Here is a 57137-nt window from a genome sequence, read left to right as displayed (position 1 = left end):
ATGCGGGCCGGTGTCACCTGCTACCTCGGGGTCAACGTCGAGGGAGCGCTGCTCAGCCTCGGCGACGGGCACGCCCGGCAGGGCGAGGGCGAGACCTGCGGGGTCGCCGTCGAGTGCGCGATGCACACCGTGGTGATCGTCGAGCTGCTGAAGGGGATCGTCACGCCGTGGCCCCGGCTGGAGTCGGACACGCACATCATCTCGACGGGGTCGGCGCGCCCACTGGAGGACGCCTTCCGGATATCGCAGCTCGACCTGGTGCGGTGGCTGGTGCGCGACTACGGGTTCGGCGAGCTGGACGCGTACCAGTACGCGACGCAGACGGTCGAATCGCCGTTGGCCAACGTGTGCGACACCAACTACACCTGTGTGGCCAAGCTCCGCAAGGAGTGGCTGCCCGCGCGCGAGACCTACCGCGGATCGCATGCGCGGCTGCGCGAGACGGCGGCGGCCCTGCGCCGCTGACCGCCCCTGGCCCCTCCCTCTCGACTCCTCGTGACTTCTCAGTGCTTCGAGCATCCTTCTGTGCTTCGAGCACGCTTCCGAAAGGCATCCCCTCCATGGACCGGGCACGACCGCTCCCCACCAGGCGTCTGCTGCTGAAGGGCGCGGCCCTCGCCGCCGTCCCGTACGCGCTGCTTCCGGAGAGCCGCGCCGGCGCGCAGACCGGGGTGGTCGACTATCCGCAGGCCGAGTGGCAGGCGGCGAGCACCGACAACCGCACGGCGGCCCAGCGCCCCGGCGAGTACGCCATCGACCGTGTGATCATCCATGTCACCCAGCAGTCGTACGCGGGCACGCTGTCGATCTTCCAGAACCCCGAGAAGCGCGTGTCCGCGCACTATCTGGTGCGCTCGGCCGACGGTCATGTCGCGCAGTGCGTGCGGGAGTCGGACATCGCCTGGCACGCGGGAAACTGGGACTACAACACGCGCAGCGTCGGCATCGAGCACGAGGGCTGGGTGGACAAGCCGGAGTACTTCACCGACGCGCTGTACCAGGAGTCGGCGCGGCTGACGGCGTCGATCTGCGACAGATACGGCATCCCCAAGAACCGGGACCACATCATCGGCCATGTCGAGGTGCCGGGGACCGATCACACCGATCCGGGAAAGCACTGGGACTGGGTCCGCTACATGAGCCTGGTGGGCCTGTCCTCCTCGAAGTAAGGACCTGGGAGTGAGGACGTTGGAGGGGGATGTCGGAGGGGGACGTCGGAGTGAGGGTGGTCGAAACGGTTGTCGGCGCGAACACCCCGAGTGACGATGTCCCCAGCCGCATCGCCGTCCGGGGAGGTCGAGTTGACCGATCAGTGGGTGGCCCTGGAGCCGGGGGCCGACCCTGCCGAGCGTGTCCGGGTGCTGCGCCGGGCGTACGAGACGTTCACCACCGTGGGGACCGTGCCGCGCCCGGTGCGGTCGGTGGTGGCCGAGTCCTGGCGGCGTTCGGCACGGGCCGGGGTGGGTCCGGACGGTACGGCGCGCGTGGAGCTGACGGACGGCGACCTCGGGACCTATCGTGCGGAGCATCCGCTGGCCAGGGTGATGCCGCTGTTCCGGGAGCTGATGGGCACGTTCGCGGCGGACGGCGAGCATCTGCTGGCGGTGTGCGACGCGAACGGCAGGCTGCTGTGGGTGGAGGGGCATCCGGCGACCCGGCGGCGGGCGGACCGGATGAACTTCGTGCCGGGCGCGCGCTGGTCGGAGAGCGCGGTCGGCACCAACGCGCCGGGGACCGCGGTGGCCGTGGATCGGCCGGTGCAGGTGTTCGCGGCGGAGCACTTCATCCGCCGGGTGCAGCCGTGGACGTGCGCGGCGGCGCCGGTGCACGATCCGCGCACCGGGCGGGTGCTGGGTGCCGTCGACATCACCGGCGGCGACCGGCTGGCGCATCCGCACAGCCTGGGCTTCGTCCAGGCGGTGGCACGGGCCGCCGAATCGCAGTTGGCGCTGCTGGATCCGCCGACGCCCGCGGACGAGGCGCCCGCGCTGACGGCGCTCGGCCGTGACGAGGCCGAACTCCGGCTGGACGGGCGCCGGATCCGGCTCGGCCGCCGGCACAGCGAGCTGCTGGTGCTGCTGTCCCGCCATCCGGAGGGGCTGACCGGCGACGAGCTGCTGTGCGCGCTGTACGAGGACGAGTCGGTGACGCCGGTGACGCTGCGCGCCGAACTGGCCCGGCTGCGGCGGCTGCTGGGTCCGGGGCTGCTCGCCTCCCGGCCGTATCGGCTGACCGCTCCGGTGGAGTCCGACGCGGCCGTGGTGGAGCGGCGGCTGGAGACCGGGGCGGTGACGGCGGCCCTCGGCGCCTACACCGGGCCGCTGCTGCCGGGCTCGCAGGCGCCCGCGGTCGTACGGCTCAGGCAGCGGCTGGCGGACGGGCTGCGGGCCGCGCTGATCGCGGGCCACGATCCCGACCTGCTGGCGGACTGGGCGCACGCGCCCTGGGGCGAGGACGACATCGAGGTGTGGCGGGCGCTCGCGGCGCTGCGGCCGACGCCGGTCGTACGGAGCCGACTGGCCGCGCTGGAGTCCGAGTTGGCGGCACCGGGGCGCTGACCTGCCGCGCAACGTACGTGCAACGTCCCGGTCCCTACCCTCCGCTGCGGGAGCTGCCCAACGGCGGGCAGCGCTTCTGCAAGGAGGCAGGCCAGCATGACTCGTTACGCGGCGCCCGGCACCGAGGGCGCGATCGTCTCCTACCAGGCGCGCTACGACCACTTCATCGGCGGCGAGTACGTGCCGCCGGCCCGGGGGCAGTACTTCGAGAACCCGTCGCCGGTGAACGGGCAGCCGTTCACCGAGGTCGCGCGGGGCACCGCCGAGGACGTGGAGCGGGCGCTGGACGCGGCGCACGCGGCCGCGCCGGGCTGGGGCCGTACGTCGGTGACGGAGCGCTCCGACATCCTCCTCAAGATCGCCGACCGGATGGAGGCCTATCTCGAACCGCTCGCGGTCGCCGAGAGCTGGGAGAACGGCAAGCCGGTGCGCGAGACGCTGGCCGCCGACATCCCTCTGGCGATCGACCACTTCCGCTACTTCGCGGGGGCGATCCGCGCGCAGGAGGGTTCGTTGGGCGAGGTCGACGACGACACGGTGGCGTACCACTTCCATGAGCCGCTCGGGGTCGTGGCCCAGATCATCCCCTGGAACTTCCCCATCCTGATGGCCACCTGGAAGCTCGCGCCGGCCCTCGCCGCCGGGAACGCGGTCGTCATCAAGCCCGCCGAGCAGACCCCGGCGTCCATCCACTACTGGATGAGCCTGATCGCCGATCTCCTGCCCCCGGGCGTGGTGAACATCGTCAACGGCTTCGGTGTGGAGGCGGGCAAGCCGCTGGCGTCCAGCCCGCGCGTGGCAAAGGTCGCCTTCACCGGTGAGACCACCACCGGGCGGCTGATCATGCAGTACGCCTCGGAGAACATCAAGCCGGTCACCCTCGAACTGGGCGGCAAGTCCCCGAACATCTTCTTCGACGACGTCTGGGCGCACGACGACGACTTCCGCGACAAGGCCCTCGAAGGCTTCACGATGTTCGCGCTCAACCAGGGCGAGGTCTGCACCTGCCCGTCCCGGGCCCTCGTCCAGCGCGGCAACTACGCCGAGTTCATGGCGGCGGCGGTCGACCGCACCCGCCAGATCAAGCCGGGTCACCCACTCGACACCGACACGATGATCGGCGCCCAGGCCTCCAACGACCAGCTGGAGAAGATCCTCTCCTACCTCGACATCGGCCGGCAGGAGGGCGCGAAGGTCCTCATCGGCGGCGAACGCATCGAGCACGACGGCGAGTTGAAGGGCGGCTACTACGTCCAGCCGACCATCTTCGAGGGCGGCAACCGGATGCGGATCTTCCAGGAAGAGATCTTCGGCCCCGTCGTCTCGGTGACGTCCTTCGACGACTTCGACGACGCGATCAAAATCGCCAACGACACGCTGTACGGCCTCGGCGCGGGCGTCTGGACCCGCGACATCAACACCGCGTACCGCGCGGGCCGCGCCATCCAGGCGGGCCGCGTCTGGACCAACTGCTACCACGCCTACCCGGCGCACGCGGCGTTCGGCGGCTACAAGCAGTCCGGGATCGGCCGCGAGACCCACAAGATGATGCTGGAGCACTACCAGCAGACCAAGAATCTACTAGTTTCGTACTCGCCGAAGAAGCTGGGCTTCTTCTAGAGAACCAGAAAAAGGGCGCCTGAGCTGGGAAATCTCCCGTCAGGTGCCCTTCTCGGTCACTGAGGTCTTTCAGCCGGGCCACTGAACGGGTGACGGAGTCGATGCCCGCAACGCACGAGGCTCCCGTGCCGTTGGGGGAGGTGTTCGAAGTCTCAGCCCACAGGCACAGGAGCCGCGTTGGTTCTGTATTCTGCCGCACTCGATCTGCCTCACGGCCTGGTCGAGTGGGTAACCATGCTCATCGTCACCCGCGAGGGTGACCGCCGCTGCAAACTCCCACCGCACCAGCGTGCGCTCGTCGGCCTGGTGTACCCGCGCCGGCACGACACCCTCGCGCAGATCGCCGTCGGTTTCGGAATCTCCGTCGGCACCGCCCACGCTTACGCGGCGGCCATCATCGACCCGCTCGCCGACCGCACACCCGGCCTATTGCGTGCCTTGCGCGAGGCGGATCCGGACTACGTCCTGCTGGACGGCACCCTGGCGGAGTGCGACAGGGTCGGCGACAGCCGGGCCGACTTCTCCGACCCAGTCGGGCGGCTGCTGTGGATCTCGCCGACGCTGCCCGGCCGCGCTCACGATCTGACTGCGGCCCGCACCCACCGCATCATCCGGATCTGCGAACGCCAGGGCGTCCCCGTACTCGCCGACCGCGCCTACATGGGAGCCGGCCCATGAGACCGTCAACCGCGGGCTGTCCGCGGCACGGGCGCCGGTCGAGCGTGGCGTCGCACGGCTCAAGTCATGGCGGATCTTCCGCAGGTCCCGGTGCAGCCCGAATCGAATGACGTCAATCGCAAAGCCGTCCTCACTCTGGAGCGGCAACGCTGAAAAGGCTCAGTGACAGTCGTGCCGACTCAGCTCCTGGGCTGATCGCGTGCCGGCCGTGCACCTGTGGTTCGGGCGTGCCGTACGCCACAATGAGCCGTATGGCTTCCAACTGGAGGGGAACGACGGCGGGTTTGACCTCGATTCCGCCCAATGTGGAGGTGGAGATCGGCGAGATCCGCTGCCGGTCGGCCTCGCGGCAGACACTGGAGGCGGCCGGTCTCGCAGGCACGGAAGGTGAGCCGACGGCGTTCAGTGTCGTGCTGGTGCCGGTCGTGGTGCGGAGGCGTACACAACTGGAGAGCGCCACTGATCTGGTCGTACGGGCCACGTTGCGCGCGCCGCGCGGGCGCCGGCCGGCATCCGCGTCGGCACCGACGCCGACTGCCGCATTCATCGATGTCCAGGAGAGCAGGACGGGGAACGTCGCCCTCAAGCCCCCCGTGCTGGAGGTCAGCCATGGATTCAACCGCTCTGCCACCCGTCAGCTACTCCTGCGCGACGTCGCGGGCGCGGGAACCAGTAACCTCGAATGGTTCATATCCGGGCAGCAGACGCCGTTGTCGGGCAGCTACGAGTTCAGTTTCCTCGTGCGCCAAGACGATGCCTCATACGGCTGGGTGGACGTGACGGCTGAGTTGCACCAGACGCGCCCGGGACGACGCACCGGCAGATCCCCCGCGGCCATGCCCGCCGCAGCCTCGGCCACTGCCCCGCTGATCGCCGACACGGCACCGCAAGCGCCGACAACACTCACGCTCTACGAGGGCGAAGAGGACAACGCGCGTCCGTTCTTCGTAGGACGGCCGCTGGACCTGCCGCTGGCCACGGGCGACCAGGGGCTGTCCCTCGCCCCGCAGGTCGCGAACGCCGGTGCGGTGCCTGCCGGTTCGCTTCGCTGGTTCGACGACATCGAGGGCAGACCGGGCTTCACGTGGCTACACAGGTCGCCGACGGCCGCCGTACTGATCGACAGACAGCCTCGGTACGTTGCGCAGGGCGAGTCCGTGCACCTGGAGAACGGCAGCGTCCTCAGATTCGGCCCACAGCAGTCGCTGAGGGTCGCGTACGAGGTCGCCGAGAGCCCCGGCATCGGCACGCTGAAGACCTTCCTCGAAATCCAGGTCTTCATCGACAGCGAGGTGGCCGACACATACTCGACGACTTCCGACTACGTGACCATCGGGCGGACCCACCGCGACATCAGCATCGACCACCCGGACATCAGCCGCACCCATGCCACCTTGGAACTCGACAGCGACGGCTGGTCGTACTGGCACAAGAGCGCACAGGGCGCAGCGCGGCTCGTCCGCAACGGTGTGGAGGTCGCCCTTGTCCGGCGTGGCGAGGCACAGCCGGTGCGCAGCGGCGACCAGCTGCTCCTTACGGTCCGTACGTCATTGCTGATCAAGTGAGGGGTGCTCATGAGTCTGCATACGGGGGACACCCTGCTCGGCCGGTACGTCGTCGAAGAGCTGGTCGGAACGGGTTCATCGAGCGAGGTATACCGGGTACACGACAAGGCGTCGGGAGCGGTCTACGCACTGAAGCATCCGACGGCCGACGTGTCCGCGTTCCTCGAACGGGAAGTGATGTTCTGGCTGGGTCTGCCCGGGCACCGCAACGTCGTCACGTTGGTCTCCGTAGAGTTCGACGAATCCGACCGGCCTGTCGTCCTGACTGAGTACGCCACCAGGGGGACATTGCGCCAGCGCCTCACCGGCCGGCCGTGGACGGTGGAGGAGGCCTGGCCCCTACTGCGGGACATCGCACGCGGAATGGAGATCGCGAACAGGGCGAACGAGGTCGCCCACCTCGACCTCAAACCGGAGAACATCCTGTTCGGCGAGGATGGTACGGCGAAGATAGGCGACTTCGGGCTGGCGCGCGGGCTCCGCCGGACCGCCAAGGGCTTCGCCTCGGTGGCCCCGACCACCGGCACGATCGGATACCAGGCTCCCGAGATCGTCCTCGCCAACGGGCGGCCGACCCAGCGCAGCGACATCTACTCCTTCGGGCTTCTCGCACTGGAACTCCTCACCGGGGAGCTGCCGTTCGCCCGGGCCTCGGCGCACGAGAATTTCTACCGGTCGACGCGACTGGGGGCCCTCCCGGAGGAACTCACCTACGGGGAACACAAGTTGGCGGACCTCGTGTCCGACGAGCGGGTCTGGACGCTGGTCTCTGGTTGCCTGCAAGTCGATCCGTCCCAGCGGAGCCCTACGTTTCAGCGCCTCCTCACCCTCCTCGATCGCCTTGACGTCCGGGGCGGAACGGAACCGGAGGCCGAAGCCCCCGACTTCAGGCCGGGCGAAGTCGCCCGCCGCTCCTTGTCCCAGGCCCGTATTCGGCTGCGCCAGGGTGATGAGGAAGCCGCGCTGAGGGCGGTCAACAAGGCAGTCCTCTATTCCCAGACGGACGACCTCACCCGGGCCGACGCCCTGGACGTCGGGGCGGACATCCTGGAGGAGTGCGGCAGGGCCGGGGACGGCGTGCTCCTTCGCAGATTCCGGGCGGTACCCGGGGCCGCGCCCGAACTGTCCCTGGAGACGCTGCCATCGGGGCCCAGACAGCTCATATCGATGTCCGGGCACGGCCGGAAGTCGCCCGGCATCGACCCCTGGTCCCTGGAGGAGAACTTCGTCGGCGACGAGGACGAGCGCGATCGCTGGATCACCGCGGTGCAGCGGTACCAGCGGGCGGGCCGATTCCGCAGCTCGCTGGACCTCATTCGTGAGATCCTGCCGCGAAATCCCGTGCTGGGTCTGCGACTTGCGACCATCGTGCTCGGAGCGGCCAGAGAGGACGTGCTGCTCTCCGCGGAGCCTCCGACGGACCTCGACTACCACGACCCCAGGTTCGACACGATCGCCAAGGAGTGCGGCTCCTGCGGCACACAGGGATGGGCCAGGATAGGCGGCGTCGGCCGCACGCTGCCGGGGACGAACCAGGTCGCGGGCGGCGTGGTGGACAGCACCGTCTTCCTCCAGTGCACGGGCTGCGACATGACGGTGTGCGGCCGGTGCAGGCATCTGCTGTTGCCGGACTCATCGCATCCGGCTTCCTTTCCACCCTGCCCGCACTGCGGCGGCCAGATCAGGTCCGCGGCGGCGACGGGTCGCAGGCGTCCGTGGAAGCACTTCCTGCTGGAGACACCGGTCGCCGCGCTCGTGGTGATGCGCGCAGGCGTCGTGCCGCTGATCGACGACGCATGGCTGGATTCCGTACTCACCGCCGTGAGCCCGGATCTCGTCCTCGACCGGACCGTGCCGCGAATCCAAGGACCGTTGACGGAGGGAGTAGGGAGCCACGAACTCGCCCGCCGTGCCGAGGAGTTCGTGGCGCAGTTGATCAACGAAGGTCGGCTGGATCCCGAGGCTCAGAGCCGCATCGAGTACGTTCACGGCACAGACGCGGACGGCGTGCCGTTCGCGCTGGCCAAGGTGCTGGAACCCGCTGCCGACGCGTTGAATGCAGTGACCGTCGACCCGCGCTCCGACTTCCGTCGCGTAGGGGTCCTGTTCGAGATCGGCGACCTGGCCCGCCGGGACTACACTCTGCGTGCCTTCCGCACCCTCCTTCTACTTCTCGACCAGGCGAAACTCATCGGTTGCACGCTGCACTGCGGCAACGTTGCGCCTGCGATCCCCGGGACGACCCGGTATTTCTGCATGGTGATCGAGGCTCCCGATCCCGACATCATCACGTACATCCGCCAGGAGGTCGGGCGCCGCCACATCGATTTCATGCCGCCGGACGAAAGCCGATTCACCGACGAACTGATGCGGACCGTAGAGCCCATGGAATACGTGGGACTCGTCAATTCCCAGTGCGAGTTCGTCGTCCCGCCGGACGGGATTCTCGCCCGCTGGCCCGACGGAGGGACACTATGGGACGTGGCATTGGGTGCCCCTCACCATTGAGGCCCCAGCCCTGATTCGTACCAGCCCACGAAGGTCGCGAGGTCGATGGGGCGGATCTGCAGCGTTAGTTGCTTCGCGATCGCCGCCAACGCCCACGCCTTGCTTCTGCTTTCACCGATGGCCTCGGCAACACCCAGAGCGAGGCGAGCGAGGCCGAGAGCGTGCGCAGGATCGGAGGCGGGTACCTCCCGGAAGAGGTCCTCGACCAACTTCCTACGTGTACCGTCGTCGGTGAGAACGCGGGCAGCGATCCTCCTGGCTTTACGGGGATCGGTGGCGGCGACCACCAGGACAACGCTCTCCAGCGCCTGCATTCTCAATCGCAAGGAGGTGATGGCACCAGCGACACCCACTGCCGTTTCGGCGTCTGCGACAGCGATCGCCTTGGAAAGATCCATCAACGCCGAATCCTTGTCGGACACTTGGGTGTCCGCCGTGGCAATCCGCTGGGCCAGTTCGGCCGCATGCCCTGGGTCGGTGGCGGCCACCGCCCGACCGATCTCGGTCAGGGCCAGCACCTTCCAGTTTTCGTGAGGGATGGTTTCCAGGAGGATTTCAGCCCGAGAGGTCAGGCGGGTAATCCGGTCGAGGTCGCCCGGCCCCGCTGCCCCCGCGATATGCATCAGGACCCGAATCGCCACCAGACTGTCGGATATCGCCACAGCCGTACGCTCGGCCCGCTCGGGGTGGGTGTCCGCCATGGCAGAGGACATCAATTCCAGTGCAGCGTTCCGCTTCGGATCCACGGCAATGCTCGCAGCGATACGTTCAGCACGGTCAGGATCCAGTGGGGCGACATCCGCGACGATCGCCGGCAGACCAGGATCCACCGGGTCCACGGAGGCGGTGATGTCCTCCACCCGGTCGGCGAGACGCTCCGCACGGTCGGGATCGGCAGCGGCCACCACCTGGGCGACACGCACCAGAATCCTGGCCCTCAGCGGCAGGTAACAGGCGGACTCGGCGACGCGCTCGGCCTGGTCGGGGTCGATGGCAGCCACTTTCGCGGCTACCCGAACCATCGCGTCGGCGGAGTACCCACGTCGTGTGGTGAGGCGGCCGACCACACGTTCAGCAAGGTCCGCCCCTCGTGCCGGGTGATTGGCCGCCATACGGTCAGCGAGCTTGAACGGCAGCTCCGCACTGCCGAAACCCCCAGTGATCTGCGCAGCAATACGCATGGCCCGGTCGGGGTCGGTGATCGCCACCTTCGCGGCAATGTGTTGCAGCGCGTACCCTCTTCTTACCTCATCGATACGCGCTGCGAGCCGTTCGGCGCGATCGGGATCGGTGCCCGCCATCTCCTCGGCGACGCCGGAGAGCGCCAGTTCCCGCGCGGATTCATCGGCAATGCTGGAGGCGATGCGCTCGGCTTCATCCGGATCCGTCGCGGCTGCCGCGCGAGCGATACTGCTCAGCGTCTTTGCCAGCTCATCCGCACGGGAGATGGACCGCGCGACCCGTTCGGCCCGCTCCAGGTCGGACTTGGCAACCGCCTTCGCGACAGCGGACAGCGCCTGGGCCTGACGCCGCTCCACGGTGATGGCGCCGGCGATCCGCACGGCCCGGTCGGGATCCATCCCGGCGATCTCCTCGACGATGTCGACGAGAGCCCGCGCCCGGTCATGTTCGTCCGCGATGGTGCCTGCTGTCTGCTCGGCCTGGTCGAGGGCCTCGGCGGCCATACTGTGCCGCACGACATCGAAGTCCTCATCACCGAGATCATCATCAGGAAGGTCGGCTTCAGCGACTGTCAAGGCAACAACCGGCGGCGGCTCGGTGACCACCGGCGCCGCAATTCTCTCGGGCACGGCCCCCATGCCCGCGGAGGTCTGTGTCGTTGGTGCGGCCGTGCTGAGGACGGAGGCAAGCAGGCGTCGCGCCAGAGCCGCGACGTGCGGACTCTCGCGCTCAGCGGCTTCCTTGAGCGCCAGACGTGCAGACGCGGCACGCTCAGGATCTTCCCCGACCAGCCATTCGCCCAGCTCTTCGAGCACCGTTATACGAATATGCGCGAATCGACCCTGCTGCACCGTTGCCGGGCCCCCTGCCGATCGAGGCGAAGAGTTCATCGACCGAGCGACCAGCATACTGCTCAAGGCCAGCTGCAGCGGCCGGATATTCGAGTCGGCCTCAGGGAAGTCAACGGGCGAACTCTCGAACGTCACAGGCGAGACGCCGGTTCAAATGGGCTGCTGTGTCAGGTGTTTGAGGTCCTGCGGTCGCGGTGCGCCGGAGAACAAGAACCAGTGGACGCCCCATCAGCAGCACCATCGCGCAGAAGCTGCCACCGTGAGTTGCTTCCCCGTCTACACCGAGGCGGACTCCGGCCGCGCAACGCCTCCTCCGACGAGTTCGGCCAAGCCATGTCCCGCTGGGTGCACGTTGTCGACATCACTGCGGACCCACAGGCCAAGATGATCACCTGGGAAAGGAGGGAGGCGGGTCCCCCTAAAGGTTGTCCCGTAAATGATCTATGACGTGTTGGGTGACCTGCTGGTTTCTGCGGCACTCAGCAAGGGCGAGGTTGTGTAGGCGGGCGAAGCCGTGCTCGACTCGGGCGCGAACGCGCTTGTGGGAGCGGTTGTGCTCCTGTTTCCAGTCCGAAAGTTCGGCCTGGCCTTTTGCGCGGCGGTGCGGCATGACCAGTCCGGTGCCGGGATAGCCGCCGTCGGCGATCGTCATCGTGTTCCCGACGGCGTCCTTGGCGCCGGATTCCACCCACGCCTTGCAGTCGTTGCGGTTGCCAGGCAGGGGCCGGCCGACCACGACGATGAGGCGGGTGTCGGCCTCGATGACGACTTGATGGTTGGTCGAGTAGCGGTAGTTCTTCGACTGCTCTGCTACCGCATGGTCGCGGGTGGGCACCAGGGTGCCGTCCGCGATGAGCACGGTGTCCTTCGCGAACCGCTTGCGCGGCTGAAAGGCGAGCTTGGGACCGAGGTGACCAATGATCCGGTCGGCGGCCGACTTGGAGACACCGAAGAGCGGGGTGAGCTGACGCAGTGTCAAGTTCGTGCGCCAGTACGCCGCGACCAGCAGAACCCGGTCCTCCAGGGGTAGGCCCCATGGTCGCCCGCGCCCCGGTTTGGTTGCGCCTTCGCGGCGCACCGCGGCCACCAACTTGCCGAAGCAGCGCGGGCTCAGCCCGGTGAACGGGGCTATCCAGGACGGCTCAGACGCCGTGATCACACCAGTCACACCAGTCACACCATGATCATCTCATCCGTCACCAGCCGTTACGGGGCAAGTTTGGGTGGAGTCGTAGTAGACGGTGGGTCGTCAACTACGTAGCCTTTTCTGACTGTTGTGCTGCGGTAGGAGGGACAGGAGCATGGCGCTGCCGATCTCAAGACACCTCCGTCATCACCTTGAGGAGCTGGGGTTCGAAATCAAACAGGAACCCCGTGACTGGGAAGTTTGCGTATCACTGCACAACAACAGCTATGTAGATGACTACTTCCCCGTGGGCTGGACCATCGGCGATCCGGGTGGCACTCCTGGGGACTGGAGGGTGCTCGGCCTGGCGCCGCATCGTCCCGACGAAGGCGGCCAATGGATCGGGGATTGCGACAGCCTCGAGAAAGCCCTCGTCGCAATTGTCGGCTGGGCCGATACTCAGCGGGAAACGTGGGTACGACACAGGTGAGTCCGGCTGCAGAGTAAGGAGACTGCGGCCTCCCACGGCGAGCCTCTGTGGCACAGCCTCGACGGTCCACTCTGTTGGGCTTCCTTATCTGCTCGCAGCCCCGCCAACTGCGAGCAACTCTTCATCACTTGAGGCCTGTTGCGATCCTCCGCGGATTCGTGAGGACCACCCCGCCGGTGGCACGGCCCGCCGTATCCACGGCGAGGTCAAGGCGCATTCACGGGACAACCTTTAGGCACAGTTCTCTGACTCCCCGGAGACGCACGGAACCTCCACACTGTGGGTCGGGCAGCGAACAGGACAAGATCGTGAGACAGAATGCCGGGCCACCCGAATGAGACAACGTGAGAACACGTAGGTCGTCACGACGGAACGGGACATTCCGATTGCCAACCCGCAGAAAACGAGGGCTGCCCCAGGCCGACCGCGAGCCGTACACGCCGTGGTCCTACGACCTCGCCGCCACCGACGTCTACATCCCCCGCTTCCGCGCCGGCCAGCAGCGGTGGTTCGCCGCCGTCACCCGCAGCGGCACAAAGAAACAGCACGTCCGGGTGATGGTCCTCGCCCAGCAGACCACCACGAAGCGGTGGGAGATGGTCGCCGCGGTCGACCTCGACGACCCGAAGAAGCTCCCTAAGATCTCCCTCGACGCCGACGCCGACGGCTACGCCACCGCCCTGAACGCCACCTCCAGCAAGGACGCCGCCACGCCGGTCACCACCCTGCGTACCGCCGTCGGCGACAACTTCGCCACGGGCGGCGACCTGAGCGAAAGGAAGGTCTTCACTTCTTCGAAGGCGACTGCCCGGCAGATCAAGGCACACGACAAGACGGTGCACAAGTTCGGCAGCCACGGCGTCACCACGTTCTCGGCCGCCGCCCCCGAGTTCACCGGCAGCTACGCGTTGAAGGCCGCCGACGGCCAGGCCCTCGTCGTGTTCGCCCACAACCACACCCAGCGCGACACCGTCTTCTCCGGCTTCGAGATCATCCCGGAGAAGAACGACCGCGCCTGGCTCGGCACCACCAACAGCCCTTACCTCACCTACGAGTTCACCTGCTCCGACGTCGCCGCCGTCCCCACCGTGCCGGGCAAGTCGACGCTGCTCGGCTACACCTGCCGCCACACCGACGCCCACGGCATGACCGCCTCCTCGTGACCAGCCACACCGACGACCACCCCCACGAGGAACCTCCCGTGCACCTCTCCGAGTTCACCCATGCTCTCGCCGAGCGGCTGCCCGGCTGGCAGCCCTCCCCCCACACCGTGCTCATCGCCGACGACCCGGCGGGCGCACGGATGTGGGACAGCGGCCCCATGCCGTACACGGCCTACGAGACCGGCGCCCGGCGCACCGTGCTCACCCACCACTGGGGCCTCCAGCTCTACGTCCTGCCCCGCCCCCACCGCCCCCTGCAGTACCTGGTGCTGCCGATGCCGCCCGCGAACGCCAGCTACTGGCATGTCCGCGGCATCCAGGCCCCGCGCGGCATCGCCGTTCCCGACGACCCGATCCGGGCCGCAGCCGCCCTGCACCGCCGACTGCTGCTCGCCTACCGACTCGCCGCCCCGATCGCGATCCGGCGCAGCAGTCCGGGCCACCCGCAGGTCCACGTCGCCTTCGACGACCAACAGCGCCCCCGGATCCGCTCCGGCTACCTCGGTGCCAACGCCGGGCTACAGCCTCCAGCGTGTTGGTGGCGGAATGCCGAGGTGGAGTGAATCTTGCGCACCGCTGGTGAACTGTTGGATGTCGAGTTGTCCGGCCCGGTCGACCTGGGTGGCAGTTTGCGTAGCACCGTATTGCGTTGCGAAACGGCTGCCGGCGGCAGTGTGATCGTCAAGGCGTTCAGCAGTGAGCCGGAGTCCCTGCGCTCTTTCACGGCGGAGGCCGCAGGGCTGTCTCTTGGGATCGCCGGTCCCGAACTTCTGAGTGTGGACCCGGAGGTTCCCTTGCTGGTCATGGCGGATCTTGCTGGTCATGGCGGATCTTGGGAACGCGCCTACTCTGGCGGACATTCTGCTCGGGAGCCCTGTCTTCTGGAGCCCGAGTCTCGACGTGCTGCGGTCCGAGTACACGCAACCGATCGGCGAGCAGTTGGGCAGGAGCTGCGAGACGGGCCGAGGAGACCTTCGCGCAGCGGATCCTCATTCCGACGCGCGTACGGTTGCTTCACATGCCCCGTGTGTGAAGGAGTACAGGATCGACCCCACCACGGACCAGGCCCGCACTCCGGCGAACAAGCGGCCGACCACCGACATCAGCTTCACCGTCGGGAAAGCTCTGGTGCCGTCCTCCGAGGTCGGCCCGCCGTACGCGATCAGGTTCGGATCATCGAACGCGGATGAGACCGCCACCGCATCTCGGAAGTGCCTTGCCGCTCGTGCCCTATGCGGTCCTGGAGAACCCGCCTCACGTGCGACGTGACGCCCGCATCCGGCGGCGGCAGGGCCGCGTGGTGCGCACGCTGAACGAAGCCGGTCAGCTCACCTGGTCGTACCGGCCGAGGAAGCGGAAATTCCCGTCCTCGACCTGGTACAGGAAGCTCGCGTTCTCGATGCTGAGTCCGTGGGTGAGGTCCTGGCTGAAGCGGATGGGCTTGGCCACGCCGTCGTAGGTGAGCTTGAAGAGGCGTTCGGCGACCTGCCCCGGGGAGATGCCGGCTCCGCCGCCGTTGGCGTTCAGGGAGGCGGCGATCAGCCCCACTGCGTCGTAGGCCTCGGCGGCCCAGCGGGCGGGAGACGCGCCGTAGCGATCGCGGTACGCGGTGGTGAAGGCCTTGGCGGCCTTGCTGTCCGACGACTGCGGTTCGCTGTAGGGCGCCTCGAACACCCAGCCTTCGGCGGCCCCGCCCGCGGCCTCCGGAAAAGCCGGGCGCATGACGGATTCGAAGGTCACCCGGGGTCCGGTGAAACCCGCCGTGGCCAGCGCACGGGCACAGGCCGCGGCCCGGGTCGGTGAGGTGCCCGCGTAGACGACGGCCTCGGGGTGCGTGGCCAGCGCCGCGGCAACGGCCGGGTCGAAGTCGTCCGTGCCGGACGCCACCGGGTGGACCGTGGCGGTGCCCTCACTGGGCGGTGTCTCGCGCAGGTCGCGTACGGTCTCGGCCATCCCGGGCGCGGCCTGGTCCTGGACGACGGCGGTGCGCTCGACCTTGTGGACCTTGGTCAGGTAGGCGACCACCGGCAGGGTCCGGGAGGTGGACGGGGCCGTGGTCACGCAGAGGGTGCGGTTCTCGGTCGAGGACAGCCCTGTCGCGGTGTAGTCGGCCGAGACGAGCAGGACAGCCGTGGACGCCTTCCCGTACAGGGGGACCGCGGCGCGGGCGGCGGCGACGGTGGTGGGGCCGATCACCGCGCACAGGGACCGCTCGGCGAGCAGCTTGCGGGCCCCGTCCTTCGCCCGCCCGGCCTCGCCCCGGTCGTCGTACGAGGTGAGGGCGAGCCGGAAGCGGGTGTCCTTGCGGGCGTTGTGGGCGGCCACGGCGAGCCGGGCGCCACGCTGCTGCGCGAGGCCGACCTCCTTCTGACTGCCCGTCAGGGCGGCCTGGAAGCCGACGGCATAGGTGGGCAGATTCTGCGCTGCGCCACCCTGTGCGGCACCCTGATGGCCCGTCAGCAGGATCACGGTGCCGGTGCCGGACGCAGTGAGGACCGCGACAGCCGAGCCGCCGATGGCGAGAATCCGGCGCCGGGAGGGCGCGCGTCTCGCGTCGACGACGGTGGGCTCCGGTGGGACCGCGGGTCCGCTCTGCCGGGACGGCGGGTCCAGGGCACGGGCGGAGCGGTCGGCGACCAGGCGCAGTACGGCGGAGGGGAGCCAGTCGGCCAGAGAGTCCAGGGCGGGGGTGAACTCCCGCTCGGGAGTGGACTGTTGGTAGTAAGTGGTGCGTGGATCGAGCGTGGTCTGTTGCTGGGGAGCGGTATGTGGATCGGGGCCGGTCGTCGTCTGCTCGACATCCCTTAGGGAGTGGGCGAGTTCGGCTGCCGTGGGTCGCCCGGCGGGGTCCTTGGCCAGGCAGCCGGTGATCGCCGTGCGCAGCGGGAGCGGCAGCCGGTCGAGGCCTGGCACGTCGGGTTCCTCGTGCACGGTGCGGTACAGGACGGCGGCCGGATCGCCGAGGCCGAAGGGCCGTTGCCCGGTGAGGGCGTACGCCAGCACACAGCCCAGGGCGAACAGGTCGCTCGCCGGGGCCGCCTCGCCGCCGCTCCGGGCCTGCTCGGGGGCGAGATAGCCGAGGGTGCCGACCATCGCGCCGGGCTCGGTCAGCGCCGTGACGCCCGGCGACCGGGCGATGCCGAAGTCGATCAGCCGGGGGCCGTCGAGGGCGAGCAGGACGTTGCCCGGCTTGACGTCCCGGTGCACCAGGCCGGCGCCGTGCACCTCGGCCAGGGCCTCCGCCAGCCGGGCGCCGAGCGCGGTGACGACGGCAGGCGGCAGCGGTCCGTGGCCGTCCACCGCCTCGGCCAGGGAGGGCCCCGGCACGAACGCGGTGGCCAGCCACGGTTCGCGGGCCTCGGCGTCGGCGTCGGTGACCGGCACCAGCCAGCGGCAGGTGAACCCCCTGGCCAGCCGCGCCTCACGCCGGAACCGCTCACGGAAGGCCCGGTCCGCGGCGTACTCGGCGCGGATGACCTTCAGGGCGACCAGGGTCCCGTCGGCGGTGCGGGCCAGGTAGACCACGCCCATGCCGCCCGCGCCGAGCCGGGCGAGCAGTTGGTGCCCGCCCAGCTCGCCGGGGTCCTGCGCGTGCAGCGCCCGCATCAGTCCAGATCCTCCGGTTCCACGGCCCCGTCCGGCCCTTCCGGTTCCTGCCCCGTCGGTCAGGTTCCGGTGATGTCCAGGACGCCCTGGTAGGCGAAACGGCCGTTCTGGACGCGGTACCGGTGGAGCAGGTGCTGCTTCACCCGCTTCTGGTCGTCGAAGGCGTAGGTCCGGGCCACCCCGGTGAACCGCGCCGCGGCGAGGGACCGGGTGAGCCGGTCGTGGGTGGGCCGCTTCCCGCCCTTCGGGGCGAGGGCGGTGAGCCGGTCGGCGAGCAGACGCGTCACGTCGTACGCCTCGGCCGCCCACGGGCCCGGCGCGCTGCCGTACCGCTTGCGGTAGGCGGTGGCGAAGGTGCTCACGGGCGCCGCGTCGGGTCCGATGTACGACGTCAGCGCCTGCCAGCCCTCGGCCGCCCGGCCGGCCCCGGAGATGAAGGCCTCGGTGGCGGAGGCGGCGTCGAGGTAGCGGGGGCCGGTGAAGTTCCGCTCCGCGAGGGTGCGGGCGACGGCGGCGGCACGTTCGGCAGTGCCGATGTAGTAGAAGCCGTCGACGCCGCGGCCGAGCATGTCGTCGGTGACGGGTGCCAGGTCGCTCGCGCCCGCGAGGGCGGGCACCACGCGCAGGTACAGCTCCGACCGGCCGCCTGCCTGCAGGCCGACCACGATCACGGATTCCATGCCGGCCGCTCTGCCCGCCCTGTCGCCCAGCGCGCCCAGTTTGCCGACACCCGCCGCGCGGAGTGCGGTGACGGTGGTGAGGGCGCCGTACGCGGTCAGCGACGCGGCCTGGAAGTACGAGCGCGGGGCGGCGCCGGCGATGGCCGACTGCGCGGCGCTGGTCGACAGCTCCGACACCGTCAGCAGTGGCATCCGGGCGCCGTCGTAGACCTCCAGCGCGGCCTGCGTGGAGGAGTAGCCGGTGGGGCCGAGCACGGCGAGGACATCGGCGGCGCCGGTCAGCCGCCGCGCCGCCTGGACCGCGCGGGCCGGCTCTCCCCGGTCGTCCTCGGTCCGCAGGGCGAGGGTGAACGGTCTGCCCTTGCGTGCGTTGAACCGCTCCACCGCCAGCCGCGCGCCCCGCTCCTGCGCCCGACCGCTCTCATGCAGGGGGCCCGTCAGATCCGCGTGGAGGCCGATGACCCAGGGGCTGCTCGCGGTCTGTGTCCCCGGGTCGTCGTCGCGCAGCGCCGCCCACAGCGCGGCCCCACCGCCCGCCAGGAGCAGCGCCGCGCCGCCGCCCAGGGCAAGGGCCCCGCGGCGGTTGTGACTCGGGGGCTCCTGTTCCTGCGACACCTCGGTGGGCTCGATGCCCGGCAGGGCGAGCATCTCCGCCGACCGTTCGGCGATCATCCGTACGACCGGGTCGGGCAGCCAGTCCATGGTGCCGGCCGGGGCGTCCTCCACCAGGGCCGCGTCCACCTCTGCGGCCGTGGGCCGCTGCTCCGGCTCCTTCGCCAGGCAGCGGCCGAGCAGCGCCCGCAGCCCGGCGTCGGCCACGCCGTCCAGCTCGGGTTCGTCGTGGACGGTGCGGTACAGCAGCGCGTCCGGCGCGCCGGTGCCGAACGCCGGTCGGCCGGTGGCCGCGTACGCCAGTACGCACCCCAGCGAGAAGATGTCGCTCGCCGCGCCCACCTGCCGCGCCCTGGCCTGCTCGGGAGAGAGGAAGCCGGGGGTACCGACCACCATGTTGTCCGAGGTCAGCTCGGTCTCGTCGGTCGCCGTCGGGCGCGCGATGCCGAAGTCGATCAGGCGGGGACCGTCGAGGGCGAGCAGGACGTTGCCCGGCTTGACGTCCCGGTGCACCAGGCGCGCCTCGTGCACGGCGGTCAGGGCGCGCGCCAGCACCTTGCCCAGCACCCGTACCGCACGCTCCGGCAGCGGTCCGCAGGCCACGACCGCCTCGGCCAGGGAGGGTCCGGGCACGAACGCGGTGGCCAGCCACGGTGCCGCCGCCTCCGTGTCGGCTCCGAGCACCCGCACCACCCATGGACTGTCGACCTGCCCGGCAGAAGACGCCTCGCGACGGAAACGGGCCCGGAACTCGGCCTGGCCGGCGTACTCGGGCTGGATCACCTTCACGGCGGCCAGGTCGCCGGTCCCGGTGCGGGCCAGGTAGACCACGCCCATGCCGCCGGCTCCCAGGCGGCCCAGCAGGCGGTTGCCGCCGAGGCGGGAGGGGTCGGTGGCAAGCAGCCGCTCCATCACTCTCCGCCCTTCTTGTCCTCGACGCCGGGGCTCGCGGGACTTCCCGAACTTCCGGGCGAGGGAGCCGGGTCCGGATCCGGTGAGGCCGAGCCGGCCTCGGTGGGCGCTCCGATCGCGTCCTGTACCCGCACCAGCGTCCTGGCGGCCACATCCACCTCACTCGTCGTGCCCTGCTGCCCTCCGCACGAGGACGCGTCGATCACCACAGAGCCGAACACGGACTGCGTCCACGAGTAGGGGTACGGCCCGCCCCGGGTGTCGCTGACGCACGCGCCCGACTCCGACAGCGAGTCGTCGCTGGAGGTGTTGCCGCCCTCGCCCCACGTGACGGCCAGCGTGGAGAGACCGGTCAACCGCTCGCCCGCCCGCAAGGTCTGCTCCGGGCAGCGGACGGCCTCCTCCAGCATCCCGGCCTGCTCCCAGGCTGCGTCCAGCGCCGTCCGGTGCACCGTGACCGTGGTCGACAGCCGCACCGGCTCCCCGGTACCGCTCGCGGGCACCTCGAAGTGGCGGGTGAGTGTGGCCAGCACGTCCTTCGGCAGCCCCTCCCGCTGCCACACGCAGTCCTCACCGAGCACGGCCCAGGTGTTCGGGTCGCTCTCGTACGGCGTCCCCGGCGCCGCCCCCGACCCGACCAGCTCCGGATCGTCGATCATCTTCCGGACGAACGCCCACGCCTCGGCCGCGGTGTGCGGCTGCTTCGCCGGGTCCGCCCGTTCGGTCGGCGAGGCCGCGGGTAAGGCGCCGGTGACCGCGTCGGTGTCCGTGGACGACCCGGTCTCCGCGTCACCATCGCTCCGGGCGGCGTCCGGGGTCGACTCGCGCGTCGTCTCCCCGCCCGGACCGCTGCCGCCGTCGGTACAGCCGGCCAGCAGCGTCGCGCAGGTCATCACGACCCCGCAGACCAACCGGGCTCTCGCATACGTCACGATCTCTCCCCTTCGTCGCATGCTCGCCTTCCGGTTCCGGCGCTCAGCGTGCCGGCCGCCGCGCACGCGTCGTCAGCGACCGCTTTTCACGCCTGTACCGATGCCGCGCCGGTACCCGACGGTTCCGTCAACACCCTTTTTCCTCAAGGTAGTTCAGAGTGCTCATGGTGTACGGGAGATGCCTCGTGAACGGTCGGCAACCGGGGACGCCGATGCCTCGCCGACGGCGCGCGGGAAGTCGGCCGGTACGAGCAGATCCAGCCGTGGCACGGGGCACCACGCGTACCGTCCGCTCGGGTGCGGCGGCGACGACGCCCGCGGGCCCGCCAGCGCGGAACCCCGGCCGGGAGCGCCAACAGGAGAACGAACGGGAATGTTGCACCCCCGGACAGGGCCGTCCTCAGGGCTGCTGCGGCCAAGCCGTCCGGGTTGCCCCCAGGGCCGTCTCCCGCGGCGAGGGCGGCTGCCCCCATCAGCCCCACCATGACCAGCCACACCGCGAACAGCGCGTACGCGCCATAGGGCGGCCGGATCCCCCGGCCCGCCACCACCGCGTACTGCGCCGAGGTCACCCGGCCGGCGGCGTTGGCCGCCACCGCGTCCTCGTCCGTCCACCACTACTCCGTCGGCGGCCGGCCCCCGGACTCGGCACCTCGTCGCCACATCCCAGGACCCCGCCGTCCTCCGGTCTCACTCCATCGAGGATGCACCGCCCCCGCGATGTCCACTACGTGAAGGGCCCGGTCGCATCCGGGGATTCCCATGACGGACGGCCAATCCGTCGGAGACGACGGGACCCCGCCGCCATTGCCGAAAAGGCCCTTGCCGTCGCGGCTCGCCGTGCGGATCGTGTGACGACGAGCATCTCGTCACGCGCGGGTCCTGGAGACTGCGGAGGCGGTGTGATGAACCTCGGGGCGGAGACGGCGGCCCCGGGGCGGTGGAGATCCTCCGCACCGGGCCGGTCACGGGCACATGCCCAAAGGTGCCGCTCAACCTGTCGAACAGGCATTACCACTTCCTTAACAGTGCGACAACGCCGTCGACGGCTCCGGCCGCGTCCTCGACCACAAGACGGGGGACACGGATCCCGTCCCGGCCGCACGTGCACGGGCCGCGAGTACGTCACCCGGCGCAACCGGCCGGGCGGCCTCGATCCGGTGATCCGAGAAGGGCCCGCCTCGGGCGAGGCATGGACACGGGGGTGCCATGGGGAACGTACGCGGGCTGCCGCTGCTGGTGGCGGTCGTGGTGGGGCTGGCGCTGCTCGCGGCCGTCGGCGTGGTGGTGAACGCGTCCGTAGGCGGTTCGGGCGGCGGCTGCAAGGTACGGCTGGAGGTGAACTCCTCGACGGAGAAGGGCGATCCGCTCGCCGAACTCGCCGAGAAGTACAACGACTCCGGGCGGAAGCTCGCGGGCGGGGAGTGCGCCCGGGTGACGGTGTCGGAGACGAGTTCCGGCATCGCCAAGGACGCCCTTGCCCAAGGGTGGGACGAGCGGCGCGACGGCGCCCCCGAACCGCAGGTGTGGACGCCGTCCTCCTCGCTGTGGCTGACACTGCTCCAGCGCAACGCGACCGCCACCGACCGCAAGCTGCTCACCGGTGAGAAGCCGAAGTCGCTCGCCACCAGCCCGCTGGCGATCGCCATGCCCCGGCCCATGGCGGAGGCACTCGGCTGGCCGAAGAAACGGATCGACTGGAAGGACGTGCTGTCGCTGACGCAGAAGGGCTGGGCCTCGGTCGGCCGACCCGAATGGGGCCGCTTCAGCCTGGGCAAGGACAACCCGCACACCTCCACCTCGGGCCTGGCCGCGACCGTGGCCGCCTTCTACGCCGCCACGGGCCGCTCCAGCGACCTGACCCTGGACGAGGTCAAGAACGCAAAGACCCGGCGGTTCGTGGCGGGGGTCGAGGCGGGCGTCCTGCACTACGCCTCCGACGCGACCGCGTACATGGCCAACCTCGCCGAGGCGGACGCCGACGGGCAGGCCCTGTCGTACACCAGCGCCATCGCCGTACAGGAGCAGTTGATCCACCTGTACAACCAGGGCAGTCCCACGGGCGAGACCGACCGGATCGGCAAGGGTAAGAAGCCGAAGGTGCCGCTGGTGGCCGTGCACCCGGCCGACGGCACGCTGATGTTCGACCACCCCTACGTCGTGCTGCCCTCGGCCTCCGGGCAACAGCGGGCCGCTGCCGCCGACTTCCGCGGCTTCCTGCTGCAGGACGCCCAGCAGCGCCGCTTCCAGCAGGCCGGATTCCGCGACCACGAGGGCAACGCCGGCAGCGAACTCGCCCGCTCGGTCAGCCTGTCCGAGCAGAGCAAGCGGAACCTGGCCCTGATCGACCCGCCCGCACCCGGGGTGCTGGCCGCGGTCCTGGACAGCTGGGACGAACTACGCAAGAAGGCCCGGGTCCTGCTCGTCATGGACGTCTCCGGGTCGATGAACCAGTCCGCGGGCGGCGGACAGAGCCGGCTGGAGGCGGCCAAGAAGGCCGCCGTCGCCACGCCCGGCCTCTACCACCCAGCCGACGAGGTCGGCCTGTGGGCGTTCTCCACCGGGGCTGACGACCAGCCCAAGCCGTACCGGCAGATCGTGTCGCCGGGCCCCCTGCGCGACAACAGGCAGCGGCTCACCGATGCCATCAACGGGCTGCACGCCGAGGGCGGCACCGCCCTCTACGCCACCGTGCGCGCCGCCCAGCGGGCGATGCTGGCCGACCTGGACAGCGACCGCATCAACGCCGTCGTCGTACTGACCGACGGCAGGAACGAGTATCCGCCCGACAACGACCTCGACCGACTTCTGAGAGACCTCGACGCCGACCGGTTGGAGCGGTCCGTACGCGTCTTCACCGTCGCCTTCAGCGACCAGGCCGACTTCGGCACACTCACGAAGATCGCCACCGCCGCCAAGGCCACCTCCCACGACGCCCGCGACCCGGCGGTCATCGACAAGGTGATGGTCTCCGTCATCAGCGACTTCTGAACCGTCGGCACCGGAAGGCGAGCTCAGACCCCATGGACAGCGCAGACAGAGAGGACACGGTGGGCAGCCGTCGCCATCCCGCCGCCGCGGCCGCGCTGTTCGCCGTCGCGGGCAGCGTCATGGCCCTCCTCGCCGGCGCCCCGGCCGCCACCGCCCTGCCCGTCGGCGCGGGTGTCGGCGGCCTCGTGTGGGCGGCGCATGCCATCACCGGCCGCCTCACCCGCCCCGCACCATCGGCATCCGCGAGACCCACGAGCAGCCGGACAGACGCCCAGGGCGCGGACCGGCCGACGGACGCACCGCCCGCCGACGCCGCCCGCTGGCTGACCCGCGCGACAGCGGCTGCCGACCGTCTGCAGCGCCAGTGCCGGCAGAGCCCCATCATCGGCCACCGCCGTTCGGCGCTCACGCTCCAGCAGAAGATTGGCCGGCCAATTGACGTCGTCCGCCGCAAGAACGGCCGGTACCCGCTCAACGAGTGACGTGGGCCGACCGCCCAATCATGCCCCCGGCTTCAGCGGCGTGCGCCACAGGCCGACGATCGCGTCGATGAGCGCATCGGAGGCGGCACCCCAGGTGGGGCGATAGGTGGGGATGCCGTCCGCCAGGGCGCGTTCCCGCTCCGCGCACATCTGCCCGGTCAAATGACGTGCCATGACAGCACGTTCGGTGATCACTTCAGTCGGCAGATGGGGCAGGCACCGAGCCAGTCCGTCCTCGTAGGATCGCAGCAAAGGTGCCATCGCGAGGGACTCCTCGACCACGATCGAGAAGAGGATCGGGTCGGCCATGATCTGGGCGGCGAAACGTGCGTACCACGTGGGACTACCCAGCAACTCCAAGTGCTCGGTGACCGGGCGGACCAGACAGGCTACCCATGCTCGCAGGTCGGTGGAGTCACCGAGGGCGGCCACCATGTCGGCCCGCCTGCGCTCGATCTGCTCGCCGTGCCGACGGGCAATCGCGCGGACCAGGTCGTCCTTGGTGCCGAAATGGTAGTTGACTGCGGCGATGTTTCCCTGCCCGGCGGCCTCGCTGATCTGCCGGTGGGTGACCGCGTGCACTCCGCGCTCGGCGAACAACCGCTCTGCCGCGGTCAGCAGTACCTCCCGCGTGGCGCTTACCCGTTCATCGCTTCGCCGCGTCCCGCCTGCCATCGCCACCTCATCAGAGCCGTGTACTGCTGACGCCGGCGGAGCCAGCAGGGCACTGTAGGTCCCCGACCGGACCGACGCCCTCGGGCAAACAAGACGACAGAGTAAGCGCAATGCGAGCCCTCGGCTCAACGATGGCGCGTGGGACCGTGCCGTTGCTCGTCTCCGACTTCCCCGATCCCCTGGGCCACCCTTGATCGGGCGCCCGCACGCCGCTAGATTAATACAAACGTTTGCATTAGTCGATCTTCCGATCGGCGATCGGTTCAGGGTCCGTCTCCTGCCCCCACCTGGAGGTTCCCCATGGCAGCCACCACCCCTCTGCCTCTCGCCCGCACATGCCCGTTCGCCCCCGTGTCGGAGCACGTCCGGTTACGCCAGGAAGAACCCGTCACCCGGGTCACACTGCCCAGCGGCTCCCAGGTGTGGGCGATCACTCGACACGAGGACGTCCGGGCCATGCTGGCGAGCCCGCACTTCAGCGCCAATCGCATGCGCCCGGGCATCCCGCACATGTCCGTCGCGCAGACGCATTCCGCGCCCGGTACACCCCTGATCACCGTGGACGGGGCGGAACACCTGCGTCAGAGGCGCGATGTGACCGGGGAGTTCACGCTGAAGCGCATCGCGGGACTGGAGGCCCGACTCCAGCAAATCGTCGACGACCGCATCGACGTGCTGCTCGCCGGACCGCGCCCCGCCGACTTCGTCGAGACACTCGCGCTCCCGGTTCCGTCCCTGGCCATCTGCGAACTGCTCGGTGTGCCCTACGCCGAGCACGACTTCTTCCAGGAACGGACCGGCGAGATGCTGCGCCGGACCGCGACCCGCGAGGAACAGGGCGCCGCCATGACCGAGTTGATCGCCTACCTGGACGAGCTCATGGCCCGCAAGGAGCGCGAGCCCGGCGATGATCTGCTCACCCGGCTGCTGGACAGGACGGGCGACCGCAAGACCTCCGCGGGCTTCGGGGTCCTGCTGCTGGTCGCCGGCCACGAGACCACCGCGAACATGATCTCCCTCGGCACGATGATGCTGCTGGAGAACCCCGAGTCCCTCCAAGCGCTGCGCGAGGACCCGGCGAAGACGCCGGGCGCGGTCGAGGAGATGCTGCGGTACTTCACCGTCGGCGAGTATGCCGTCGTCCGAGTTGCCGTCGAAGACACGGAGATCGGCGGTACGGTCATCCACGCGGGCGAAGGTGCGATCGCGCTGTGCAATACGGCCAACCGGGACCCCGACGTGTTCGAGGCACCCGACCTGTTCGACATCAGCCGCGACACTCGGGCGCACCTGGGTTTCGGATACGGACCGCGCTCCTGCCCGGGGCAGAACCTCGCCCGAGCGGAACTGCGCATCGTCTTCGACACCCTGCTCCGCCGGGTACCCGAACTACGCTTGGCACAGCCAGTCGACAACCTGCCGTTCAAGGAGGACGGCATGGTGTACGGCCTCCACGAACTCCCGGTGACCTGGTAGCGCCCAGGTACCCAGTGTGGGACCGCATTATGGGCGAAACACACTTCACATCAGCTACCAGGTCGACCGCAGCCTCCGACTTGGTGAGGAATCGGTTCATCCCGTGAGCGCGGCGAACTCACTCACGGGATGTACTGGGCTTGATCCTCTTTGGCGGACATCTGAGATCAGGGGCTCCGCCCCGGAAGGATGTCCATCATGGAGAGCATGGGGAAGAAGCCTGCACCTCGTCTTTCGTTCAAGCCCGAATTCAAGGCCGAGATCGTGGAGTTGTGTCGGCGGGGTGACCGCTCTGTCGGCCAGGTCGCCAAGGACTTCGATCCGACCGAGGCCTGGGTGGGGCTGGGGGTCAGCCAGGCCGAGGGCGACGTGGGCGAGCATGATGGCCTGACCAGCAGTGGACGCGAGGAGCCGGCCGCGCTGCGACGGGAGAACCGCCGGCTGCGGGAGGACGTGGAGATCCTCAAGCGGGCCACGGCCTTCTTCATGAAAGAGACCCGGTGACGGTGCACCCGTTCGCCGAGGCGGAGAAGCGGGACGGTCACAACGTCAAGCGCACGTGTGAACTGCTCAAGGTCTCCCGAGCCGACTGAGGAGGTCGCCGAAGTCCGCGACCGGTCCCACGGAACCTACCGGAACTCCGGGGCCCCGCCCGTCCACGCCGGGCCGCTTCGCCTGACCGATGCGCAGCGCCGGCCCGCAGGGCCGCCACTGCAGACGACAGCAGCTGGCGACGACCCCCGACCGGTAAGCCGGCGCCCGACCCGACCTCATCATCCGCAACCTCGCTCCCGATCCCGGCGGCCTCGACTCCCGCTGGTGCGATGACATCACCCACTTTCCCACCGAAGAGGCCCGGCTCCACCTGGCCGCTGTCATCGGCATCGCCTCGCGCCGCGTGGTCGGCTGGTCCACCGCCGACCATCTGCGGACCGACCTGGTCGCGGACGCTCTCCGCTCCGCATGGCGCCGGCGTCGCCCCACCCGGCCGGTGGTCTTTCACCCGGATCGCGGCTGTCAGTACAACAGCCAGCAATTCGCCTCCCTGGCAACGGAGTTGGTCATCCTCGCGTCCGTCGGCCGCACTGGACACTGCCGGGACAACGCGCTTGCCGAGTCGCTCTTCGACACCATCAAACGGGAGTTGCTCGACACCGCCCACTGGCCCGGCCGGGCCGCCGCCCGCACCGCGATCTTCGACTTCATCGAGGGCTGGCGCACTTTGCGCCGTCCGCACAGCAGCCTCGGTCACCGCAGTCCCGCCGAGCGCTTCGCGGCAAGTCGACCTCGTCGCCCACCCCGGCGTCCGCTACCGGGCAGACGTCATCGGCACCTGGAACATGACGGTAACCGAACTACCCGGCACGTACGGGGGGGGGACTTCATACTCCCGCCGACCGGTCGACCGTACATCGCAGTGCGCCTCCGAGCCCTGGAGACGGCCTGCCCACTCCATCCTGACGACGTCCTCCTGCGAGCCAGGGCCGAACGGTCGCCGCCAAGCATTCTGCAAGTGAACACAACGTCGGGAGTAGCACGTCAGGGAATGGAAAACAACCAGCATGCAGGCGCGTTCTGCCATTTATTCAACATCACACAGAGGTTGATTAGGTCGACCGGTCGGTCTAAACTATCGCCCATTGAGCCGCCAGAGCCGGGCACTGTTGCCGTCCGTTGCGCCGCGCTTTCCCTACGCGGGCCGACGTCGCCAGTCCTGTTAGGCAGGAGACATCTATGTCTGAAGCCGAAAACAACCCTGTGAACCCTTCGGTCGGCGAGGCCGGCTTTCGGGTGAAGATGATGTATCACCCGAGCCATCACGTGACCGACCTCAATGAGGCCGAATGTTGGTTTGAGCGGGTGTTCGGACGCCCCAGCACGAATCTCGCAACCACACTCGGTGGCGTCACCCTGCCACCGGGGCGACGCATGGACTACTCCACATTTACCTCGATCGGCGACGTGCTGTTCGACACCATCGACCCCAAGCTGTACATAGTCGACGGCGTGCAGCGCTACCCAACGGTCACTACGCCGCACCTGAAAGGGTTCGGATGGTACGTCGATGGGGTCACGGAGCTCTTCCGGGCCCTGAAAGACCAGGGGTTCCGGCTGATCGGCCAGAACGACGAGGTCACCGAGGGCGACGAACCGCCCAGCGCCGGCGGGATGCCGCTGTTCTTCACCCTCCCCGAAGAAACCGGCCTGCGATACGAGTTCCTCCCACAGATTCCCTTTCCGCTCGACCCACGGGTCAAGCCGGACTGGGTACTCCCGGCAGTGTCCGACCAGGACCCCCTCGGCATCGAACGGTGCTCCCACCACACGGTGCTCACCGGCAACCCGGACCGCCAACTCCGGCTGTTCACAGGCAGCCTCGGCGGCAAGGTCATCCATGAGGGGCGCAACGAGACCCTCCGGGCGACAAGCACATACGTGCACCTCGCGGACGCCGTGTACGAGTTCGCCGTGCCCGATGCGGGCACTCCCGCACACGCCGACTGGGCATCGAACACGCCCAGAGACACCTACCACGCGATCACCTTCAAGGTCGCCGACCTCGGACGCGTCGAACGCCACCTCAAGGCCGAAGGCGTCGGCCTTCGAACCCGCACCGACCACCTCATCGTGACCGACCCGGCAACAAGCCTCGGCGTTCCATGGGGATTCGCCGACGCACTGGTCCCGGGCGACCCCAGAATCGCCTGACCCCTCACACAATATTGAGCTGATATGACGATTCCGGAGAGCAGGGATCACTGGTGAGTGAAGCAATGCATGACAGCGTCAAAATCCTCGGAGGCAAAACCGCGCTTATCACGGCCGCCGCTTCAGGCATGGGGCGGGCCGGAGCCCGGCTCTTTGCGGCCCATGGTGCACACGTCATTCTTGCCGACGTAGACGCAGCGGGCGTCAAGGACGTCGCCGACGAGATCCTGGGAGAAGGAGGATCCGCCGAGGCGCACGGAGTCGATCTTCGCGATCAGACAGAACTGGACGCCTTCATCACAGTGGTCCGATCCGGTCACGACGTCATCGACGTGTTGCACAATCACGCCGGCATCACCGGTCCACGCGAGCTCGCATTCGATGCCGCGAGTTGGAACGAGTGCATGACACTCAACGCGTGGGTGCCGGCCTACCTGACTCAGCAACTCCTGCCGTTGCTCCGCAAGTCGGTCGCGGCCTCGGTCATCTTCACCGCTTCCACGGCAGGTGTTCGAGGAGTCGCCGGGCTTCCGGTCTATTCAGCGACCAAGGGCGCGGTCATCCAGTTCATGAAGTCGATTTCCCTTCTTCTCGCTCCCGAGGGAATCCGCGCCAACGCGATCTGCCCCGGCGGCACTGACACGGCCGGCATGCGCGCCGCTTTCGAGGAGGGTGCCGTCGACGCCTCGCTGTCGGCGATCGCCACCACTATCCCGCTCGGAAGGGTGGGACAGCCGGAGGACATCGCCACCGTCGCCCTGTTCCTCGCCTCGGACGCGTCTAAGTACATGACAGGCACCGTGATCCCGGTCGACGGCGGAGCAACGGTCTAAGCACAGGAGAAAGACATGAGCGACAGCACGACATGGCCGCACCACGAGCTCGGCAAGGAACTGAGCAACTGGGGGCGCTGGGGCGACGACGACGAGATCGGGACGCTGAACTTCGTCACGCCCGAGAAGCGCGTCGCCGCGGCGCAGCTGGTCCGAACCGGCAAGAACTTCGACCTCGGCATGCCGTTCGACAAGGACGGCCCGTTCACCCCGGGCGGGTTCCGCACCAACCCCCAGCACGTGATGACGTTGCTGCCCTCGGACACCGCGGGCTGCCCGGACGGGATGATCTCCGCCGACGACATGGTCGTACTCGGGCTGCAGGCAGCCACTCAGTGGGACAGCCTCGCCCACGTCGGATACGGCGGCCTCTTCTACAACAACGTGCCCGCCGCCGCGGTGAACAGCTTCGTCGGCGCCGCCAAGAACTCGTTCGCTAAGGCGGTGGAGCACCTGATCTCCCGCGGTGTGCTGCTCGACATCGCCGCGCTCAAGGGCGTCGACCGACTCCCGGACTCGTACGAGATCACGGCGGCGGACCTCTCGGCCGCCGAGGAGCGCCAGGGCGTACGCGTGGAATCCGGCGACATCCTCTGCATCCGCACCGGATCGTACAAGTGGTTCCTCGAAGGCGACCGCGAGCACTTCATGGGCGACGAGCCCGGCCCCGGCCTCGACACCTGCCGATGGCTGTACGAACGCGAGGTCGCCGCGCTCGCCCTGGACAACTGGGCCTGCGAGGTCTACCCGTGCCCCATCGAGGGCGCGATCATCCCGTTCCACCAGGTCACCATCCGCGACATGGGACTGACCCTCGGCGAGATGTTCAACTTCGAGGATCTCGCCGTCGACTGCGAGCAGGACGGCGTCTGGGAGTTCCTCTTCTGCGCCCCGGGCCTGAAGGTGACCGGCTCGGTCGGCTCTCCGATCACGCCGATGGCCCTCAAGTAGCCGTCTGTTACTCGGTTTCCCCATCGCGTTGATGGCGGCGCCACCATGTCCTTCGGTGGTGCCGCCATCAACTTGCTCCCGGATACGCGACGCGCGTCATGCCCTCGCACTCAAAGGTTCTGGGCGCGAATCACGAACCGCCCTCCCCGTGGTATTGGAAGTCCCCGAAGCGCGCAGTGCCCTCCACGGCGAACATGCCGGTGCTCCGTCCGGTGAAGGGCACCGCGGTCTCGGCGGACCAGTGGAAGCCGAAGTGCTCGTCCAGCGCGAATCCGCACGCGGGTCGAGGCCGACGGGCGACGGCTGTGGCCAGCTGTCGGTCCATTCCAGCGGGGTCACGAAGGTATCCGCCTGAGCGGGGCACAAGGCACCTGCAGCCAGGGTCCCGAGGAGAACCAGTACGTCCCGTCCGTCGGGGCCGCAGACCAGGCCGGCATGTCCGGTGCGCTGAACCGGGCCGTCCATGCCCGCGACCCGCAGACGGGGTTGCCCGGTGCCACCTTCAGCGATCAGCAGGTACCAGCCTCGGGCACGATCAGTCCGGTGCCGGACCAGAGCGACCAGGTCTTCTCCGGGAACATCCCCGTCGCCAGGTCCACCCGGAGACCTGGCGGATGCCGCCGCTGGTCCAGGGTTCAGTGTCGGGCGTCAGCAGAGCGCTGTAGGTAACGTAGAAGACCGGGCAGGTACTCGAACGACGAGGTGACCACGTAGTACGTACCGTCGACGACACAGCTGGGGTCGGCGTTGAACCCCGGGATCAGCAGGTTGGGAAATGTCGTGTCCTGCACGATGCCGCGCGACGGGTCAAACGTCGTGACCCGCTACCTGGGGTGTAGCGAGCCGCCCGACGACTGCCGACTCACGTCTCCTCGGGCTTGGCGATGCGGTGTTCGGCAGCGCTACCGAGTATTTCGTTGTACTGGTCCGTGATGATGAAGGCGTCCTTAAGGTCTGTCACCTTGTAGGAGCTTGATCTTCCGAACTTTGCGCTGTCGGCCAGGACATAGGACCTGGTGCTGTTCGCGATGATGATTTTCTTCTTCATCGCTTCACGTACGTCGAATGTCGTAATCCCGGCTTTGGTGCTGATCCCGCTGACTCCGATGAATGAGATGTCGAAGAACATGCCTCGCAGCAGATCAGCGCATATATCAAGAGGGACGGGCTACGCGCCAGGGACGTCTGTCACACCCTCAGCACCAGCACCGAGCCGCGGCACACCGAAGGCATGCGCGGGCACGAGGTCCAGAAAACCCTCGAATGCGGTGCAACGCGTGCACGCCGGAGAGAGTGAGCCTGCTGCGGCTCACGGCGCGCACCTGAGGTGGTTCGGGTATACCGGTCACCCAATGTGGCGGGCCTCCCCTCCCGGCGGACGCGTCCTCCGGGGTTCTGTCAGGCTCGGACGGCCAGCACGTCGATCTCGACGCGCGCTCCGGGTGCCAGGCCCGCGGTGACGGTGGCGCGCGGCGGGTACGGCGCCGACAGGACGCTGCGGTAGGCGTCGTCCATCGCCTCGAAGTCGTCGTCTTCGGCCAGGAAGACGCGAACCATGAGGACGTCCTGCCAGTCGGCGCCGTCCGCCGCGAGGACCGCGTGTACCTGTTCGAGCACGCGTCGGGTCTGGTCGGCCACGTCGGCTACCAGCATTTGCCCGGTCGACGGATCGGTGGGCAGTTGACCGCAGACCTGCAGGAAGGGGCCGATGCGGCGTCCCTGGCTGTAGGCGCCGCCCGGCGTGGGGGCTGCCTCGGTGGTGATGGTTGTGTAGGACATGATGTCTCCCGGATGGGTGAGGAACGGCCGCCGGGCCGGAACGCGCGGCGGCCCGGACTGTGGGTCAGGCGGAGCGGGTCGCGCTCATGACGTGCTTGATGCGGGTGTAGTCGGCGAGTCCGTACGCCGAGAGGTCCTTGCCGTGGCCTGAGTGTTTGAAGCCGCCGTGCGGCATCTCCGCTGCGAGGAGGCCATGGGTGTTGATCCAGACGGCTCCGAAGTCCAGGTCGGCGGAAATACGCAGGGCCCGGGAGTGGTCGCGGGTCCACACCGATGCGGCAAGGCCGTACGGCTGGTCGTTGGCGGCGTGGACAGCCTCGGCCTCGGCGCCGAAGCGCTGCACCGTCAGGATCGGGGCGAAGAGCTCTTCCTGGATGATCTCGTCGTTCTGGCTCAGTCCGGAGACGACAGTGGGAGCGAAGAAGAAGCCGCGGTCGCCGACCCGATGGCCGCCGGTGTGGATGACGGCGTGCTGCGGGAGGCGCTGGAGAAGTCCCGTCACGCGATCCAGTTGAGCCTGGCTGTTGAGCGGCCCGAAGTCGCTGTCGGCCTGGGGCGGGAGACCGGTGACCACGGCCTTGGCCCGGCTGACGAGTGCGTCGAGGAGCGCGTCGTGGACGGTGTCGTGCGCGATGATGCGGGTGGCCGCGGTGCAGTCCTGTCCGGCGTTGTAGAAGCCGGCGGCGATGATGCCGTCGGCAGTCTCCTCGATGTCCGCGTCGTCGAAGACGAGCACGGCGGCGTTGCCGCCGAGTTCGAGGTGAGTCTGCTTGACGTCGTCAGCGGCGGTCCGTGCGACCTCGATGCCCGCCCGGGTCGATCCGGTGATGGCGACGAGAGCCGCACCAGGGTGCGAGACGAGGGCGCGCCCGGTGTCACGGTCGCCCAGAACGACGTTGAGGACGCCCGGGGGCAGGAAGGAGGACGCCAGTTCGGCGAGCAGGACGGTGGTCGTCGGTGTGGTCTCCGCGGGCTTGACGACCGTGGTGTTGCCGCCGGCGATCGCGGCGGCGATCTTCCACACGGCCATCATCAGCGGATAGTTCCACGGCGTGATCTGTGCGCAGACGCCCAGCGGTTCGCGGCGTATGAGTGAGGTGGTTCCCTCCAGGTACTCGCCGGCTGCCGCGCCCTCCAGCATGCGGGCGGCCCCCGCGAAGAATCTCAGCTGATCGACGCACTGGGGGATCTCCTCCCCGAGGACGACACGCCGGGGCTTGCCAGTCTCGCGGCACTCGGCGTCGGCGAAGTGCGCGGAGTGTTCCTCCAGCGCGTCGGCCAGCCGCAGCAGCGCCGTCTGGCGCTCCTTCGGCGTGCTCCGCCGCCAGGAGGTGAAGGCACTCCGGGCGGCGCGCAGGGCCAGGTCGACGTCGGCGGCGGTGGACACCGCGGCATGTCCGATCAGCTCGCCGGTACTGGGGTCGACGAGTTCGCTCGTGGCGCCGGTGTGGGGGACTCTGCGGTTGTCGACGAAGTTGGTGAGCAAGGCCGCGGTGGTCATGCGGGCTCCAGGTGGGTGGGGGCGAACATGCGCAGCCGGGCCGGGAGTACGACGACGTGCGGTTGCCCGGAGGCGAGGGCCTTGGCGAGGTCGGCCTCAAGGCGCTTGGGGGTGGTCGTGACCGCGGGGATGGCGAATGACTGTGCCAGGACCTCGAAGTCCGGGCGCGCCAGTTCGGTGGCCGTGGCCTGACCGAAGGCGTCGTTCATGTATTCGCGGAGGATGCCGTAGCCGCCGTCGTCGATGATCAGCCAGGTGACGGGCAGGTGGTGCTGACGGATGGTGGCGAGTTCGGCCAGCGAGTACATGGCGCCGCCGTCGCCGCTGACGGCGAGGACGGGTGCGCCGTCGAGAGCGGCGGCCGCGCCAATGGCGGCGGGCAGTCCGTAGCCGAGACCACCGGCGCCTTGCCCCGATTGGAAGGTGCCGCCACGCGGGTCGAAGGCGGACCAGGCCCAGTAGCCGAGGATGGTCATGTCCCAGAAGCTGGGGGCATCATCGGGCAGAGCTTGGCGTACGGCGGCCAGGACCTGCTCCTCGAACTGGAGATCCTGGCTTCGGATGCGTGCGCGGATGCGCGCCAGCACGTCGGCGACCGCGTCCTGGGGCTGGGCGTGCCGGCCGCGTGGGGCTACGGCCGTGCCGAGGTGCTCCAGAGCGATGCGCGCGTCGGCGTGGATACCGAGTGCGGGGTGGTTGGACTCCAGCTTGCCCAGGTCGGCCTCGATCTGGATGAGGCGGCCCTTGGGGGCGAAGGTGTGGTAGTTGCTGGAGAGTTCGCCCAGGCCGGTGCCGGCCACGAGCAGGACGTCGGCGTTCTCCAGGAATTCGGTGAGGTGGCGGTCCTCCAGCCAGGACTGCAGGGACAGGGGGTGGTTCCAGGGGAAGGCGCCCTTCCCGCCGAACGTGGTCGCCACCGGGGCCTGCAGTTGTTCGGCCAGGTCCAGCAAGGCCTGTTGGCCCTGTGCACGAACCACGCCTCCGCCCGCCAGGATCGCCGGGCGGTCGGCCGCGTCCAGGATGCGGGCCGCCTCCGTGATGACCTCGGCGCGCGGGCGCACGGGCAGCGCCGGTGCCGTCAGATTGTCGACCGGCGGAACGGTGACCGGGGCCAGGAGGATGTCCTGCGGCACTTCGACCCAGACCGGGCCGGTGGGGGCGGTTGCCGCCTCCTGCCAAGCCTGGGCGATCGCCGAGGGGATCTGCGAGGCGGTACGCGCGATCCGGGTGGACTTGACCACTCCCCGGGCGATGGCCTGCTGGTCGGGCAGCTCGTGCAGAAAACCGCGCCGGGCGCCGCCGAGTCCCGCGGAGGGAATCTGGCTGCTGATCACGAGTACCGGCGCCGAGGCCGCCATCGCCTCTTGCAGGCCTGCCAATGCCGTCAGCGCGCCGGGTCCGGTCGACAGCAGCAGCGGGGTGACCGTTCCGGTGGTACGGGCATGCCCGTCGGCCGCGAAGGCGGCGTTGTTCTCCACGCGGCTGGAGACGAAACGCAGGCTGCTGTGCCTGAGCGCGTCGAACAGCCCCAGGGCGTGCTGCCCGGGGATGCCGAAGACGGTGGAGGCGCCGAGGGCCTCCAGGGATTCGATGACGAGGTCGCCGCCGTTGCGGCGACGGCTGCTGGATCCGTTCGGGATGGGCTTGTTCATGGCTACCTGTGGGTTGTGGGTACTGGTGCTTTCAGCTGACGGGCATTCAGCTGTCGGTGAGGAAACGGTGCAGAGTGCGGGCCCCGAAGCGGAGGCTCTCGAGCGGGATGCGCTCGTCGGTGCCGTGGAACATGGCGGCGAAGTCGAAGCCGGGGGGAAGTCGCAGCGGGGCGAAACCGAACCCCTGGATGCCCAGCGGAGCGAAGGAGGCGTTGTCGGTCGAGGCGGAGGAGCAGTACGGGATCACCGTTGCTGCGGGGTCCTCGGCGCGCAGAGCCCGGTGCATGGCGGAGACGAGTGCGCCGTCGGGGACGGCCTCGGCCGAGTCCGTGAAGTCCATGATGTCGACTTCTATGCCGGGTCCGACGAGGTCGGCGACCGTACGCAGGAACTCCTCGTGACGGCCGGGCACGAAACGTCCGTCCACCAGTGCTTCCGCTTCCGACGGGATCACGTTGACGGTGTCTCCGGCGCGCAGCACCGTCGGATTGGCCACATGCCGCAGGGAGGAACTGACCAGCCCCGCGACCGACGTGAGGGCGGTGCCGTCGAGGTCGTCCTCGATCACGTCGATCCCGGTCAGATCCCGCAGCTCGCCCGTCATACGGGTGGTGGTCGGGGTGAGCTCGACGGGCCAGGTGTGCCGGGCGAGCCGGGTCACGGCCGCGGCCAGGTGCGCGGTGGCGTTGTCGTTGGTGATCATCGAGCCGTGACCGCGTGTGCCGCGGGCCCGCAGGCGCAGCCAGGCGACGCCCTTGCGGGCGGTCTCGATGAGGTAGACGCGCTGGTCGGCGCCGGGTACATCGACAGAGAAGCCGCCGATCTCGCTCACGGCCTGGTCGCAGCCGTCCAGGAGATCGCGATGGTGGGTGGCGAGCCACCGTGAGCCCAGGTCGCCGCCGGCCTCCTCGTCCGCGAGGAACGCCAGGACGATGTCCCGGGCGGGCAGTTCACCGCTGCGGGCCAGCCGCCTAACGGCGGCCAGGATCATCGCGTTCATGTTCTTCATGTCGACGGCGCCTCGGCCCCACAGACAGCCGTCCCGGATCTCCCCGGCGAACGGGTCGACGGACCAGTCGTGCGGGTCGGCGGGCACGACGTCGAGGTGTCCGTGCACGAGCAGGGCCGGACGCGACCGGTCGCGTCCGGGGATCCTGGCAACCACGCTGGTGCGACGGGGGTCGGCTTCGAGCAGGGTGCTGTCGATGCCTACCTCGTCCAGCCGGTGGGCGACATACTCGGCCGCCTGCCGTTCCCCCGGGCCGGTGCCGTCGAAGTAGTTGCTGGTGTCGATGCGGATCAGGTCCCGGCACAACTCGACTACTTCGTCGAGTCCCTGCTGGTCCGGTTCCACGGCCGTGGCGTCTGGCGTGGTCATGGCCGCCCTCCTACAGGACCTGGGCGAGGAAGGCGCGGGTGCGCTCGTGGCCGGGAGTGGTCAGGACGTCCTTGGCGGAGCCGTGCTCGATGACGCAGCCGCCGTCGAGGAAGGCGACCTGGTCGGCGACCTCACGGGCGAAGCCCATCTCGTGGGTGACGACCACCATGGTCATGCCCGACTCGGCGAGGTCCCGCATGACTTGAAGTACTTCGCCGACGAGTTCGGGGTCGAGCGCGGAGGTCGGTTCGTCGAAGAGCATCAGTTCCGGCCGCATGGCGAGGGCGCGGGCGATGGCGACCCGCTGCTGCTGGCCTCCCGACAGCTGGGAGGGGTAGTGGTTCTCCCGGCCGGCGAGGCCGACGCGGTCGAGGAGGGTGTGGGCCTCCTCCTCGGCTTCGCCCCGGGTGCGGCCCAGGACCCGTTGCGGGGCCTCGGTGATGTTCTGCAGGGCCGTCATGTGCGGGAAGAGGTTGAAGCGCTGGAAGACCATGCCGATGCGGCTGCGGCGACGGGCGATCTCCTTCTCGGAGAGCTCTTGGAGGTAGCCGTCGTGGCGGCGGTAGCCGACGAGTTCACCGGCGACGTACAACTGTCCGGAGTCGATGCGCTCCAGGTGGTTGATACAGCGCAGGAACGTGCTCTTGCCGGAACCGCTGGGGCCGATCAGGCAGGCGACCTCGCCCTGTTCCACGGTGAGGTCGATGCCCTTGAGGATCTCGTTGTGACCGAACGCCTTGTGTACGCCGATCGCGCTGACCATGGGTGTGCTCATCGTGACCTCCCGGCCGCTGCGGCCCGCTCGGAGTTCTTGGAGGGTTGCCCCTTGCGGGCGGAGCCCGGCAGGGTGCCGCGGCCGTAGTACTTCTCCAGCTGACGCTGGCCGAGGGTGAAGAGGGCGGTGAGCGCCAGGTACCAGAGGGAAGCCACCACCAGGAGCGGGATGACCTTGTAGTTCTGGGAGTAGACCTGCTGGAGGTTGGTCAGCAGGTCGTTGCCCGCGATCACCGAGACCAGGGAGGTGGTCTTGAGCATGGTGACGACCTCGTTGCCCATCGGCGGCACGATCACCCGCATCGCCTGCGGCAGGACGATGCGGCGCATCGTGGTGGCCGGAGTCAGGCCCAGGGCACAGGCCGCTTCACGCTGGCCGGGGTCCACGGAGTCGATGCCGCCGCGGACGATCTCGGCGGCGTAGGCGATCTCGTTGAGCCCCAGCGCCAGGATCGCGGCGGTGGTCGCCGAGACCAGGCTGCTGGTCGGGGCCGAGTACAGGACGACGTCGGTGAAGGGGATCCCGATGGTCAGGTGGGGGAAGAACGCCCCGATGAAGCCCCAGAAGATGATCTGCACCAGGACCGGCGTGCCGCGGAACAGCGCGGTGTAGGCGGCCGCGATCGCGCGCAGCACGTAGTTGTCGGACAGCGCCATGACCGCGATCAGGGTGCCGCCGACCACGCCGATCAGCATGCTGATCACGGTCAGGTAGAACGTCACCCACACGCCCTTGACGGTGAGTTGGGCGAACAGGTATGCGCCGACGGTGTGCCAGTCGACGTTGGGGTTGGTGGCGAAGCTCCAGATGATGCCGGCGGCGCAGAGCACGGCCGCGACGGCCATGGCGGTGCGGCCCGGCCTGCGGAGCCTGCGGACGGGGAGGTCGGCGTCATGGACAGCCGACGGCATGGTGGTGGAAGGAACGGATGTCATCGGGTCAGTCCTCCGCCTTGTTGACGGAGGGAGCGCTCACCGCGATGTTGCTGACGCCGTAGGCATCGAGGATCTTGCCGTAGGTACCGTCCTTGATCAGGCCGGCCAGGGCCCTGCGGACGGCTTCGCGGAGGACGGGCTGGTCCTTGGGCAGGCCGATACCCATCGGCACGGCGTCGTAGCCGTTGGGTGCGGCCGGGTCCGTGAGGACCTTGACCGAGTCGTCCTTCTGCGCGGAGTAGCGCAGGGCCGGCAGGTCACCCAGGATCGTGTCGGCCTTGCCGGTCTTGATCGCCAGCAGCGCATCCGAGAACTGCGGGAAGGTCTTGACCGTGACAGCCTGCTTGCCGGCGGCCTTGCACGTGCGGCTCCGCTTGTTCAGCAGGGCCACCTGCTGGGCACCGGTCTGTGCCGCCGCCGTCTTGCCGCACAGGTCGGCCAGCGTCTTGATTCCGCCGGGATTGCCCTTGGCCACGAGGACGGCGGAACCCGAACGGGCGTAGTCGACGAAGTCGACGGTCTTCTCCCGCTCCTTCGTGTCGAACAGACCGGCCATCAGCACGTCGTACTTCTTCGCCTGCAGGCCGGGAAGCAGGCCGTCGAAGGGCTGCTGGGAGAACTCGAACGGCACACCCAGCCGCTGGCCCACGGCGTGACCGAGGTCGATCTCCAGACCGGCGAGCTTCTTCTCCGCCGCGAACATCTCGAAGGGCGGGAAGGGCGCGTTGGTGGCGACCTGGATGCGGCCCGCCTTCTTGTAGCTCGACGGCACCATGGCGTACAGCGCGGGATCGCGCTTGACCGACACCTGGGCCCCGGTCTGACCGGCGGCCGATGCGGAGGCAGCGGTGCCGGCGTCGTCGGGGTTGGCACAGGCGGGGGCGAGGGCCAGGACGACACCTGTTGCCATGACTGCTCTGATACCCAGGCGAGTGCGTCGCCGAGGCGACGGGGCTATGCGTGTGGACATGGTTTCTCCTTGGGGGCACTGCGCGGGGCGGGGAGTGCGTGAGCGGAGCGGTGAGGGCCGACCGGGAGGTCGGGCGCGCACCGGAGGAAGGCGGTGGTCCCCGCGGTGGGACTGCGGACGCCGGCCGCGGTGCGGTCGGCGGTGTCGTCGGACTCGCGCCCTTTGGCCGAAACTCGGCTGACTGGTGGCAAGAGGGTAGGGGTCCCGCCGGTCGGGCAAGGAGACTGTGCTGCTGTCGCTGTACGTAAGCGGTACTTATGCTCGCCGGGGAGCGCCAGGAGTTGTGCCCCTGGGCCCACAAGCGTGCGATGGAGCCAGTCGCGCAGGTCAGGCGGCTGTTTCCAGGGCTGTTGTGAGGGTCGGCAGGGTGATGTTGCGGCCGGAGACGACGGCCACGGCGCGGCCGTGGACCGGCACCTTGCCCGCGAGCAGGGCCGCGACGGCGACCGCGCCGGAGCCTTCGGCCACGTAGCCGCGTTCGGTGATCAGGTAGCGGATCGCCGCGCGGATCTCGGCCTCGGTGACCGTCACCATGGCCTCGACGTGCTGGGCGATCAGGCCGGGCGTCACCGAGCCGGGCTCGATGTTGCCGGCCATGCCGTCGGCGAGGGTCTCCCCGATGCTCACGGTGACCTGCCGACCGGCCTGCACGGCCGCGCTCACCGCTGTGGACACCTCGGCCTCCACGCCCACCACCCGGACGCCGGGACGGGTCGCGGCCCAGAGCCCCAGGCCGGAGGCCATCCCTCCCCCGCCGACGCCGCACACCACTGTCAGGTCACCGTCCAGCTGCGTGTCCAGTTCCCGGCCGATGGTCGACTGACCGGCGATGACGTGCGGATCGTTGTATCCGGACAGATAGTGGGCACCCTGCTCGGCGAGGGCCAGGGCATGCGCCTCGGCCTCGTCGAAGGAATGTCCGACCTGCACCAGGTCGGCACCGAGCCGGCGCAGCAGGGCGACCTTGGCCGGGGAGGCGTTCTCGGCGACCACGACGGTGGCCGAGAGGCCGAGCGCGAGGGCCGCGTAGGCCACGCCCGCCCCGTGGTTGCCGGCGGACGCGGTGACGACACGGGTGCCCTCGGGGAGAGCGGAGAGCGCGGCGAGCGCTCCGCGGACCTTGAAGGAACCCGTGGGCTGCAGGGACTCCAGCTTGAGCGCGAAGTGCGTGCTGCCGGTGGATCCGGCACCGAGGTCGACCGGGGTGGGAGACAGTCGGCTACTGACCGTCCGCCATGCATGGTCCAGGTCATCGGGCGACGGCGGCCGGACGAGGCGCGGGGCAGGCTGGCTTGCCTGGGAGTCGGGAGGTGTGGACAACATGGTTCTCCTGGAAGTCGTCGTGGTGTCCGGTCACGTTCTCCCAGCCGAGAAGCATCAGGAAATACGCTTCTGCTTCATCTGAGATTATGCTTTTCTTATGCTCGATCCACGCAGGCTGAGCCTGCTGCGCGACATCGCCAGGTCTGGATCCATCGCGGGTGCCGCTCGGCTCGCGGGGTGCACGGCCTCGGCCGCCTCCCAGCAACTCTCTGCCCTGGAGCAGGAGTTGGGCGTCGCCCTACTGGAACGCTCCGCGCGCAGTGTCCGCCTGACCGAGGCGGGCCGCGTCCTGGCCGAGCACGCGAACCGCGTCCTGGCCGAGCTCGACGCCGCCCAGGAAGCCGTCCGCGCCGTCTCCGGTCTGCACGGGGGCAGAGTGCGCGTCGCCGCGTTCGCCACCGCGGCCTCCACCTTGGTCCTGCCCGCCCTCATGGCCTTCCGGCAGCGGCACGGCGAGGTCTCCCTGACGTTCAGGGAGGTCGAGCCCGAGGAGGCGATCCCCGCCGTGGCGGCCGGGGAGGTCGACCTGGCCGTCACCCATCAGTACGAGCGACTGCCCCAGCCCGATCTGCGCGGGCTGCAACAGCTCCATCTCCACCGCGACCGGCTGCTGCTCGCCGTTCCTCCGCATCTGCACCAGGCGGGACGGACGACGGCACGACTGCACGACTATGCCCGCGCCGTCTGGCTGTCGACCGTGCCGAGCGAGGGATTCCAAGCGGTCACCGAACTCCTGTGCCGCTCCGAGGGCTTCGAACCGGAAATCGCCTTCCGCTCCGACCACTACGAGATGCTGCTCGACATGGTGGCCGCCGACTTCGGCGTGGCCCTCGTTCCCGGGCTCGCGGCTGTGCCGCGGGCCGGCGTGACCTACCTGGAGATCGTGGAGCCGGCGGGGGTGGCCCGTGACATCCACCTCACCGTGCGCACCGCCGATTCCTCGACTGCGACGCGTGCGCTCACACAGTTGTTCCTCCAGCGGCGTACCGTCGGCCGGCCGGGCCATGCCCCGTGAGCGGCGGGAGATACTGAAAGGCCCGACCGGGTTTGTCAGGACCCGCCGAGGCTGTCGAGGAACTGACCGACGAGACCCAGGCCGGTGCGCAGGGTCTCGGTGTCGTCGGCGAAGCCGATGCGGACGGTGTGTTCGATGCCGAAGGCGGCGCCGGGGGTGAAGATGACTCCGGTCCGCTCCAGCAGGCGGGTGCAGAACTCGTAGGAGCCGATCGGAGCGCGGTAGCGCAGAAGTGCGGTGGTACCCGAGGACGGCCTGACGTAGCCGATGTCGTGGCGGCCGCCGAGCCACTCGTCCAGGATGGCGAGGTTGGTGCGGGTGATCCGGTGCGCGCGGGCCAGGATCGCGTCCTTGTTCTCCAGCGCGACACACGCCAGCAGATCGTCGACGCGGCCGACGCTGACGGTGGTGTAGTCCCGGTGCGTGGAGACGTCGGCCAGCAGTCCGGCCGGTCCGACGATCCAGCCCAGGCGCAGTCCGGCCAGCGAGTACGGCTTGGACATGCTGCCGGTGGAGATGCCCCGCTCGTACAGGTCGGCGATCGAGGCGGTGAAGCCGTCGCCGGTCTGGTCCACGCCTCGGTAGACCTCGTCGCACAGCACCCAGGCCCCGGCCCGCCGCGCGATCTCGGCGATCCGCTTCAGGCCGGCCTCGTCGATCAGCGCGCCGGTGGGGTTGTTGGGGTTGTTGACGGCGATGAGTTTGGTGTCCGCGGTGACCAGGCGGTCGAGTGCGTCGAGGTCGGGCAGCCAGCCGTGCTCCTCGCGAAGCGGCAGCTGGTCGACGCGGGCGCCGTAGCTCTCGGGGATGGAGTAGTGCTGCTGGTAGGTGGGGACCACGGCCACGACATGGTCGCCGGGTTCCACGAGGGTGGTGTGCACGAGTGCGTTCGCGCCGATCGCCCCGTGGGTGATCAGGACGTTGTCCGGACCCTGCGTCGCGTACAGGCCCGCGACCAGGCCGCGCAGGCGCGGACTGCCGGGGATCGGCCCGTAGGTGAGCGGGGTGGCGGCCAGCTCGGCCAGCACCTCGTCGCGTCGGCCGGACAGGTCCAGCAGCTCGCCGGCGGTCAGTGAACGGACGCAGGTCTCGGCCAGGTTGTACCGGCAGGTCTCCTCGTAGTCGTTCATCCAGCGCTCGACTTCGAACTCGCGGATCTTCATCAGTGCCGTTCCTCGGTCGTCGCGTTGTCGTTCTCGTAGGCGGCCCATGCGACGGCCGCGTCCTCGATGCCCAGTCCGACGGACCGGAAGTACACGGGGCGTTCACCGCTCGGGCGCGGGGCACGGCCGGTGACCAGGTCGGCCAGGTCGCCGCGCACCAGGGCGGGATCCCAGCCCGATGCGGTGGCCTGGAGCAGCTCGGCGGCGACCCGCAGGCTGGTGCGCGCGTCCACGTACACGTCCAGCTCCTGCACCGCCGCGGGCGGGATCTCACGCGCACCGGGGGCGTTGGTGGAGATCGAGGTGACGACCGCCCCCGCGGCGAGGCCACGAGGATCGAGTACGTCGTCGGCGGCCGAGGTGCACAGCATCACCAGGTCCGCACCCTCGACCGCCTCCTCGACAGAGGAGACGACCTTGTCCTCGCCCTCGACTTCGTCGATCCCCACGGGCGAGAACACGCGAACGGTCATGCCGGGACGGACGAGGCGCAGATAGCGGGAGTGGGCGCGGCCGATACGGCCGTAGCCGATGACGGCCGCGGTGCGGGCGTCCGGCGGCAGCAGGAGGTCGGCGGCCAGCACGGTGGTGGCCGCGGTGCGCTCGGCGGTGAGGCCGGAGGCGTCGAGCAGGGCGACCGGCTCTCCGGTGGACAGGCTCATCAGCAGCGTCCAGGCCGTGACCACCGCGGGGCCGGCGGGCTGCGGCAGGTACGGGGAGACCTTGACGGCGTGGACACCGGCGGCGGGCAGTACGGCCGGGTAGTGGATGACGTCACCGCCGCCCGGCAGGTCGACGACGAACTGACCAGGGCCGGCCGGCTCACTGTGGGAAGAATCCCCGAACGCCTGGCGCAGCGCGGCCAGAACGGCCCGCTCGGAGACATGGGGTGTGGTTATCACTCGCATGATGAGCAATATATTGCCCACTCGTGTCTACGGCAAGCCTTGCGTGCACTATATTGCTCACCATGAGCAGTGAACTCGCCGCCGGCAGCACGCAGGAGTTCGTCACCCGTATCGGCGGGCGCATCAGGGCCCTGCGCAAACAGCGCGGCTGGAGCGTGCAGCAGCTGGCGGAGGCAGCCGGACTGAGTCGGCGCATGCTCACCGACATCGAACTGGGCCAGGCCAATCCAAGCCTCGGCACCGTCGACCGGGTCGCGCGGGCCCTGGACACCGACTTCGCCGCCCTCGCCCTCCCGGAACGCGACACGGCGGACGAGGAGGTCGAGGGGACGCTCGTTTGGCAGGGCCCCGACGGCAGCCAGGCACTCCTCCTCGGGGCTACGGGGGACCCGCGCGCCGAACTGTGGCGCTGGACCCTGGCCCCCGGTGGCGCCTACCACGCCGAGCCCGACAGACCCGGCGCACAGGAGATCCATCACGTGCTCTCCGGCCGCCTGACCCTGATGCTGGAGTCCGGCCCCCACTTGCTGGCACCCGGGCAGAGCACGGTCATCGCCAGCGACCAGCAATACGCCTACCGCAACGAAGACACCCAGCCGGTCGTCTTCGTGCGCGTGGTCACCGGAGCGTAGGCCGCTGGCCGGCGCCGTGAACGCCGTCACCCTGCCGATCGGTGTGGCTCCGGCGGGAGAACAACGGCGTACGCCCGGCGGAGCTGGAGTTGCATGAACCACCCCGGCGCTGGAGTAATGCCAGGTCTCGGCGATGGCCCGGCACCTGGACGAACAGGTCGCGGTCTTCCGCAACCGGCCCCTGGACCAGGGGCCTTACGCCTTCTTCTGGGTGGACGCGCTCACGCAGAAGGTCCGCGAGGGCGATCGGATCATCAACGTCCATGCGCTGATCGCGATCGGTGTCAATGCCGACGGACACCGCCCTGCCCACCGAACTCACCGCATGGCCTCGAAGGTCGAGATCACCGCGTAGCCGTTGATACACCACTCCCACGGACGTGATCCCTCGGGCTACCTTCTCGACCTGCGACAACACGCTGAAAATCCGAAGGGCGGACAGAATCGACCCGAATTCGCCTCCGAAGCCCTCACACGCTCCGACGAACAGACTTGATCTGCAGCGATGCAATTTCCGCTCATGTACCAACGGCCTCATCGCGTCGTGGAACAGCTCCTTGATCTCGATGCTCTCCAGGCTCGGACAGGGGACACCTGGATACTCCTCTCCGAGGACCAGGTCGAAGTCCCGCGCAGCCAGAGCCACAAGGGCGTTGTCCGGATCGATCTGGGCGATCTCCGGACGCAAGTGCGGGTAGGCGGCGGTGACCTCCGAGAACACGTGCGGAAGGAGCACCAGGGCTGCGGTCGGGAAAGTCGCCACGCGCGACGTGCCGCAAACGCCGAGAAGCGACTCCGTGACCTCGGCCTCGGCGAGTTCCATCTGCCACCCCGCCTGGCGCTGTCTGTCGGTCCGAGTGACGAGCCGCGCGGAGCGGACCGTGGGCCGATCACTCAGCCGCCGGGGGCAGAGAGGACCGGCTCGTCGAGCAGGCGCCGGGCCGTCGTGATGTCCGTGACCAGCACGGTGAGCCAGCGCCCGCGTATGGCGGCGCGTACGGCCGGGTACTTCCGCTCACCGCCCGCGACGGCGATACGGCGCGGGACCGTGCGCAGTTGGTCGACGGAGATCCCGATCGTCCGCTCGCCGAGCCCCGCGTCCACGTGGACACCGTTCTCGTCGAAGAAGCGCTGGCAGATGTCGCCCACCGCGCCGAGGGCGCGCAGCCTGGCGATCTCCTCCTCGGCCACCGCGTTGCCGCTCAGCTGAAGCAAGGGGGACGGCTGCAGGCTGCCGATGCCGACCAGCACGGCACTGAGCTGCTGCCATGCCTGGCTGACCTCCAATACCGCCGGATCGCGCAGCAGGGAGAGCCGGGCCTCCGCGGAGCCGACGAGTCCCGGTGCCCGGACGAACAGCGGGGTACCGCCGGTCAGGTCGGCGAGCCGGGCGGTGAGCCGGGTCGCCTGCACCTGGCTCTGCGGATCGCCGATGCCGCCCATGAGCTGGACGACCTGGGCGGCGTCCCGGGCCTTGGTGGGCTGCATCGCCTCGACGGCGGCGAGCAGAGTCTCGCTCCACGTCGACACACCGATCAGGTCACCGGGGCGGAACGCGGTCTCCAGATAACTCGCGGCCGCCGAGCCGAGCGCGCGTAGCAGGGTGCGCGGGTGCTCGGGCAGGTCGTCCCCGTCCAGGACGACGACGTCGGTCAGCTGGTAGCGCTCCGCGAGGGCGTCTTCCAGGTCGCTGTGGATGCCCGGCGGCGCGACGACGATGGTGCGGACCACGCCCAGGTCAGTCGCGGAGCGGAGCAGCCGGGAGACGCCGGCCTGGGACAGCCCCAGCGCGCCGGCGATCTCGGCCTGCCGCATTCCGCGCTCGTGGTACATGCGGGCCACACGCACGATGAGCCGCAACTTGTCGGCGGATTCGCTGCTGGTGAGGTCAGGACGCTGGGACACACCACGAACCCTACTGATCCAGGGCGCCGGAGGCGGAATGATCACGGCGCTTCCGCCAGGCCCGAGGGGGCTGGGACGGTCGTACTCGCCCGGGACACGGCCTCGTGCCAGGCGCTGAGGCGCTGGGCTCGCTCCACCGACGACCAGCGAGGGCGATAGGTGTCCGCCGTCCCCGCGGCATCGGACAGGTCTTCCTTCGTGAAGATCCCGAGGGATTGACCGGCGAGCCGCGCCGCCCCCAGCGCGGACATGCCGTGGTCGTGCGGGCGGCGCAGTTCGCGTCCCGAGACGTCCGCCTGCAGTTGCATGAGCGTCGCGTTGCCACTGGGACCGCCGTCCGCGAGCAGGCTGGTGACGAGCGTGTCCGGGGTGTCGAACCCGGCCACGACGTCCTCCACCTGGAAGGCGACCGATTCCAGGGCGGCCCGGGCGAGTTCGGGCAGGCCCGCCGCGAAGGTCAGCCCGGAGACGAGTCCGGTGGCCTCGTTGTCCCACCAGGGCGCGCCGAGGCCGCCGAACGCCGGCACGAGGTGCACGCCGGCGGAGTCCGGCGCGGCTCGTGCGGCGAGTGCGCCCTCGTCGGTGCCGAACAGACCGGCGAGCCAGCGCAGGGTGGCGCCGGAGGAGCGGATGTTGCCCTCCAGGGCGTAGGCGGGGGCGCCGTCGTCCCAGGCGACAGTCAGGCACAGCGGTGACTGTTCGGCGCGGGCAGGTGAGGTGATCAGGCCCATGACGGACGAGCCGGTGCCGTAGGTGACCTTCACACTGCCCGGTGCGAAGACACCATGGCCGAACAGCGCGGCGTGCGAGTCGCCCAGCACGGCGCCGACCGGCGTCCCGTCCATCAGCCCCGGCAAGCTTCGTACGGCGGGGAAGGGACCGGTCGAGGCGACGATCGCGGGCAGGGCCGCACGCGGCACGTCGAAGAGGTCGAGCAGCCGCTCGTCCCAGTCGCGCGTGCGTACGTCGAGGAGCTGGGTGCGGGAGGCGTTGCCGACTTCGACGACGTGCGCGGCCTGCCCGCTCAGCCGCCACAGCAGCCAGGAGTCGACAGTGCCGAGGCAGAGTTCACCGCGCCGGGCCCGGGTGCGGTCCGGGTCGTGGGTGTCCAGGAGCCACTGCGCCTTGAGGGCGCTGAACATCGGGTCCAGGGGCAGACCCGTGGTCGTACGGACGGCCGGGCCCAGTCCTTCGGCGAGCAGCTTGGCGCAGGCGGACGCCGTGCGCCGGTCCTGCCAGCCGAGGACCGGGCCGAGCGGTCGCCCACCGGACCGTTCCCAGAGCAGGCAGGACTCCCGTTGGCTGGATATGCCGAGCGCGGCCACCCGGCGGGGGTCGTGACCCGCCAGGCACCTCTCGACCGCCTGCGTCACGCTCTGCCAGATCTCTTCGGCGGACTGCTCGACCCAGCCAGGGCGGGGGTGTGCGGCGGAGAGCGGCACGGACGCCGAGGCCACCACCGCGCCGGTGTGATCGACCAGCAGGGCCTTGGTCGCGGAGGTGCCCTGGTCGACGGCGAGGAGCAGCGGGTCGGACGTCATGACGCCGAGGATCGCAGACGGAGCAGTTCGCATGCCGCGCGGTGGATGGCGTCGGCGGTCAGGCCGAAGTGCTCCAGCAAGCCCTCGGCACTGTCGGTCGGCGCGAACCCGGACACGCCGAGCAGCCGCAGCGGCACGGGAGCGTGCTGCCCGGTGAGGGAGGCGACGGCCGCGCCGAGACCGCCGCTGACGGTGGCCTCCTCCGCGGTGAGGACGGCGCCGGTCTCGGCGGCGGCCCGCAGGATCGCGGTCTCGTCCAGCGGGTCGACGAACGGTGTGTTCAGGACGCGGGCGGAGATGCCCTCGGCGGCGAGCCTGTCGGCCGCGATCAGGGCACGCGGGACCAGCGTGCCGACAGCGACGAAGGTGACGTCGTTCCCCTCCCGAAGGGTCAGTGCGCGCCCCTGGGAGAAGGGGGCATCGGCAGGGATCACGTCGGGCACCTTGACGCGGGGGATGCGCAGATAGCTGGGCCCGTCGTGGGCGTACGCCCAGCGGACGGCGGCGCGGGTCTGGGCGCGGTCGGTGGGCACGACCACGGCCAGGTCGGCGACCGCGCGGAGCCAGGACAGGTCCTCCACGGAGTGATGGGTGGGGCCGAGTTCGCCGTAGGCCATGCCGGGGCTCTGGCCGCACAGGACCACCTTGTGCCCGCTGTAGGCGCAGTCGGCCTTGATCTGTTCCAGAGCGCGGCCGGTCAGGAAGGGGCCGGCCGCCGAGACGAAGGGCACAAGGCCCGCGTTGGCGAGGCCGGCGCCGACGCCGACCATGTTCTGTTCGGCTATGCCGACGTTGATCAGCCGGTCGGGGAACTCGGCCCGGAATCCGGCGAGGTTGCTGGAGCCCACGGAGTCGTTGCAGACCACGACGACGCGGTCGTCCTCGCGGGCGAGTGCGATGAGTTCCTCGGCGAACGCCTGTCGGCAGTCGTACGCCGGCGCGTGGTCGAGGGGGTGGGTGACGGTCTCGGTCAACGGGTCAGCTCCTTGACGGCGGCGCGCACCTGGTCCTGGTCGGGCACCCGGTGATGCCATTCGGCGCGGTCCTCGATGAAGGACACGCCCTTGCCCTTCACGGTGTGGGCGACGACGGCGACGGGGCGTCCCGTAGTGGCGGGCGCAAATGCGGCGAGCAGGGCCGCATGGTCGTGGCCGTCCGCCTCGCGTACCTCCCAGCCGAACGCGTCCCACTTTCCGGCCAGCGGGTCGAGGCCGACCGTCTCCTCGGTCCGGGCTCCCTGTTGCAGCCGGTTGCGGTCCACAACGGCGCACAGCCCCGTCAGACCCTGGTGTCCGGCGGTCATCGCCGCCTCCCAGTTGCTGCCCTCCTGGAGTTCCCCGTCGCCGAGGACGACCACCGTTCGGCTGCCGTCGCCGCGCAGCCGGGCGCCGAGGGCGCAGCCGACCGCCACGGGCAGGCCGTGACCGAGAGGGCCGGTGTTCGTCTCCACGCCAGGGACCTTCCGGCGGTTGGGATGGCCGTTCAGGGCTGACGACGGTGCCGTGAAGGTGGCGAGCTCGGACTGCGGGAAGTAGCCGCAGTACGCGAGCGTGGCGTAGAGGGAAGCCGCGGCGTGCCCCTTGCTGAGGATGAACCGGTCCCGGCCGGGGGCGCCGGGGTGCTCCGGATCGACGTCGAGGACGGCGCCGAAGAGCGTGGCGAGGATGTCGGTGACGGAGAAGTCCCCGCCGATGTGCCCAAGCCCGGCGCGGTCGATCATCTCCAGGACCCTGAGCCGGATGTCGGTGGACATGGCACGAAGGTGTTCGACGGCCCGGTCGGGGTCCTCGGAGCGGATGGAGCGTTGCAGCCGGCGATAACCCGCCGCAGTGGCGAGGTCAGCGGTCAACATGTGAATATCCATTCAGTGTGCGATATCTATGTGAGCCAGATGGTGGGGTGCCGCACGCGCGGACGTCAACCCCCCAGATGGAGCCCTTGACACCCCCGATCGAGCCGACCTAACGTCCAAGCGAAGAGAGCGGCAACATCTGAATAGATATTCAGGAGATCTTTCGTGACTGCACCCCCGGCCCCATCCGAACGCACCTTCACCGGCGGCATGTGGACGTTCGGCCGCATCATCGACCGCTACGCCACCGACGGTTACGGGCCCACCGTGTCCACCCTGCGGACCATCGAACTGGCCGCCTCATCCGGACAGCTGGTCGGCCTGGACCTCAACTACCCCTTCGACGAGGGCGTCACAGTGGAGCAGGTGGCCAAGTCCCTCACCGAGCACGGCATGACGGCCGTCAACATCACACCGGTGATCTACGACCGGGGATTCCGCAGCGGCTCGTTCACCAGCGCCGACCCCGCCGTCCGCGGACGCGCCGTCGAACTCGCGCACGAGTCGGTCGAGGTGGCGGGCCGCCTCGGCGCCCGCTACGTGAAGTTCTGGCCCGGCCAGGACGGTTACGACTACCCGTTCCAGGTGGACTACGCCGCGCTGCGCCGCCACGCGATCGAGGGCATCCGGGACGTCGCCCGGAACTTCCCCGACGTCACCTTCGCCATCGAGTACAAGCTCAAGGAACCCCGCAACCGCCTGTTCTGGTCGACGGCCGCCGCGAGCCTGCTCGCCATCGAGCAGATGGGCGTCGACAACGTCGGCCTGGTCGTGGACTTCGGGCACTCCCTGTTCGCCAAGGAGAACCCGGCCGAAGCTCTCACCCTCGCCCATTCCATGGGACGGCTCGTCGACATCGAACTCGACGACAACTACCGGGAATGGGACGACGACCTGACCGCCGGCGCCCTCCACCTCGTGGAGACCTTGGAGTTCCTGCACGTCGTCCGCCAGATCGACTGGCAGGAGCCACTGAAGCTGGACCTCTTCCCCTACCGCGAGGACCCGGGCGACGCCGTCCGCGAGTCCGTCGCGACCCTGCGGGCTCTGGAGGACAAGGCCGCCCGGCTTCCATTGCAGGAGCTGCGTGCGGCGCAGGCCGCCCACGACGCCATGGCCGTGCAGCGCATCGTGCGCACGGCACTGCTCGGCTGAGATCCTCGTACCACCCGGCATCTCCCCCGGCTCGACGACGAATTGACGCTCGTCCAGTTCAAGCATTGCAAACTCGGGCAGGTGGCGGCCTGCATCGAGGAACTGCGGACCGGTCCGGAGGCCCAGGCCGCTCTCTTCGCGGAGCCGCGGATGTGCCGATCGGCAGCGCCTGCTGTGCGCGGCAGGAAACCGCCACGCGGTGGCGTACGTTCGAGTCGGAGCTGCACAGACCCGACCACGACCGGCATCGTGCTCCAGGCCGAGTTCCGCCATCGCATCGGGTTCATGCCCGACGAGGAGGGCACCTGGACCTTTCATGCGACGAACAACGCCCGATCCATGGACGCGGTCACCGGTACCTTCCAGAAACAGTTCAACTTCCAGCACGCCGACGGCGGCACCCGCTACTTCCGCGTGGGTACCACCGCCTACGGTGCCGCGTCCACCTTGTCGGAGTTCGCGATCCCCCGCATCCCGTCGACGTCCAGGATCACCGAGCCGCCACCGAGAGGTGGCGACTGCGCCGGCGGAGGCTTCTCACCCGTGGGTGCTGTCTTCGGGAATCCTGGTGAGACGCACCGGCCCCCAGTTCGGTCTTTCGCCGCCCGTGGTGACGGTCACTCCTGCGTCGCCGACGAGCAGGTGCTCCACAGTGTCGGCAAGAGGAGCAGTCAGCGGTAAGGCTTGCGAGTTCCTGCACACGAACTGTGTCTCGGGGCACCGATTCGGTACCGCCGCAGAGCGCTCTCGTGACGGATTCAGTCGACAACCGGCACGGACGGACTTCCCGGCGTCATGTTGAACGGCGTGACGACCTGGATCGCGGAAGGCAGGGCGGGGCCGTCGTCGGGGAGGGCCTTGTGGGCGCGCATGATGATCTGGCAGGCGCGGCGCATGTCCTGGCGCAGGTCGTGGTGGAGTACCGCGGAGAGCCGACGCTCGCGCAGCAGGCGGGTGTTGACGTGGTCGAGGTCGTGGGCGACGAACACCGCGCACTCCCGTTCCAGCGCATCGAAGGCGTCAAGGGTGGCGAGGTTGCCCCCGCCCACGGAGTAGACGCCGATGATGTCCTCGTCGCGCTTGAGTGCCTCGACGACGAGGTCGTACTGGGTGGCGTCCAGCCCGTCGCTGTCGGTGACCTCCACCAGGGACCGCTGGGGGTAGGTGAGGCGCATCTCGCTGCGGAAGCCCATCTCGCGCTCCTCCTCGCCGCGGAAGGAGCCGCGGCTGATGGTGGTGAGCACCTTGCCCGGCCGGTCGCCGAGCCACTGCCCGAGCAGGAAGGCGGCGGTGGCGCCGGCCGCACGGTTGTCGATGCCGACGTACGCCAGACGCGCGCTGTGCGGCAGATCCGTCACCAGGGTGACGACCGGTATACCGGCCGCGACCAGTCGGCCGACGGCCGCGCCGACCTCCGGCACGTCGGGCGCCTTGAGGATCACGCCCTGCGAGCCGCGCTTGGCGATCTTGTCCAGGGTCCCGATCAGCTCGGCGGGCGGACAGGTCTCGCGGAAGTGGAAGCGCGAGCGCACCAGGGCGGGATGCAGTGACGGCAGTTCGGCCTCCAGCGCCTCGCGTACGGCGGTGGAGAACCGCTCCGGGGTCTGCATCACGATGTCGATCATGAAGGTGCGGCCCCCGATGCGGACCTGGGCCTGCTGGCGGTCGAGGTCCTTGATGGCCTCTTCCACCTCCCTGATGGTGCTCTCTCGCACATTGCCGCGCTGATTGAGCACGCGGTCGACGGTGGCCGTGCTCAGTCCCGCCTGACGGGCGATTTCCCTGATCGGGTAGGGGTGCCTCATGAGTGATCCCAAGAGATTCTGATGGAGTTTTGATGTATCGGTAAGCATTGAATGATGGGTTCGGGTTCTCAAGACTGGCAGAAATGCACGGACTGCGAAAGGACCCAGGATGTCTTCCCCAGCCGCGGCGGCGCGGACTTGGTTGACCGAGGCGGACTGCGATCTCGGAGCGTTTCGTTCCCTCGTGGAGCGGAGCACCGACCCCGCGGACCACCCCTCGGCCGAGCGGGTCGAGCAGAACGTTCCGCTGTACGACAGTGACCGGCTCCGCAGCCTCGCGGGCGACCCGGAGAGCCGGCGGATCGTTCAGGGCGAACTGGTCCGGGCGCTGCTGGACGGGCCGGGCATCGTCGTCCTGAAGCGGGCCTTCGCCGACGGTGCCGTGGTCGACGGCATGTCCCAGGTCTTTCGCGCCCTGATCGAGGAGGAACGCGCGACGGGAGCGGCGCGCGGCGACCACTTCGCCAAGCCCGGCGCCAACGACCGGGTCTGGAACGCCCTGGACAAGGTGGCCGTACGGGCGCCGGAGGCGTTCGCCGACTACTACGCCAACGACATGCTGGCCTTGGTCTCCGAGGCCTGGCTCGGGTCCGGATACCAGGTGACCTCGCAGGTCAACGTCGTCAATCCGGGCGGAGCCGCGCAAAGTGTGCACCGTGACTACCACCTCGGCTTCCTGAGCCAGGAGCGGGCCGCCGCCTATCCGGCGCACGTCCACCGGCTCTCCCCCGTACTGACCCTGCAGGGCGCGGTGGCTCACTGCGACATGCCCGTCGAGTCCGGTCCGACGCTGTACCTGCCGCACTCGCAGAAGTTCGAGCCGGGCTACCTGGCCTGGCGGCTGCCGCGGTTCGTCGAGTACTTCGACGGCCACCACGTCCAGCTCCCGTTGGAGAAGGGCGACGCGGTGTTCTTCAACCCGGCGCTCTTCCACGCCGCCGGACACAACAGGTCGACCGGCATCAAGCGGATGGCGAACCTGCTGCAGATCTCCTCCGCCTTCGGCCGCGCGATGGAGACGGTGGACCGTGAGGCGATGGCCGACGCCGTCTTCCCGGTGCTGCTGCGCCGCAAGGCCGAGGGCGTCTCGGAGGACTGGCTGCGCCGCGTGGTCGCCGCCACCGCCGAGGGCTACCCCTTCCCCACCAACCTGGACCTCGACCCGCCGGTCGACGGTCTCGCCCCGCCCTCCCAGGCGGACACGCTCTGGCAGGCCGCCGACGAGGGATGGGCCCCCGGGCGGCTGCACCAGGAACTGCAGGCGGCCGCCAAGCGCCGCCGGAGCTGAAAGGAACATCTGACTCATGGGACTGCTGGAGGACAAGGTCGTCCTCGTCAACGGCGGCAGCCAGGGCGTCGGCGCGGGCATCGTGCGGGCGGCCGTACGGGAGGGCGCGACGGTCGTCTTCACCGGCCGCCGGGCCGAGGTCGGCGAGAAGCTCGCCGCGGACACCGGCGCGCACTTCCTGCACGCCGACCTCGCCGACCCGGCTCAGGCGCGCGACAGCGCCGTCCAAGTCGTGGACGCTCACGGACGCATCGACTGCCTGGTCAACGCGGCCGGACTGACGTCGCGCGGCTCGCTGCTCGACACCACGCCGGAGCTGTTCGACCAGCACATGGCGATCAACCTGCGGGCGCCGTTCTTCGCGATGCAGGCGGCGGTGGCCGACATGGTCGCCCGCGAGGCGCCGGGCACCATCGTCAACATCGGCTCCAACTGCGCCCACGGCGGGCCGCCCAACCTGGCTCCGTATTCCGCGGCGAAGGCAGGGCTGGCCGGGCTGACCCGCAACGCCGCCCACGCCCACCGCTGGGACAGGATCCGGATCAACGGCCTCAACATCGGCTGGACGGACACCGAGGGTGAGGACGCCACGCAGCGTGCCTTCCACGGCGCGGGCGACGACTGGCGGGAGCAGGCCGCCGCGGCACAGCCCATGGGCAAGCTCGGGCAGGTCGACGAGATCGCGGACTTCGTCGTCTTCCTGCTGTCCGACCGCAGTGGCGTGGTGACCGGTTCGGTCATCGACTGGGACCAGATCGTCTTCGGCGGCCAGGACTGAGCCGCTCCTCCTGAGGCAGAGAAAGAAGAGTCGCATGCGTATCGGAATCATGGGACTGGGCCGGATCGGCGCATTCCACGCGGAGACCCTCGCCGGGCTGGACGCGGTGGACTCCCTGGTGGTCACCGACCCGGTGGCCGCGGCCGCCGCCTCGGCCGCCGAGAGATTCGGGGCCACCGCGGTGGACTCCCCCGAGGCCGTGTTCGCCGCCGGCGTCGACGGCGTCGTCATCGCCGCCGCGACCGACGCCCACCCCGAGCTCATCCTCGCCGCTGTGAGGGCGGGCGTCCCGGTCTTCTGCGAGAAGCCCGTGGCCCGTGGCGTCGAGGAGAGCCTGGAGGTGCTGCGCGCGGTCCAGGGCAGCGGTGTCGAGGTGCACATCGGCTACAACCGGCGCTTCGACGCGGGCTGCGTGGCCGCACGCCGGGCCGTGGTCAGCGGTGGGCTCGGCGACCTGCACACGGTCCGGTCGACCACCCTCGACCCCGCTCCGCCGCCGCCCGCGTACGTGGCCGCCTCCGGCGGTATCTTCCGCGACTGCTCGGTGCACGACTTCGACATCGTGCGCTGGGTGACGGGCCGCGAGGTGGTCGAGGCCTTCGCGACCGGCGGCAACCGGGGAGCGGACTACATCAAAGAGGCCGGCGACGTCGACACGGCGTCCTCCCTGCTCACCCTGGACGACGGCACCATCGCCGTCATCTCCAACTCCCGTCACAACGCCCGTGGTTACGACGTACGCCTGGAGCTGCACGGCATGAAGGACAGCATCGCGGTCGGCCTGGAGGACAAGCTGCCGCTGCGCTCCGTCGAACCGGGCGCCACCTTCCCGGCCGGGAAGCCGCACCACTTCTTCATGGACCGCTTCACCGCCGCCTACCGCGCCGAACTCACCGCGTTCACCGAGGTGGTCGCGGGCGCCCGGCCCTCCCCCTGCACGGTGGCCGACGCCATCGAGGCGAGCTGGATCGCCGAGGCGTGCACCCTCTCGCTCCACGAGCACCGGCCCGTACGACTCGACGAGGTACGCAAGGGATGACGGTCGAGCCCCTGCGGATCGGTGTCCTGGGCGCGGCCCGGATCGCCGAGCTGTCGATCGTGGGCCCGGCGCGCGCGGGCGGTCACCGGCTTGTCGCGGTGGCCGCCCGCGACCGCGGCCGGGCGGAGGCCTTCGCGGCCGCGCACGGCGTCGAACGCGTCGCCTGCTCGTACGCCGACCTGGTCGCCGACCCCGAGATCGAGGTCGTGTACAACCCGTTGGCCAACGGCCTGCACGGGCCGTGGAACCTGGCCGCTCTCCGGGCCGGCAAGCACGTCCTCACCGAGAAGCCGTCCGCCAGCAACGCCGAGGAGGCCGCCGAGGTCCACGTGGCGGCGGCCAAGGCGGGCACCGTCCTCATGGAGGGCTTCCACTACCTCTTTCACCCGGTCACACGACGCCTCCACGAGTTGCTGGACAGCGGCGCACTGGGCGAACTCCGGCACGTGGAGGCCATGGTCGCCATGCCCGCACCACCGGACAGTGACGTGCGCTGGTCGCTGCCGCTGGCCGGCGGTGCGCTGATGGACCTCGGTTGCTACAGCTTGCACGCGCTGCGGATGCTGGCTCCCTGGGCGGGCGGCGCGCCCCGGCTGGTCGGCGCGCGTGGCGCCGAGCGGGCTGGGGCCCCGGGCGTCGACGAGTGGCTGTACGCCGATCTCGAGTTCCCGGGCGGCGCCACCGGCAGCGCCCGTTGCCATATGGCGTACGACGAGTGGCAGATGAGCTGCCGTCTCGTGGGCACGCGCGGCGAAGCCACCGCGATGAACTTCGTGCAGCCGCACCTGGACGACCGGGTGGTGGTCCGCACGGCCGACGGCGAGCGCACCGAGGAACTCGGCCGCCGGTCGTCGTACACCTACCAACTCGACGCGTTCGCCGCCCACTTGAGGGAGCATGCGCCGCTGGTCCTCGGCGAGGACGACGCGCTGGCCACGATGCGTCTCATCGACGACTGCTATCAGGCGGCCGGGTTCCCGGTACGGCCACGGACGGCGCTTCCGGCCACTGGCTGAGAAACAGAAGTGGGGGCGGTACCGGTCCGGTACCGCCCCCCCATATGGGTGGGGCCGACTGGGTGTATGGGGGGGGGGCGCAGATGTCGCCCCCGACGCGCCCGCCCGCCCGCGGGGTCCCGCCCCC

At 69.5% G+C, this 57137-nt stretch carries 47 protein-coding genes and 5 pseudogenes (1 of these 52 cut by a window edge); 28 read left to right on the top strand and 24 right to left on the bottom strand.

Features of this window, described 5'->3' with window-relative positions; translation table 11 throughout:
- The 7 genes and pseudogenes from ACGFZS_RS32510 to ACGFZS_RS32480 form a co-directional block, all read left to right on the top strand.
- On the top strand, positions 1 to 465 hold the 3' portion of the coding sequence (locus ACGFZS_RS32510; protein WP_393798082.1) for an acetamidase/formamidase family protein. 549 nt of this gene lie to the left of the window's left edge; the window shows 465 of its 1014 coding nt (coding positions 550-1014); its start codon lies off the left edge, out of view; it ends in the stop codon at positions 463 to 465.
- A 95-nt stretch (positions 466 to 560) separates the two neighbouring features.
- Positions 561 to 1169, top strand: a complete 609-nt coding sequence (locus ACGFZS_RS32505; protein ID WP_393798081.1) for an N-acetylmuramoyl-L-alanine amidase — start codon at positions 561 to 563, stop codon at positions 1167 to 1169.
- 96 nt (positions 1170 to 1265) lie between these two features.
- Entirely contained in the window at positions 1266 to 2558 is a 1293-nt protein-coding gene (locus tag ACGFZS_RS32500; RefSeq protein WP_393798080.1) for a GAF domain-containing protein, read from the top strand.
- Positions 2559 to 2654: 96 nt separating this feature from the next.
- Entirely contained in the window at positions 2655 to 4178 is a 1524-nt protein-coding gene (locus ACGFZS_RS32495; RefSeq protein WP_393798079.1) for an aldehyde dehydrogenase family protein, read from the top strand.
- 177 nt (positions 4179 to 4355) lie between these two features.
- A pseudogene (locus tag ACGFZS_RS32490) lies at positions 4356 to 5009 on the top strand (transposase family protein).
- A 98-nt stretch (positions 5010 to 5107) separates the two neighbouring features.
- Complete coding sequence (locus ACGFZS_RS32485) at positions 5108 to 6421, top strand: FHA domain-containing protein (protein WP_393798078.1); 1314 nt, start codon at positions 5108 to 5110, stop codon at positions 6419 to 6421.
- A gap of 9 nt (positions 6422 to 6430) precedes the next feature.
- Positions 6431 to 8929 carry a serine/threonine-protein kinase gene (locus ACGFZS_RS32480; RefSeq protein ID WP_393798077.1) on the top strand — a complete coding sequence of 833 codons (2499 nt, stop codon included), beginning with the start codon at positions 6431 to 6433 and terminating at the stop codon, positions 8927 to 8929.
- Here ACGFZS_RS32480 and ACGFZS_RS32475 read toward each other — a convergent pair.
- Positions 8920 to 11097 (bottom strand): hypothetical protein, encoded by a 2178-nt coding sequence (locus ACGFZS_RS32475; protein ID WP_393798076.1) that lies wholly within the window; start codon positions 11095 to 11097, stop codon positions 8920 to 8922. The two genes, ACGFZS_RS32480 and ACGFZS_RS32475, sit on opposite strands and share 10 nt — an antisense overlap.
- A gap of 283 nt (positions 11098 to 11380) precedes the next feature.
- Positions 11381 to 12130 carry a transposase gene (locus tag ACGFZS_RS32470; RefSeq protein ID WP_393798075.1) on the bottom strand — a complete coding sequence of 250 codons (750 nt, stop codon included), beginning with the start codon at positions 12128 to 12130 and terminating at the stop codon, positions 11381 to 11383.
- A 133-nt stretch (positions 12131 to 12263) separates the two neighbouring features.
- On the opposite strand from ACGFZS_RS32470, the gene ACGFZS_RS32465 reads away from it, so the two are divergent.
- The 3 genes from ACGFZS_RS32465 (at position 12264) to ACGFZS_RS32455 (ending at position 14304) form a co-directional block, all read left to right on the top strand.
- The gene (locus ACGFZS_RS32465) at positions 12264 to 12578 is read left to right on the top strand and encodes a hypothetical protein (protein ID WP_393798074.1); all 315 of its coding nucleotides are present in this window, start codon (positions 12264 to 12266) and stop codon (positions 12576 to 12578) included.
- Between the two features lie 386 nt (positions 12579 to 12964).
- Positions 12965 to 13741, top strand: a complete 777-nt coding sequence (locus tag ACGFZS_RS32460; RefSeq protein ID WP_393798073.1) for a hypothetical protein — start codon at positions 12965 to 12967, stop codon at positions 13739 to 13741.
- Entirely contained in the window at positions 13738 to 14304 is a 567-nt protein-coding gene (locus ACGFZS_RS32455) for a hypothetical protein (protein WP_393798072.1), read from the top strand. The genes ACGFZS_RS32460 and ACGFZS_RS32455 overlap by 4 nt, the downstream gene beginning before the upstream one ends.
- Before the next feature lie 760 nt (positions 14305 to 15064).
- Here the strand turns inward: ACGFZS_RS32455 and ACGFZS_RS32450 are convergent.
- The 3 genes from ACGFZS_RS32450 to ACGFZS_RS32440 are packed head-to-tail and all read right to left on the bottom strand — an operon-like array spanning position 15065 to position 20483.
- On the bottom strand, positions 15065 to 17347 hold the full coding sequence (locus ACGFZS_RS32450) for a bifunctional serine/threonine-protein kinase/ABC transporter substrate-binding protein (RefSeq protein ID WP_393798071.1): 2283 nt from the start codon (positions 17345 to 17347) through the stop codon (positions 15065 to 15067).
- A 59-nt stretch (positions 17348 to 17406) separates the two neighbouring features.
- Complete coding sequence (locus ACGFZS_RS32445) at positions 17407 to 19551, bottom strand: bifunctional serine/threonine-protein kinase/ABC transporter substrate-binding protein (protein ID WP_393798070.1); 2145 nt, start codon at positions 19549 to 19551, stop codon at positions 17407 to 17409.
- The gene (locus ACGFZS_RS32440; protein WP_393798069.1) at positions 19551 to 20483 is read right to left on the bottom strand and encodes a hypothetical protein; all 933 of its coding nucleotides are present in this window, start codon (positions 20481 to 20483) and stop codon (positions 19551 to 19553) included. The genes ACGFZS_RS32445 and ACGFZS_RS32440 overlap by 1 nt, the downstream gene beginning before the upstream one ends.
- A 1209-nt stretch (positions 20484 to 21692) precedes the next feature.
- Here ACGFZS_RS32440 and ACGFZS_RS32435 point away from each other — a divergent pair.
- Positions 21693 to 23474: a substrate-binding domain-containing protein gene (locus ACGFZS_RS32435; RefSeq protein WP_393798068.1), complete on the top strand. Its 1782-nt coding sequence runs from the start codon at positions 21693 to 21695 to the stop codon at positions 23472 to 23474.
- 32 nt (positions 23475 to 23506) lie between these two features.
- Positions 23507 to 23956 carry a hypothetical protein gene (locus ACGFZS_RS32430; RefSeq protein ID WP_393798067.1) on the top strand — a complete coding sequence of 150 codons (450 nt, stop codon included), beginning with the start codon at positions 23507 to 23509 and terminating at the stop codon, positions 23954 to 23956.
- 18 nt (positions 23957 to 23974) lie between these two features.
- Here ACGFZS_RS32430 and ACGFZS_RS32425 read toward each other — a convergent pair whose 3' ends face one another.
- The gene (locus ACGFZS_RS32425) at positions 23975 to 24631 is read right to left on the bottom strand and encodes a TetR/AcrR family transcriptional regulator (RefSeq protein ID WP_393798066.1); all 657 of its coding nucleotides are present in this window, start codon (positions 24629 to 24631) and stop codon (positions 23975 to 23977) included.
- A gap of 300 nt (positions 24632 to 24931) precedes the next feature.
- Between ACGFZS_RS32425 and ACGFZS_RS32420 the strand changes: the two genes are divergently transcribed.
- From ACGFZS_RS32420 to ACGFZS_RS32390, 7 genes and pseudogenes are all read left to right on the top strand, one after another.
- Positions 24932 to 26107, top strand: a complete 1176-nt coding sequence (locus ACGFZS_RS32420) for a cytochrome P450 (protein ID WP_393798065.1) — start codon at positions 24932 to 24934, stop codon at positions 26105 to 26107.
- Between the two features lie 198 nt (positions 26108 to 26305).
- Complete coding sequence (locus tag ACGFZS_RS32415; RefSeq protein WP_393798064.1) at positions 26306 to 26611, top strand: transposase; 306 nt, start codon at positions 26306 to 26308, stop codon at positions 26609 to 26611.
- Between the two features lie 268 nt (positions 26612 to 26879).
- Positions 26880 to 27356: pseudogene (locus ACGFZS_RS32410) on the top strand (DDE-type integrase/transposase/recombinase); the annotation flags it as partial.
- A gap of 70 nt (positions 27357 to 27426) precedes the next feature.
- A pseudogene (locus tag ACGFZS_RS32405) lies at positions 27427 to 27624 on the top strand (hypothetical protein); the annotation flags it as partial.
- A 217-nt stretch (positions 27625 to 27841) separates the two neighbouring features.
- Complete coding sequence (locus ACGFZS_RS32400; protein WP_393798063.1) at positions 27842 to 28816, top strand: VOC family protein; 975 nt, start codon at positions 27842 to 27844, stop codon at positions 28814 to 28816.
- 53 nt (positions 28817 to 28869) lie between these two features.
- The gene (locus ACGFZS_RS32395; RefSeq protein WP_393798062.1) at positions 28870 to 29649 is read left to right on the top strand and encodes an SDR family NAD(P)-dependent oxidoreductase; all 780 of its coding nucleotides are present in this window, start codon (positions 28870 to 28872) and stop codon (positions 29647 to 29649) included.
- A 15-nt stretch (positions 29650 to 29664) separates the two neighbouring features.
- Positions 29665 to 30600, top strand: coding sequence for a cyclase family protein (locus ACGFZS_RS32390; RefSeq protein WP_393798061.1), 936 nt, complete (start codon positions 29665 to 29667; stop codon positions 30598 to 30600).
- Between the two features lie 130 nt (positions 30601 to 30730).
- On the opposite strand, the gene ACGFZS_RS32385 is transcribed toward ACGFZS_RS32390, so the two are convergent.
- The 10 genes from ACGFZS_RS32385 to ACGFZS_RS32340 form a co-directional block, all read right to left on the bottom strand.
- Positions 30731 to 30925: a hypothetical protein gene (locus ACGFZS_RS32385; RefSeq protein ID WP_393798060.1), complete on the bottom strand. Its 195-nt coding sequence runs from the start codon at positions 30923 to 30925 to the stop codon at positions 30731 to 30733.
- A 537-nt stretch (positions 30926 to 31462) separates the two neighbouring features.
- On the bottom strand, positions 31463 to 31738 hold the full coding sequence (locus ACGFZS_RS32380; RefSeq protein ID WP_393798358.1) for a hypothetical protein: 276 nt from the start codon (positions 31736 to 31738) through the stop codon (positions 31463 to 31465).
- A gap of 260 nt (positions 31739 to 31998) precedes the next feature.
- Positions 31999 to 32379 (bottom strand): RidA family protein, encoded by a 381-nt coding sequence (locus ACGFZS_RS32375; RefSeq protein WP_393798059.1) that lies wholly within the window; start codon positions 32377 to 32379, stop codon positions 31999 to 32001.
- Positions 32380 to 32443: 64 nt separating this feature from the next.
- A complete protein-coding gene (locus ACGFZS_RS32370) occupies positions 32444 to 33880 on the bottom strand; it encodes a gamma-aminobutyraldehyde dehydrogenase (RefSeq protein ID WP_393798058.1) in 1437 nt (478 codons plus the stop codon).
- Complete coding sequence (locus ACGFZS_RS32365; RefSeq protein ID WP_393798057.1) at positions 33877 to 35532, bottom strand: thiamine pyrophosphate-binding protein; 1656 nt, start codon at positions 35530 to 35532, stop codon at positions 33877 to 33879. Before ACGFZS_RS32365 ends, ACGFZS_RS32370 begins: the two co-directional genes overlap by 4 nt.
- 46 nt (positions 35533 to 35578) lie before the next feature.
- Positions 35579 to 36910 (bottom strand): M20/M25/M40 family metallo-hydrolase, encoded by a 1332-nt coding sequence (locus tag ACGFZS_RS32360; protein ID WP_393798056.1) that lies wholly within the window; start codon positions 36908 to 36910, stop codon positions 35579 to 35581.
- Positions 36911 to 36920: 10 nt separating this feature from the next.
- Positions 36921 to 37673 (bottom strand): amino acid ABC transporter ATP-binding protein, encoded by a 753-nt coding sequence (locus ACGFZS_RS32355; protein ID WP_393798357.1) that lies wholly within the window; start codon positions 37671 to 37673, stop codon positions 36921 to 36923.
- 8 nt (positions 37674 to 37681) lie between these two features.
- Complete coding sequence (locus ACGFZS_RS32350; protein WP_393798055.1) at positions 37682 to 38620, bottom strand: amino acid ABC transporter permease; 939 nt, start codon at positions 38618 to 38620, stop codon at positions 37682 to 37684.
- Positions 38621 to 38624: 4 nt separating this feature from the next.
- On the bottom strand, positions 38625 to 39530 hold the full coding sequence (locus tag ACGFZS_RS32345; protein WP_393798054.1) for an ABC transporter substrate-binding protein: 906 nt from the start codon (positions 39528 to 39530) through the stop codon (positions 38625 to 38627).
- A 387-nt stretch (positions 39531 to 39917) separates the two neighbouring features.
- Complete coding sequence (locus ACGFZS_RS32340; protein ID WP_393798053.1) at positions 39918 to 40913, bottom strand: threonine/serine dehydratase; 996 nt, start codon at positions 40911 to 40913, stop codon at positions 39918 to 39920.
- A 97-nt stretch (positions 40914 to 41010) separates the two neighbouring features.
- Here ACGFZS_RS32340 and ACGFZS_RS32335 point away from each other — a divergent pair, with 97 nt between their 5' ends.
- On the top strand, positions 41011 to 41928 hold the full coding sequence (locus ACGFZS_RS32335; protein ID WP_393798052.1) for a LysR family transcriptional regulator: 918 nt from the start codon (positions 41011 to 41013) through the stop codon (positions 41926 to 41928).
- A 35-nt stretch (positions 41929 to 41963) separates the two neighbouring features.
- Here ACGFZS_RS32335 and ACGFZS_RS32330 read toward each other — a convergent pair whose 3' ends face one another.
- Complete coding sequence (locus ACGFZS_RS32330) at positions 41964 to 43091, bottom strand: aminotransferase (RefSeq protein WP_393798051.1); 1128 nt, start codon at positions 43089 to 43091, stop codon at positions 41964 to 41966.
- Entirely contained in the window at positions 43091 to 43999 is a 909-nt protein-coding gene (locus ACGFZS_RS32325) for an ornithine cyclodeaminase family protein (protein ID WP_393798050.1), read from the bottom strand. The genes ACGFZS_RS32330 and ACGFZS_RS32325 overlap by 1 nt, the downstream gene beginning before the upstream one ends.
- A 62-nt stretch (positions 44000 to 44061) precedes the next feature.
- On the opposite strand from ACGFZS_RS32325, the gene ACGFZS_RS32320 reads away from it, so the two are divergent.
- Positions 44062 to 44631, top strand: coding sequence for a helix-turn-helix domain-containing protein (locus ACGFZS_RS32320; protein ID WP_393798049.1), 570 nt, complete (start codon positions 44062 to 44064; stop codon positions 44629 to 44631).
- Positions 44632 to 44752: 121 nt separating this feature from the next.
- Positions 44753 to 44935: pseudogene (locus ACGFZS_RS32315) on the top strand (transposase); the annotation flags it as partial.
- A 210-nt stretch (positions 44936 to 45145) separates the two neighbouring features.
- On the opposite strand, the pseudogene ACGFZS_RS32310 reads toward ACGFZS_RS32315, so the two are convergent.
- From ACGFZS_RS32310 to ACGFZS_RS32290, 5 genes and pseudogenes are all read right to left on the bottom strand, one after another.
- Positions 45146 to 45454, bottom strand: a pseudogene (locus ACGFZS_RS32310) (LysR substrate-binding domain-containing protein); the annotation flags it as partial.
- A gap of 71 nt (positions 45455 to 45525) precedes the next feature.
- Positions 45526 to 46536, bottom strand: coding sequence for a sugar-binding transcriptional regulator (locus tag ACGFZS_RS32305; RefSeq protein ID WP_393798048.1), 1011 nt, complete (start codon positions 46534 to 46536; stop codon positions 45526 to 45528).
- A 41-nt stretch (positions 46537 to 46577) separates the two neighbouring features.
- Positions 46578 to 48077 carry an FGGY family carbohydrate kinase gene (locus tag ACGFZS_RS32300; RefSeq protein ID WP_393798047.1) on the bottom strand — a complete coding sequence of 500 codons (1500 nt, stop codon included), beginning with the start codon at positions 48075 to 48077 and terminating at the stop codon, positions 46578 to 46580.
- A complete protein-coding gene (locus ACGFZS_RS32295) occupies positions 48074 to 49051 on the bottom strand; it encodes a transketolase family protein (RefSeq protein ID WP_393798046.1) in 978 nt (325 codons plus the stop codon). The genes ACGFZS_RS32300 and ACGFZS_RS32295 overlap by 4 nt, the downstream gene beginning before the upstream one ends.
- A complete protein-coding gene (locus tag ACGFZS_RS32290; RefSeq protein ID WP_393798045.1) occupies positions 49048 to 49929 on the bottom strand; it encodes a transketolase in 882 nt (293 codons plus the stop codon). The genes ACGFZS_RS32295 and ACGFZS_RS32290 overlap by 4 nt, the downstream gene beginning before the upstream one ends.
- Before the next feature lie 165 nt (positions 49930 to 50094).
- Here ACGFZS_RS32290 and ACGFZS_RS32285 point away from each other — a divergent pair, with 165 nt between their 5' ends.
- The gene (locus ACGFZS_RS32285; protein WP_393798044.1) at positions 50095 to 51084 is read left to right on the top strand and encodes a sugar phosphate isomerase/epimerase family protein; all 990 of its coding nucleotides are present in this window, start codon (positions 50095 to 50097) and stop codon (positions 51082 to 51084) included.
- Positions 51085 to 51333: 249 nt separating this feature from the next.
- On the top strand, positions 51334 to 51765 hold the full coding sequence (locus tag ACGFZS_RS32280; RefSeq protein WP_393798043.1) for a hypothetical protein: 432 nt from the start codon (positions 51334 to 51336) through the stop codon (positions 51763 to 51765).
- Positions 51766 to 51842: 77 nt separating this feature from the next.
- Here the strand turns inward: ACGFZS_RS32280 and ACGFZS_RS32275 are convergent, their stop codons facing one another.
- Complete coding sequence (locus ACGFZS_RS32275; protein ID WP_393798042.1) at positions 51843 to 52889, bottom strand: LacI family DNA-binding transcriptional regulator; 1047 nt, start codon at positions 52887 to 52889, stop codon at positions 51843 to 51845.
- A 109-nt stretch (positions 52890 to 52998) separates the two neighbouring features.
- On the opposite strand from ACGFZS_RS32275, the gene ACGFZS_RS32270 reads away from it, so the two are divergent.
- From ACGFZS_RS32270 to ACGFZS_RS32255, 4 genes are read left to right on the top strand one after another with little or no spacing between them, the layout of a single operon-like run.
- Complete coding sequence (locus ACGFZS_RS32270) at positions 52999 to 54177, top strand: phytanoyl-CoA dioxygenase family protein (protein ID WP_393798041.1); 1179 nt, start codon at positions 52999 to 53001, stop codon at positions 54175 to 54177.
- A gap of 16 nt (positions 54178 to 54193) precedes the next feature.
- Positions 54194 to 54955, top strand: coding sequence for an SDR family oxidoreductase (locus ACGFZS_RS32265; protein WP_393798040.1), 762 nt, complete (start codon positions 54194 to 54196; stop codon positions 54953 to 54955).
- Positions 54956 to 54989: 34 nt separating this feature from the next.
- Positions 54990 to 55994: a Gfo/Idh/MocA family oxidoreductase gene (locus tag ACGFZS_RS32260; protein ID WP_393798039.1), complete on the top strand. Its 1005-nt coding sequence runs from the start codon at positions 54990 to 54992 to the stop codon at positions 55992 to 55994.
- Positions 55991 to 57010 carry a Gfo/Idh/MocA family protein gene (locus ACGFZS_RS32255; protein ID WP_393798038.1) on the top strand — a complete coding sequence of 340 codons (1020 nt, stop codon included), beginning with the start codon at positions 55991 to 55993 and terminating at the stop codon, positions 57008 to 57010. The genes ACGFZS_RS32260 and ACGFZS_RS32255 overlap by 4 nt, the downstream gene beginning before the upstream one ends.
- The last annotated feature ends 127 nt before the right edge of the window (positions 57011 to 57137 follow it).

It is taken from the genome of Streptomyces sp. NPDC048288 (assembly GCF_043201555.1).
Classification (GTDB): Bacteria; Actinomycetota; Actinomycetes; order Streptomycetales; family Streptomycetaceae; genus Streptomyces.
This window is presented reverse-complemented; position numbering and strand designations above follow the sequence as displayed.

Excerpts from the sequence above, each read along its gene's own strand:
- ACGFZS_RS32385 (WP_393798060.1), bottom strand. The coding sequence starts at position 30,925 with ATGGACCGACAGCTGGCCACAGCCGTCGCCCGTCGGCCTCGACCCGCG.
- ACGFZS_RS32270 (WP_393798041.1), top strand. The coding sequence starts at position 52,999 with ATGTCTTCCCCAGCCGCGGCGGCGCGGACTTGGTTGACCGAGGCGGAC.
- ACGFZS_RS32330 (WP_393798051.1), bottom strand. The coding sequence starts at position 43,091 with ATGAAGATCCGCGAGTTCGAAGTCGAGCGCTGGATGAACGACTACGAG.
- ACGFZS_RS32325 (WP_393798050.1), bottom strand. The coding sequence starts at position 43,999 with ATGCGAGTGATAACCACACCCCATGTCTCCGAGCGGGCCGTTCTGGCC.
- ACGFZS_RS32430 (WP_393798067.1), top strand. The coding sequence starts at position 23,507 with ATGGACAGCGCAGACAGAGAGGACACGGTGGGCAGCCGTCGCCATCCC.
- ACGFZS_RS32275 (WP_393798042.1), bottom strand. The coding sequence starts at position 52,889 with ATGAGGCACCCCTACCCGATCAGGGAAATCGCCCGTCAGGCGGGACTG.
- ACGFZS_RS32435 (WP_393798068.1), top strand. The coding sequence starts at position 21,693 with ATGGGGAACGTACGCGGGCTGCCGCTGCTGGTGGCGGTCGTGGTGGGG.
- ACGFZS_RS32375 (WP_393798059.1), bottom strand. The coding sequence starts at position 32,379 with ATGTCCTACACAACCATCACCACCGAGGCAGCCCCCACGCCGGGCGGC.
- ACGFZS_RS32290 (WP_393798045.1), bottom strand. The coding sequence starts at position 49,929 with ATGTTGACCGCTGACCTCGCCACTGCGGCGGGTTATCGCCGGCTGCAA.
- ACGFZS_RS32370 (WP_393798058.1), bottom strand. The coding sequence starts at position 33,880 with ATGACCACCGCGGCCTTGCTCACCAACTTCGTCGACAACCGCAGAGTC.
- ACGFZS_RS32260 (WP_393798039.1), top strand. The coding sequence starts at position 54,990 with ATGCGTATCGGAATCATGGGACTGGGCCGGATCGGCGCATTCCACGCG.
- ACGFZS_RS32265 (WP_393798040.1), top strand. The coding sequence starts at position 54,194 with ATGGGACTGCTGGAGGACAAGGTCGTCCTCGTCAACGGCGGCAGCCAG.
- ACGFZS_RS32450 (WP_393798071.1), bottom strand. The coding sequence starts at position 17,347 with ATGCGGGCGCTGCACGCGCAGGACCCCGGCGAGCTGGGCGGGCACCAA.
- ACGFZS_RS32300 (WP_393798047.1), bottom strand. The coding sequence starts at position 48,077 with ATGACGTCCGACCCGCTGCTCCTCGCCGTCGACCAGGGCACCTCCGCG.
- ACGFZS_RS32465 (WP_393798074.1), top strand. The coding sequence starts at position 12,264 with ATGGCGCTGCCGATCTCAAGACACCTCCGTCATCACCTTGAGGAGCTG.
- ACGFZS_RS32360 (WP_393798056.1), bottom strand. The coding sequence starts at position 36,910 with ATGACCACGCCAGACGCCACGGCCGTGGAACCGGACCAGCAGGGACTC.
- ACGFZS_RS32340 (WP_393798053.1), bottom strand. The coding sequence starts at position 40,913 with ATGTTGTCCACACCTCCCGACTCCCAGGCAAGCCAGCCTGCCCCGCGC.
- ACGFZS_RS32500 (WP_393798080.1), top strand. The coding sequence starts at position 1,266 with ATGTCCCCAGCCGCATCGCCGTCCGGGGAGGTCGAGTTGACCGATCAG.
- ACGFZS_RS32350 (WP_393798055.1), bottom strand. The coding sequence starts at position 38,620 with ATGACATCCGTTCCTTCCACCACCATGCCGTCGGCTGTCCATGACGCC.
- ACGFZS_RS32320 (WP_393798049.1), top strand. The coding sequence starts at position 44,062 with ATGAGCAGTGAACTCGCCGCCGGCAGCACGCAGGAGTTCGTCACCCGT.
- ACGFZS_RS32420 (WP_393798065.1), top strand. The coding sequence starts at position 24,932 with ATGGCAGCCACCACCCCTCTGCCTCTCGCCCGCACATGCCCGTTCGCC.
- ACGFZS_RS32495 (WP_393798079.1), top strand. The coding sequence starts at position 2,655 with ATGACTCGTTACGCGGCGCCCGGCACCGAGGGCGCGATCGTCTCCTAC.
- ACGFZS_RS32480 (WP_393798077.1), top strand. The coding sequence starts at position 6,431 with ATGAGTCTGCATACGGGGGACACCCTGCTCGGCCGGTACGTCGTCGAA.
- ACGFZS_RS32400 (WP_393798063.1), top strand. The coding sequence starts at position 27,842 with ATGTCTGAAGCCGAAAACAACCCTGTGAACCCTTCGGTCGGCGAGGCC.
- ACGFZS_RS32485 (WP_393798078.1), top strand. The coding sequence starts at position 5,108 with ATGGCTTCCAACTGGAGGGGAACGACGGCGGGTTTGACCTCGATTCCG.
- ACGFZS_RS32355 (WP_393798357.1), bottom strand. The coding sequence starts at position 37,673 with ATGGTCAGCGCGATCGGCGTACACAAGGCGTTCGGTCACAACGAGATC.
- ACGFZS_RS32255 (WP_393798038.1), top strand. The coding sequence starts at position 55,991 with ATGACGGTCGAGCCCCTGCGGATCGGTGTCCTGGGCGCGGCCCGGATC.
- ACGFZS_RS32345 (WP_393798054.1), bottom strand. The coding sequence starts at position 39,530 with ATGGCAACAGGTGTCGTCCTGGCCCTCGCCCCCGCCTGTGCCAACCCC.
- ACGFZS_RS32505 (WP_393798081.1), top strand. The coding sequence starts at position 561 with ATGGACCGGGCACGACCGCTCCCCACCAGGCGTCTGCTGCTGAAGGGC.
- ACGFZS_RS32390 (WP_393798061.1), top strand. The coding sequence starts at position 29,665 with ATGAGCGACAGCACGACATGGCCGCACCACGAGCTCGGCAAGGAACTG.
- ACGFZS_RS32415 (WP_393798064.1), top strand. The coding sequence starts at position 26,306 with ATGGAGAGCATGGGGAAGAAGCCTGCACCTCGTCTTTCGTTCAAGCCC.
- ACGFZS_RS32335 (WP_393798052.1), top strand. The coding sequence starts at position 41,011 with ATGCTCGATCCACGCAGGCTGAGCCTGCTGCGCGACATCGCCAGGTCT.
- ACGFZS_RS32425 (WP_393798066.1), bottom strand. The coding sequence starts at position 24,631 with ATGGCAGGCGGGACGCGGCGAAGCGATGAACGGGTAAGCGCCACGCGG.
- ACGFZS_RS32365 (WP_393798057.1), bottom strand. The coding sequence starts at position 35,532 with ATGAACAAGCCCATCCCGAACGGATCCAGCAGCCGTCGCCGCAACGGC.
- ACGFZS_RS32445 (WP_393798070.1), bottom strand. The coding sequence starts at position 19,551 with ATGGAGCGGCTGCTTGCCACCGACCCCTCCCGCCTCGGCGGCAACCGC.